The following is a 57,671-nucleotide window of genomic DNA, read 5'->3' as shown; positions in this document are numbered from 1 at the left end:
CTGCGACCGCCAGTGAAGGCGTACGATTCCTCTTCCGTGCCGCGGGCGGCAACCTGGAAACACGGATAGATCCCACGCATCCCGTTCGAGACCTTGTGGCGACAATTCGATCTCGCTGGGCGGATATCGACCGACTTCGAGTCTTCGTGATCACCGACGGCCGTACCAAGACCAAGCGGTTCTCGAACAAGGAAGTTCATCAGAAGATGGTGGCTGTAGAAGCCATGGATATGGAACGGCTGTTCCGCCACACCGAGGGCAAGCCGCGAGATGAACTTGCTCTCAGCCTTGTTCAAACGATTGGACGCCCGCTGCCTTGCGTCCACGTCCCAGACCCTGATGCGGATTACGAGTACGCCTTGACCGCCATTCCGGGGCAGCTCATTCGGGACCTCTACCTGCGCTTCGGATCTCGCCTGCTCGAAGCCAACGTGCGGACATTTCTCGGCTCGAAAAAGACCGTCAACAAGGGCATCGTGGAGACACTCAAAACGGAACCTGAGCACTTCCTTGCGTTCAACAACGGTCTCGTCCTCGTCTGCGATGAGGCTGCGTTTGAACGATCCGACGATGGCAATATCGGCCTTTCCTTCCTCAAGGGTCTGCAGATCGTCAACGGCGGTCAGACCACCTCGACGATCTACTTCGTCTCCCGGGACGATCGCACCATTGATCTGAGCCACGTGATGGTGCCCGCGAAGGTCATCATTCTCAAGGGTTCCCAAGACGAGGCAAGAGAGCGGCTGATCAGCAACGTCTCGCGCTATGCGAACAGCCAGAACGCCGTGAAGATGTCCGACCTGTCTGCGAACCGCCCGTTCCATGTCCAGCTCGAGAAACTGGCAAACGAGACTTGGTGTCCTGACGGTGCCACGCGGTGGTTCTACGAGCGCGCTGCCGGGGCATACAACGTGATGCTGCTGCGCGAAGGAACAACTCCTGCTCGTCGTCGCAAGCTGAAGGAAACGGTTTCGCCGAAACGCAAGCTGACGAAGAACGACATCGCCAAGTTTCATGAGGCATGGCGCGGCAAGCCGAACCAGGTGGCGATGGCCGGCGAAAAGAACTTCGCCGCGTTCATGGCCGCGCTGGACGAAGACTCCACGATCGTTCCGAGCCCGCTTGATGTGCGCTGGTACCGTGCGATGATCGCCAAGGTCATTCTCTTCAAGGCCATCGAGAGCATGATCAAGACAAAGGACGCGAAGGAGGTATTCCGACAGGGTTGGGTCAACATCGCCACATACGTTGTTGCGGTCATGTCGGACCGGCTCGGGGACAGGCTCGACCTCGAGCAGGTGTGGCTCAGGCAGGGGATTTCTGCCGGCCTGCGGGATCTGCTGTGGGACTGGGCCGTTGTCGTGAACTCCGAGTTCAATCGGATCGCGCCTGGACAGCAGTTCTCGGAAGTAGCAAAGCGCGCCGAAACCTGGAACAAGGTAAGAGCAGCCGACTTTCCGGCACCACGGGGGCATGTTCAAGAGCTGCGCGGTGCATAGGTGCAGGCCGCGGTGCGAAGGACAGATCCACTCCGCAATTTCGCGGGACTCCAAGATCGAGCGGCACTGGAAGGCCCGAGGCGTTGCACCGGCGGAGTGACCGCCCCAATGCTGAACGTCTGGGAAGGCTGCTCGTTGGGGGAGCCCGTTGATCCCCGTTTGACATTGGCCTGTCATCCATGATCAGGCACCTGCTGTTGCTCTTGCGCAAGACTTTCAGTGTGGGTCCGAAAGCCGCACGGACCGAAAGCAAGGGGCTTTCTTCAGGTGCCATTCCTGCGATACACGACTCGTCTCCAGACGATCTGTCCCGGCTGGAGCTGGACGCCGAAGTGAGTGCCGAGGAATACTTCATTCAGGTACAGGGCGAAACGGCTGTCGGGTTCTTCGAGCCGACAAACAATGTCAGCTTCGCCTACGAAGAGACCGAATGGGACGTCGCGGATTTGCTGTCCGACACGCAATTGCCTGCACCCCAGGCGATCGGCCCGGCATCGTCGCTGAGCACTCTTCGCATTTCCGTCGATCGGCTGCGCATGGAGGCGGAAACTCGACGATGGCTATCCCCCAAATCCCGTTCCGCGCTCGAAAAGCTCGGCCGCAGGGACGCAAATCTCGCAAGATCTGAACTGAATGCTCTGGATTACCTTCTTGCGCGGGCAACGGGAACTTCCCGGCTGGCAACCGACATTGAGAGAATACAAGACCATATTACCAATTGGCTGGACGGTATCCGCTGACGTAGAGACTCGACACTTGATACCCGAAGACAATAGCCTCCTTAGCTCGATAGCGGGATCGGTAGCAAGTCATCCAGGATGACCGCGACGAGCAGGCAACGGACTGCCTTATATCGGGAGGCAGTTGGTTGAAGCGGACCTTCCATGGCTCAAAGCAACACCATAAGCGGATCGTCAGGAATGAACCTGGCATGACCGCGTAGGCCGTCTCGCTGGCTAGTGGGCCGACCGCTGACAAACAAACAGCTGCCGCCGGACTTTACTCCCTGAAAGAAACAGCCCGACCCCACAAGGTGGGGAGCCGGGCTAGCTTGCAAGAAGACCTCTTGGGCGGAGATCAAATTGCTTGGCCGAGCCGAGCCTCGAGGTTGATCATCTGCGCGTGTTATGAAGCCGCCCGACTCGTTTTTGGAGGAATGTATTCTTCAGCGTAAACCCGGGGCTCATGCACGCCCTGAATAGAGAGGTCTTCGCCTGACGCAGGCAACTCATCGGCGGCCATGATTGCTGCACATCGGGTTAAGCACTCGAAGCAGATGTGCGACGTGCCATGATTGTTCGCGACAAACTTTTCGAGCGGCTTACCTGATACGGGATGCGGCTTTCCTTCATCCGTCTCACACATGAAGCATCTTGCTATTTCGCTCATCACTTTCCTCCTTTGGTAATGAGTTACATCAACGAACCAGGATTTCGTCGTTCAAAGGCATTGTCACCAACACATTCTGAGTCATCACTTTTTGGTGGCGGAAACGTCACGAGGTCTTCGCGGGCGGCCTGGTTCAGTGCCCGGATGGCATGGTTGTTTGCTATGCCATGCCGCGATGCGCGCTCCAAAATTTCTTCGAGAGAATTCGTTCCGTTACAGCATTCAAGCAGCCAAAGAAGTCGTGGCTTCAGAGTGAGAAGTTTCCCATTGCTGGGATTGTAGATCAGTGTGCTTCCGTTAGCCTCTGACTCGAGCTCCACAAAATCTGTTTTGATCGGGATGTCGGGATTGCCCGACGGAAGCTCAACTGCGCGGCCACGAAGCGAATTAAACGACGGACCATGGTGACTTAGATATGCGAGCGCGTGGCTGTTCCACGGCGGAACGCCTTCTCGACAAACGTAGTTGCCGGGATACAGCTGGAACGGGCCACCAGCCTTGGTAATGCGCTCATAAGTAAACTGCGTGAGTTCCGTCGCAAGCGATTTAACCTCGTCTATGTCCATGCCGCCGCGAACGCGATACGGATGATCGAAAGCGTCTCCCTCAGGGGCGCGTGTCCGCGTCGATTTCAAACCGAACGAATCCGCCTTGGCGTACATCTCCGCAAAAGTCAGCAACGCGAAGGCGCCAATATTGAAAGACCCAATGGTCTGGTGATGGGCGACAAAGAAATCCGCCGTCAAAGTCGCCTCTTCGCGTGTCTCTCCCGGGAAACCGACGAAGCTAAAGAGATGAGGCGAAATTCCAGCCGCCCAGCATGCATCTAGGATACCTGGCACCACAGAAATCTGCGTTCCCTTCCGCATGAGTTTCAAAATGCGTTGGCTTGCGCTCTCGAAGCCAAAGTGGATACGTCGGCAGCCAGCACGGGCCAGCTTTGTGCAAAGCTGAAGATCCATTCGCCGGGTAAGTCGAGCGTAACACGACCATGTCACTTCAATCCGTCGCTGGATCAGAAGATCAGCCAGCGCCGACAAGCGGTCGGGCGGAATGTCGACGTCTGCGAAAGTAATACAAGTCGCACCGTGCTCGTGAACCAACGTCTCGATTGCTTTGATTACGAGCTCTATTGACTGAGGCGCATAGTCCTTTGTAAACGACTCCGAGCAGAAAAGGCACTGAGCATATTGGCAACCTTTCCCGCTTAGAAGGGGCATAACTTTTGGTGGCGCGAAATACTCCTTCATCGGTAAGTCGCCAAAATCGGGCGTGCCAAACGAATCGATGCTTTCGAGCGGTAGAGGCATCTTCGAAATTGGTTTCGAAGCGCCTCTCGTAATAACTCCGGGGATTTCATCGAGTGGCGCTCCCTCGCACAATGCGAGAAGCGGGGTTCGACCGTCATCGAGAACGATCCCGTCGATGAACTCGAACAATTGAGTCATCCGGACCTCCGGCAATCGCACCATCTTTGAGAAGACTTCGCCTCCGACAATAACTGGAAGAAGTGGGGCAGCCGCCTTAAGGACGCGTGCGAGCGTGAGTGCAGGGATAATTTGATGAGAGTAGACGACGGAGACGCCTATCACATCGAGTTGCTGTCCAACCAATTCAGGGACGAGGTGCTCCGCGAACACCGCTGCGAAGGGGTTGCTTTTGTCAGATTTGGCCAACTCAAGGAGATCAGAGATCGACTCCGGTTCACAACCCACCCTGAAAGAAACTGGAGTGATTCGGGACGGCGGAAAAACAGCTGAGAGCATGTCGCAGCCCCGATGGATAAGTCGGAAGTTTCGCGCGTAGCGCTTGGGGTCAAAGAAAGCAATCTGGTCGCGCAGTTCAGCTTTGGCGTTGTCAATCTCGTTTGCAATAAACGGACCGAGTGTCAGCGCACGACTAAGTAGGTTCTGCCATTCCGGATCTGAGTCTAAGATATCCCCTCGCTTCGCGATATCGAGAGCGGCTTGATGCGCCTTGAGGAGATAGGACTTACTGAGGACATGGTTGTAAAAGGCGACGTTCAGATCGCGCACAACAACATTATTTCCGCGACGTCTCAAAAAGCTCGCCAACATAGGCAAGCTTAAGTACGGCTGCGTTAGGTCAAATGGCGGCGGAAAAACGAGACCAATATTCATATAAACGACCCGTGACTAGAGCTTATATGGTCGAAAACATGTACTCTTAGTCGGCGTTACCTCAGGACTTTTCCTGTAAATTGTTAATGTCCCATGCCTTGACTAAATTGTCAACGGTACTTAACGATTATTTCTGTATGCCGGCGAGGGGCCGAGAACTCCTTGGCTTCATACGGAATACCATTCCAGTTGAAGTAAACGATGCGACCACGCCATTGGCTGGTATGCTTCTTGGATGAAAGCGGCCTCAAGCGAGGTCATCAACGATGGCCAAATGCAGGATGCGGACGTGGCCAGCGCAATGACCGAGATGCGGCGCTTTGCTGCTCGGCAGCCTTGGTCCGTGTCCGGATCGCGATAGTGGACGCACTGCTTGGTCGAAAACGCAAAGAAACTCGGGATGTTCGGCTAGGCCGCTCCGTTACCCCCGGGAACTGCACTGGCGCTCTTATCTCCAGAGGGCGTGATGATCTCGTCCGACGCGGCAGGACGGATGCGGTAGGAAAGACCTGGCAAGTGATAGCTGTCCTGCAGGTCATAGGCGTATCCGCTTGCCATCTTATGCGACATGAAGCGCTGCAATATATCGAACAGGCCCCGCAGGGACTGCGGTCCTCCCCCGCTCCGCTGGCGGTTGAGTGCATCAAGCAGCTGCACCCAGGTTGCATACGCAGCATCGTCGCGTAGGTCGGCCGTCGACAGAAAATGCGCGAAGTGCTTTGCGATCACTACGAGATGTACCTGCCCACGTTTCACGCCGCTGCCTAGACGCAGCGCTCGACGGAGGGCTCCGGGTTCTTCTGCAAGCCACGTCCGCGTGGCTCCCAGCCAGTGTGCCACTTCAGCGCGAAGACGCTTGGCCCGGTTTGACCGCCGCCGCATGTCACCACCGTATGGATCCTGATGTTTAAGCTGGAAAAGCACAACCACCCCATCCTCCGGGTCGACCGCGGCAAAGTCGATATCCGTGACCCGTCTTCCATTTCGTGTAACGCCAACATTGTCCACCAGGACCAGTCCCGGAAGATACTCATCAAGGAAGCGGCGCAGTGCCCTCTGCATCGACCGTTCACGCGTCTGCTGATTCCTATCGTAGTCGGCCGGGAAGCAGTGCCGTAAGGAGTTCAGCAGGAAGGAATAGGCGCCGGTCAGAACCGAGGCGACGGATGTAACCCAAGCGCTGTCCGAATATTCAATCAGAAATGGTATCGGCGCCATGGTTGGCGACATGATCGCCAGATTGTCACGCCGCAGGGATAGTACCCGCAGAATAATACGTGCTTCCTCGCGGGTCAGGAGCTCGTATCCTTCGTATGAGGGGCCATATTTGTTGAGCGCATCGATCAGATGGTCCTCGAATTCCTGCCGGGTCTCGTGATGGTCAGAATGTCCCGCAGACGGATATGCGGCGCTTTTTCTATGAGCGTCTCGGCAAACTTCTCGTGCTTGAGAGCAAGCGACAGGAAGTACGTCACGGCTAGTGTGTACTTCTGCATGGTCACACCACCGAACTCCAGTCGCCAGTTGAAGGTGTCGAATCCCTCTTGGTTCTGAATCTCGAGACTTGCCTGTCCAAAAAAGAAATCATCCAGATCAGGGTGAGCGTCGTATCCGATGAACTTCTCTCCGAACACGTAGACATTGTCGCGGAGCAAGCCGTTGATCTCGTCCATCACCCCGCCAAAGGTCTCTTGGACCATCACATCGGTGCGCTTGCGGTGCTGCCGCATGTAGTGCCGTTCTACGTGCGCTTCGTGCTGCTCCATGTTGTATACCGTGTTGGGCATGACAATGTCATACTGACGCTCGCTGAAGCGCTCGATCCCGCACTCCCCTGCCATCGCTGCGTGCGCGAGGCGCCGTCCCTGTTCGATGAAGCCGTAGCCGCCAACAAGATCGAGCGCGGCAAGGATCAGGGTCTCGTCACTTCTGAAAGTCACCACCGGATAGATGAAGCACGGAACCGCCGACAGCACCGCGGTAATCACTTTCGGAAGACCCATCTGCAGCAGGTGCATGTGAACGTCGGTCGCTTCCGTCTGCTCCTTCCGGGAGTAGTTGTAATAGTAGTAATCGAACTCCTTGATGGCCGTGAGCATGCCAATCCCGGCATTGTCGCGCTCAAGCGACACCCTAAGGCTGGCTTCTTCAGCCCCCAGCCGTTCCAGAAACTCACGGGCTACGTCTTTCATGCTGCTAGCCTGGCACATTCCTACCGCGTGTCAGGCTTCACCATTAGCTGCCGGAGCCATTCAGTGACGCTTGGAGCAGACGCGCGATCTGCCTTGCGAGGAATGGGGGCACCGCGTTGCCGACCTGAACATACTGCTGGGTTCGGTTGCCCAAGAAAAGATAGTCGTCGGGAAATGTCTGCAGCCTCGCAGCCTCGCGTACGGTCAGGCTGCGGCATTGGCCTGGATCTGGATGAATGAAATAGTGACCGTCCTTCGAGATGTGGCTGGTCACGGTCGTCGAAGGCTCATGCGCGAGCTGCACGCGGAAACGGTCGGCGAACGCTCCGGTATGCCAATTGCGGTGGTCCGGACTGAGTGCCTGCGGAAAATCTGTGGCCTTGGGGCTGCAGCCCCGCACTTTTCCGAACACCGCTGCGAACATGTAGCGCCCGAGGTCGGAGGTCATATGCCCGCGGGTTTCGTGCTGGGCTACGGCGCGAAGCTCGGGACGCTCGAGCCAACGCATGAGATCGTCATTCGAATTCCCGTAGCTATCCGGCAAGGCAGATGACGAGCGCTCGGAAGGCGGTGCATTGCGCAAGCGCTGCGCGAGATCGGTGAAGGTTTCGCGGAGCTCGCCATCGCTCTCCCCGCAATGAATATCGGCCAGAAAGCTCGCAGCATCGGTGACCGCACCGCGCCACACCTCTGCACTGTCGCTTGCACGACTAAGGCCACTGCGCAGTGCAGGAAGATCGCCGATGACCTCGTCCACCGTGCGTATCGTTTCCGGAGTGTCGACGGTCGCTTGCGTCACTCCCGCAACGAGATCCGACCGGAGGCCGACTATGATCACACGGTGCCGCTTCTGCGGGACGCCGAACTCCTCGGCCTGCACAATGAAGTCTGATGGTTGCCGCGCTTCTGCGAAGCTGACCTTTCCGTCCTCGACCCGGATTGCGCGCAGCTCATAGAGATGACCGTTCTGGGTGCCCAGCGAAGACAAATCCTCCATCAGCAACTCGAATACCAAGCGGCTTTCGACCGTCGAAGAGAGCATCCCCTTGACGTTCTCCATCACGAAAGCGGCAGGCCTCAGCCGGTCGAGGACGCGAATGTATTCTCGAAAGAGATAGTGCCGTTCGTCGTTTTCGGGGACGTAGCCGCGCTTCCCCTTTGCCCGTGCTCGGCCGACGAGAGAGTACGCCTGACAGGGTGGCCCACCGATCAGGATGGTGTCGTCGGATTCGCTCCGCACCTTCCTGATCGCGTCTTCAAGCGCCGCGGCGGCGGCGCCGGTCCCCAGTTCCAGGCGGCGCGCCTCTGCACTAGCCATACTCCAAGCGTCCGTGTCCACGGCGGTCCAATCCGGTTCCGGGATAAGTCCCGCGTGGAATTCGACGAATTCCTTCGGCAAGGTGTGGTATCGCGCTCGATATTCCCGCAGAAATGCACGCAACGTCAGAGTACGATGTGCGGATGTCTCCTTCTCGACCGAGATGCCGATGTGAAATGGCGCATGGCCATTCTCGACGAAAGAGGCAAAGCCTTCGCCCAACCCGCCCGGACCGGCAAAGAGATCAACAACGCCGAAAGTGGCAGGCAAATCAGGCTCCTGATGAATTCTGTTTGAACCGTGTATATCAATTGCGGAAGTGAACGCCAGGACGCCGTGACAGATATCGTGGACAAACAGACCCGCTCCCGGATGATGGCCGGGATCAGGGGCAAGGACACGAAGCCAGAGCTGGCGCTTCGCCGAGCGCTGCATTCGTGCGGTTTCCGGTATCGACTTCACTCAAAAGGGATACCTGGGCGGCCGGACTTGATCTTCCCCAGATTCAGGGCCGCCATCTTCGTACATGGATGCTTCTGGCATCGCCACTTGGGATGCCGCTACACCACGACCCCGGCAACGCGCCCCGAATTCTGGCAGTCCAAGTTCGAGTCAAACGTCAAACGAGACGGCTTTGTCCGTTCAGCGCTTCTTGATGGTGGATGGCGCGTCGCGACGATCTGGGAGTGCGCATTGCGCAGACCCGATCAGGTTGCAAAGGCGACCAAACTTCTCGACGTCTGGCTGCGCTCCGGAGGTGCCTTGGCCGAAATTGGTGAAATGGACCTTCTCGAGAAGTGTACGAACACGACATCGCGAGATCGCACGTGACCTGCACCCAACATTAGCAATTACGCCCCGCCAACCGACATCGCTGAAGTCCAAAGAGTTTGAAGGCAGTCACCTGGGCGGACCTTATCAGTCGGAGCTACAAACGAACAGGCGGTACAAAAGGCAAAACCGGCTCCGCTTATCTGCCTGAGCAATAAGTCTCAAAATCTGATCTGCTGACTGGCCGTCGACATCAAGGGCGAGCCGGCGCGCATATGCGGTTGTCCGACCAAGGATAACCGAATGAAAGACTGACCGAGGGGCTACAGCTTCTTTATCTGATCGACCAAGGCGCGTGCCGCCGCTTTCCACGTCAAGACCGGCGATATAGCCTTCCTAAAATGATCGGCCCGCTGGAACGCAGCGTCGCGATCGCTTAGGACAACCCTCACCTGTTTTGCCCATTCGGCAACTATGTCGGCTTCGGATTTGCCGTCCACGATGCAGACTACGGCTTGGGCGCTGGTCAAACCGATCGCCGCGACGACTTCTTCATCCTTATGGAGCATCTCGGCAAGGCCACTCGCCGTCGATATTAGGACCGGAACGCCAGCGGCGATCGCCTCAAGCGCGACCAACCCAAATCCCTCCTTTTTCGATGGCATCAGCAGGAGCGACGCTTCGCTAAGGTCAGCAGCCAGCGAGACCCCATCGGTGGTATAAAAACGGGTCTTGACGAACGTCTTGAGGCTTTCCTGTTCGATAAAGCTGCATTGCTCCTTGAGCTTTTCTTCTTCGAAACCGCGCATGGTCAAGGTCGGCTTCGTCCACTCATCGAACGAAGGATCGTTCCTTACGAGCGTTGTCGCGTCGACCGCCAGCTTCGCCCCCTTAAGCTCGGCGTGCTCCAGCCGTCCCTGAAAGAGTAATACGGTCGACAGCGGTTTCGTGGTGCTGGTTGGCGATATCACGAGGCCGGGCCGCAATTGGCCAACGGGCGGGGATCCGCCCAGTTTGTCGGCAATCTCTCGATAGATGCGCGGCCCGACCCCTATGACCAAGTCCGCCTGCTTGCACTGCTTGAGCTGGACATCGGCTTTGTGGGCACCTTTCTTCAGGCCATCGTATAAGTCGGTCGTTTTGTGGGCCTCAATCTCATCAGGAATGGTGTGGACGACGTGGACGTTCGGCACTTTCAAGACACGCTCGGCAATGTGGTGGGCGGCCGGCCCAGTTATATGGTCGTGCCCAATGACGACCTGGGCCCCGGTAGCCGCCAGTTCATCGGGCGAGGCAAGTAACAGGCGCTTAATTCCGTCGAAGCCGGGTTCGGTGGGACAGCTCAATAGCAGCACGCCGTGGGCATTCGCATCGGCACGATCCTCGTCAGTGGCATCGATAACCAGGCACGAGATGGTGTGCCCTTCTTCGGCAAGTGCGATGCACAGGTTTCTGTTAAGAGTCGACAAGCCGCCATGCCCCGAGTCCCACTCGGTTGCGACGCTGAGGATTGCCAAGGCCTCCACCGGTTTGACCTCGGCTGGTGAAATATTGACGGCCGGCGTCGCCAGATCGATTGCCGGCTCAGGCAGGCTATCGCTAGCTAGAAGTTTCGAAGCCGCCGCTCTGAGCTCGTCCTTCGCACTTCGAACCGGCGGTGTCACGCCATAGGACGCGATCGTACGGAGCACATTACCCGGCGACCGCGAACGCCACGCCATGAGCTGAAAGGCTGCTTCGGCATCCGCCACCCGAGATTTGAGCCATGGCTGGTCGGGGAGCTGCGTCGCCAGCACGCGAACCGCGTCCACCGCCGCCAACGTGCCAAATTGGACCAACCGATCGAGAACGGCACGTTGCGTCGCCTGTATTCGGTCGGCGGGCCCGAGCCATCGAGCGCCGACGTGGCGGTCCTCGGGCGACGGCGGAAAGTTCAAGTCGATCCACAAATAGAGATCACGGAGCTCCGCCGCCGTGAAGTCTGCGATCGGGAAAGATCCCAGGTCATGCAGATTGTGTGCTTCCAAGAAGATTGCACGCGCCCGTAGCGGATCGGTTGCGTCGAGCTTGAACAGATGTGGCCACGCCTCGCTCGGAAAGCTGAACAGGAATTCGCCGGCCAAGCTGGTGAGAGCGGCCTCGTTGAGCATGGGGAGTTGTTCGGACGTGTCCCCGGTCATCGACGCGATGACGGCGCGACGGACCACGGGATGATTTCGCGAAACAAGAAACCGCAGGAGCTCGAGTCGTAGGGCAATTGGAGTCTTGTTTCGGAATGCGAGCTTATATAGCAAGATCGCGATATTCGTGTTGTAGGCAAGTTCCAACCGGCCCAAGGTCTCTCGGATGGAATTCTCATCCCCTGCGCGGATCAGAAGCCGCGACAAGACGGCCATGAATTGGCGCGGGGCCATGCGGTAGGCCGTGGCGACCAGGTTGATCCGGATACTGTCGCCGAGCTGGTCCTCGTTGGCCGGGGCTCCGAGGACGACATGTGCCCACCTTCCCCAGACCGCTGAGTCAAGCGCGTCCAAGCGCTCAGGGGCCTCCGACAGCAGCAGGCGAAACGCACGATACGCGGCCACCGCGGGCCGGTGGAAAGTTTTGGTGCCGAGCCAATTGCGCTGCGGCTGCTTGTCTTGGGTCAGATAGGCTTGGGCCCACTCGATGGTGGCTTGTCGCTGCGGCGGTGTCAGCATCCGCCACAAATATTGGTCAGTCAGGTCACTGGCGTACTCGTCTCCTAGGCGGCCGCGTTCGTTGGCGAAGAAGAACAGATTGAACTCCCACCATCCGTCGACATTGGTCGGGGCCCGAGCTAGGCGTTTTGCGGCTTCTTCCACCAGGTCGAATGCTGGCTGGTTCTGATCAGTATCGGATATCTCACTCGTGTGCCGGCTGAACCGGGCGTGGGAGCTCTCCAGATCGGTCGAAAATCGGATCCTCAGGGCGTTGGCGAGTGCCTTGTTCGTCTCAGACGCCTTCCAGACGTCGTCGTGGCCCTCGATGCCGTCCACATGAACGAGCGCGACGATTGCCTCGACGAGTGTCTCGACAGGAATGGTCTGGACGTCGGCGCGCAATTGCTGCAGCAGCCACGGAATGTCGTCGGGTACGAGCAACGGCCAGCGGCTATAGATCGATAACAGGGCGGCCCTGTCTTCGGCCCCTTGGCGCCCGAGGACGGTTTCGGCCAGCCGGCGCCGGTGCGCGGCGTTTCCAGTCCGGAAAGCTTTTGTGAACTCGCCGAACTCGCTGGAGTAGATAAGCTGGACAGCTTGCAAGGCATTGGCGGCCGCGCTGAATGCCGCAAACGCCTCGATCACTCGGCTGTCCCCCGCATTCCGCCAGGCCGCCGAAAGCATGGTAGCGAGCAGCTTGTGGCTGAGGCGATCGTCGTCGCCTTCCTGGGCGGCCCTTTCCCTGACCCACTGGACCGCCTTCACCGACTCCTCGGGTGACAAGGAGAGCTTAAGATAATGCTGAAACCGCCAATAGCCGCCGATCAGGTTCGACCTTTTTCTGGGCCTCAGCGCCTCGAGTAAATCGCCGAAACTAATCAGGCCGGGCCATAGCGCCGCGAGCGACCAGCCCCTGAGTTCGTCATCCACGTCGGCAGGATCGCCAGGGAGTGCGAGCGGCTTGAGCTTCCATCTGGCTTCCGCCGTGCCCAACTCTCCTACCGCGATAACCGCCTGAACGCGCAGATGGATCTCGTCGTCGCGATCGAGCGCGATCAAGACAAGATTGTCGATCAGTGACTTGTCCTTGCACTCGATCGCGATCTGGACGGCGGCCCGACGTGCAGTCCGCGAGTGGTCCTTCTCTGTCAGATAAGGGAAGAGGTCGTCACGAAGCGTGGGATGACGCAGCTTCGAATATCGGCGATGCAGGTTCCAGTCGTTATCGAAGAGCTGATCGTTGTCGAAGTCATGGAGAAGTTGTTTTACAAGGTTCGAGCGATCCATGTCGCTCGCCGCGGCAACGTCGCTGCTCAGGAGGATGACCGGCTGCCTGGATACTAGCGCCTTGAAAAAATCTTGCCGCATACTTGCTACCCAGGCCGCGACTTCATGTAGTTGCGGCGGGATGCGCTTAGCTGGATCCTGAGCACTACCGAGAAATTCGAGTAGTTGATCGGTCGAGAGCTCTCGTTCCGCCAGGTAGTAAGCGGCCAAGAATTCCGAAAATGTCCGATGGGCCCAAACGAACTTGGTGTCGCTCAGCGGGTCGAACAGTGACGTCCGAAGCAACTCGACGATCTCGGGTTCACCAACCCTGAAGCCTTCTCCGGCAATTGCCTCTACGCCCCCGGCTATCTCGGCGATGAGGACCGCGTCCGCGTCACCGAAACCAGCGCTAATGCCGACGGACGTCGACCCGGAAAAGGTCGTCGCTGCGGCTATCCTTGCAGCGACCAGTAACCGGGAGCCGGTATCGAGGCGTCCGATTAGCCCGTTTCGCAGCCGAACCTCGTTCGCTTCCTCCAGGAGTGCCAATATTCCCCGGTGGTAGAGCAAGACCTGCCCTGCCGGAACATCGCCTGACTGCTCGTAGATCCTAAGAAGGAGGCGGAGGGTGATCGGCCGTCGCGTTAGCGCTTCGGCGTTGTTCAGCTTCTCCAGAATGTCTAGCCAGGTCTGTGGCGGAATGCCGGCTTCCCCGGCTGCACCTTTGGCATCGTCAGCGTCCAGTTCTTCGAGCTGCACCATCTCGACCGCGTCGCCGAAGACCGAACTCAGCACGGCGGACAGGCTGTCCGGCCACTCCGCGGCGCGGCAGCTGATCCGGAATCTAAAATGTTCCAGGCGATCCTGCTTCTGGACCGCGGTGATTGACGTGAGATCAGTCAGGATAAGCCGAAGCGAATGATCAATCGCCGCGACAAGGTCTTCATGCTCGATGACGGCCTCATCCAACCCATCGAGATGGATCGCCCATTCTTTGCCGATCGCCCAAGCTTGGCGACCTGCACTTCCTCGAAGCTGCAGCTCCAATTCGTCTCGTGTCGACACGAGCCCCAAAGATATAAAGTCCGAGTGTGCGCCAGCATCTTGCGCCCATCGGTGAAGGAGCTTCATTTCGTTCGTCTTGCCCATCCCGGGCAGCCCCAGCATCACCACGCAGCGGCCTTGGCGCAATTCAAACGTCGTACGCCGGGCTGTTGCGTTCGCGCCCGCTGGTACGTGCCGGTCGTTAGGCCGCGCTGCTGTCCAATGTCGTGTCCAGTTACTCATATCGACTCATCAATACGGGATGCCCGGTGTTCGTCGCTCTATAATCGGGAAGCCGCTTTTCGTTGACGATTGGGATTATCGTCTGGGGACCGAATGACCGACCTGCGGCGACACCGCAAGTCATCCGACCCGACCCTCGTCATTACCTAAAAGCTGTCCGTCTGCAACTATCCAAGTTTTTGGTCGGGCTGGAGTATTCTAGGTGAGGCGGATCTTGCGAATGCCCACCTTGAGCCGATTGGTGCCAGAAGACTATCTGGCAGCTAACCACCTTTGGCCACGCGAGATATACCGGTCAAGGACTGACGGATTGGTTCCGGACAGGTGTCGAGGTGGCTCTGCTTCAGTTCGGTTCGGTGAGACAACCGTCACGAAAAGCATAAGGATTGTGAACGACCCATCTTGTCCCACTTTCAAGGCGGGCCATTGGAAAGCTTCAATTATTGCTCCCCGGCTAGGGGCACCATTCTATGTTCAGCTGCTGATTCGCCTTTGCTTGCCCGCGGATGGTCCAGGCGAACCCGGTGAGACCATGGCTGTCTGATGACAATGGGGCTGTCCGTCAGGTGACAGCAGGCGCAGGCGGTATTTCGCGGGATCTCGCGGCTCATCCAGGACAATTCAGAGCAGCGGGCTGGCGCCGTTGCGGCGACCTGCGTCCCTGCCAATCCGGTCAGAGCGAATGCTTGGAGAGGCGATGTTCCATTTCGGTCGTCATGATGTGGGGGTCGCGACGCTGCCGCGACAACTTCGATCAGAGCGCCCTGCGAAGTATCCATCGGGACGCCAGGAAATTGAGAGTCGTCGTGATGGCGAGGGTGGCGAGGTATGCGGCAGGCGCGTTTTTCAGGATGCTTCGCAGAAAGTGAAGACTCGCCAATCCGATCAGGAAGACGACAATGATCGAGCCCCCCAGTGCCAGTCGATCGGCAAAGCCGGTGCGTCCTCCGGGAAAGACACGCTCGGGATAGAGCACCATGACGAACAACAGACCTGCCAGCCAGGCAATTGCATAGGAAAGACCTGAAGGCAGGACAGCGAGGCCGGCAAAATAGATGAGGCTGGTGAAGGCTGTGTTGAGACCACCGGCGACGAGGAAGCGGACAGCGTCTGCGCGCATTCGGTCAACGGCCGTCCTGTCCGACTACGCTGAGGAAATCCGTATAGTCCCTGATGTAGTCACCCGCATCATAGTGATGCGAAGCCATGACCAGCAGGACCGTGTCCGGCTGGAATTTGTACTGGATTCCCCAGATGCCCGGCGGCATGTAGAGCCCGATCGACGGTTCGGCCAGAGAAACCTCTTTTCTGTCATGGCCGTTGTCGAGGACAACGGAAAGCCGCCCATGGGCCGCGATCAGGAATTGATGGCATTCGCGATGTGCGTGCTCGCCCCTGACCTTGTCGGAAGGCACACCGTAGACCAGAAAGGAGCGCGCCGGTTTGAAGGGCAGGTTCGAACCGAACTCCAGCGGTGCGATCTCGCCGCGCAGGTCGCCAAAATGCGGCAGCCTCCAGAGTTCGCTGCCGCCGATGCCAAGCGGCATTCTTTCGCCGGGCATATCGGGGAATGTCTGCGTCACCGTCGGCTGGATTTGCGGACCGGTCTGGTAGCCGATGATGATGGCTGGATTTCCGACCACCACGGCATTGGCGGGAACATTCTTGGTCACCACCGCGCCTGCGCCGATCATCGCCTGACGCCCGATGACTATGCCTGGCAGGATTGTCGCATTGGCGCCTATCGATGCGCCGTCCTCGACCGTCGTCAGAAGAAATGCCTCGGGATACTCTTTCGAGCGCGGGAAACGATCATTGGTGAATGTCGCGTTTGGGCCGACGAACACGCGGTTCCCAAGGCGGAGGCCGTCCCACAATTGAACGCCGCTCTTTATGGTCACGTCATTGCCGATCACCACGTCGTTCTCGATGAAAACATGATCGCAAATGTTGCAGTCCGCACCGATCACGGCGCCCGGCAGAACATGGGCAAACGCCCAGATACGTGTTCCCTGGCCGATATGCGGACTTTCGCAGATGCCCTGCTCATGAACAAAAAATGCCCTGTCGGTCATTTCGATGTCCCCTCGACGACGCGGCTGATCACTCTCAGGGGCCGTGACTTGGTGTTTTCAACCGCCCGCCAGAGATAGCAGCCCAGAATGCCCTGGACCATCAGACTGGCCGATCCGAAGCCCACGATCAGCAGCACCAGTGTTGTGTAGCCGGCTGCGTCAATGTTGCCGAGCAACCGCGCCACGACGGTAACGGCTGCAAACAGCAGGCTGAGCAGGCAGCCCGCGAAACCCACCCAAAGGGTCAGAATTATGGGGAAATCGGAGAACGAAAAGATGCTGTCCATCATGTATCTGAACCGACGGGCCATGCTCCAGGCACTCGTCCCGTGCTCTCGTTCGCGGCGGCGATAGGGCACGAATTCCCGCCTGAAGCCGACCCAGAACAATTGCACGACAAGCGAGCTGTTGGGCTCCTCGATGGACAGGATCGCTTCCAGCACCTGGCGGTTGCAAGCAAAAATATCGACCCCACCGCTCGGCATGCTGGGCAGGACGAGCCTGCGGTAGGCCGCCCAGAACGCCTTCGACAAAACCCGCGTTATCGGCGGATCATTGCGACCCGTCCTGCGCCCGAATACGACGTCGGCGCCATCCTTCTCCAGGATCGAGAAGAACTCCACGATCAGTTCCGGCGGCTCCTGCAGGTCGGCGGCCATGGCGGCGACATGCTCGCCAGAAGCATGTTCGAGACCGGTTCGAATGGCGGTGAAAGAGCCGAAATTCCGGCTGTGAAAGATGATCTTGTAGTCGAAGCCAGAGGTCTTCAGCGCATTGAGAAGCAAGGGCCCCGATTCATCCGGCGACCCATCGATGACAAAGACGAACTCGATATCGCCCTCATACCTGGCATGAAAATTGGCGACCGCCTGCATCAGGGAGGGGATATTCGCCTGATTGCGGTAGATCGGAAAAACGATCGAGCGTGTCGTCACATTGCCTCCCATTGGGCGAGTGCCAGACAGACTTGGCCGACCTCGTCATACGTCATGTCGGGATAGCACGGCACGGTGCAGAGACGGTTGACGCTGGCCCGTGAGACCACCAGATCTTCGGTTCCTTTCATCGGCAGTCCTGCCCAGCCGACCTGATCGCAGTCAAGGACGGGGTAATGGATCTCGGTATCGACGCCATGCTCCTTCATGAAAATCCTGAACGCATCGCGCTCGTCGCACAAGGCGACGGCAAGATGCGCGACCGCGCCGTCACCGCCTTCCACGAATTGCAACCGCCGCCTGGCGGCCGACTTGTAGCGGCCCAGAATAGCACGGCGTCGTTCGTTTCTATCGCCCAGATCACGCAGAAAGACATCGAGAACGGCCGCCTGGACCTCATCCATGCGGGAGTTGCGGCCATGGGGTACGCCGACATGATATTTTGACACCCAGCCATATTGCTGCAGCCGCCGCACATGTTCGGCGATCGTCGGGTCGGACGTCAAAATAGCGCCGCCATCACCCGCTGCGCCGAGATTCTTGGTTGGGTAGAAGCTGAAAGTGGACACGTCCGCGAGCGAACCCGCCACGCGCCCGCCGATGCGTGCGCCATGTGCCTGCGCACAATCCTCCACGATCGGAATATGTGAGAGGCCGGCCTCGGCAAGTGCGCTTTTGAGGGCGCCGACATCGACGACGCCGCCATAAAGATGCGTGACGACGATGGCGGCGGTGTCCGTGCTGGCCGCGGCCAGCACCGATGAAACGCTGATCAACTGGCTGGCTGCATCGATGTCGACATAGTGGGGGACAAGGTCGTTGTGCCAGCAGGCGCAACTTGCGTAGCCGCCGGCATTGGCAGCCGTGATGACTTCGCGTCCCCGAGCGCCATTGCGCCCGACAGCCGCGGCCAAGGCCAGTTCGAGAGCGTCCGTTCCGTTGGCCACAAGGACGCAATCCGAGACGCCGATGAAGCCTGCGAAGTTGGCGGCGAATTTCTTGCCCATCGCGCCATTGAGCCACCATCCGGAGCGCAGTGTGCTTGTTACTTCACGTTCAATTTCGACCTGGTATCGTTGATACAGCCGCTTGAGGTCGTTCATCGGGACGGAATCTTGTTTCGTCATCGGCGACTCAATGGCTGAATCTGTTTTTCACTTCGAGAGTGATCGCTGGACACAACTCTTGGCAAGCTGAATTAATGCTGCTGCCGAGAACCGCGACCTTCATTGCGGAACGCGATAGCCGGCTGTGGGACAAGCTGATTGAACGCAGCCGAGCTCGTCTCGACGGACCCCTTACCGCCGCCGCAGCAAGCTCTTCATCCGGTTGCGCAGCAGGCGCGCCATGTTGCGGGTCTCGCGGTAGAGATGCAACTGCGAGGCGGCCTGGCGGGCGAGACGGTCGGCATCCCTGGTCAACCCGATCACCAATGTGCCGACCGGCTTGCGCTCGCTCCATAGCCGGCTCATCACCGGGTGATCGGGCACGGCGCAGGAATCGGTCATCATGATGTTGGGGTCGTCGAGATGCTGCCTGGTGACTTCGATCATCAGCAGCGTGCCGGGCGAATAGACGGCCAGCGTCTCGTCATAGGCGGTCTTCCAGGTGTAGGCGACGCCGGCCTCGACGAAGACGATCAGGCAAGCGATGGTGCGGCCGTCCAGCGTCAGCGAATGGATGCGGCACATGTCCTGTTCGGCGAGCCGGTGCACCGCCTCGCGGGCAAAGGCGGCGCGGAAGCGGTCGATCGCCATGGCGGTGCGCTCGCGGCCTTTCCAGCCGGACGCTTCCAGCGTCAGGAAGTGCTCGATGGCGTGACGGATCTCCTCGGGGCCGCGTGCCACGACATGTTCGAGCTTGCCGAGATCGCCGAGGCGCCGCTTCAGGCGGCGGAACTCGCGGTAATGGTGCGCGCTGAGCGAAGCCTTCAGATAATCGTCGCCGTCGAGTTCGCTCTCCAGCACGGGGCGTGAGATCTGGCCCGTGGTGACCAGCATCAGGCCGCGCGTCTCGGCCACGGTGCCGATCAGGCTCGCCACCGGACCGTCGAGCCTGATGTCAGGCAGGACCAGGACTTTCGGCAGCTTCAGATGCGGGCGCGACAGCATCGAGAAGAAATCCTCGACCACGCCGACCGGATCGTCGCGGTCGATCAGCGGCGTGCCGAGCGGGCCGAACGGGCTCGACCATGTGCGCATGACCGGCACGCCGAGCGGCACCACCGGCCGTTCCACCGAGATCGGCACCAGCAGGCGCAGCCGGTTGCGGTATTCATCACCGTCGCGGATCACGGCAAGACGCACCTCGCGGTCTTCCAGGCGGGGCATGGCCGGCGCCAGGAAGCGCGGGTTGAAGAAGACGTTCGGCTCGATCGTGCGGGCGCAGAGATAGTCCAGTTCCTCGACCAGGTCGAAGCCGGCCGATGCCGGGTAGATGGCGAGTTTGCGCTCGGGCCGGTTGTTGGCGAGGATCTCGATATGGGCGGGATCAGCGTCGCGCGCCAGCCCGGCAAGGCCGGACACCATGGCGCCGGCGGGGCCGCCGCTGGTTTCCTCGAGCAAGGGGATGGCGGCCATCAGGCGGCTCCTTTGGCTGGCACGAAGATCGCCATGACGATGCCGAGCTTGCGCCAGACCGTGAAGGACAGCGCGCTGGCCTCGAAGATCATGGCAAAGGCGGTGGCCATGGCCGCGCCCCACAAGCCAAAAAGCGGGATCAGCACCACGTTGAGCCCGATGTTGAAGGCCAGGGTCATGGCATAGACGGCGGCGCAGACATTCTGGTTGCCGCTCATGGTGAGCAGGCTTTCGCAGGGACCCACGGCGGCCCGCGCCACGACGCCGAAGACAAGCAGGAACAGGAGCGGATAGCCAGAGGTGAATTCCGGGCCGAACAGCACCAGCATCGGTTCGCCCAGCGCCAGCACCAGGAACGCCATCAGCAGCGAGGGCCAGAAGGTCCACGATACCGTCTCGCGGGCGAAGGCGGCAAGTTTTTCCGGCTCGCCATGGGTGAACTGCGCGTAGCGCTGGGCGACGCCGGCCTTGACCGCGAAATAGACGAAATGCACCAGCGCCAGCGTCTTGACCGTGGCGAAATAGACGGCGACGTCGTTGGGATCCATATAGGCGCCGACCATCAGCACATCGGCATTGGTGAGCAGGAAGAAGAAGCTCTCGACCAGGAAGATCGGCAGCGAGACGATGAACCATTGCGCGAAATGCACTTTCATCGGGCCGGCCGGAATCTGCCTTTCCATGCGCTGGGTGACGCCGATCAACTGAGACAGCGTGGTGACGTAGGTGGCCGCGATCGAGGCGAAGATCGCCGTCCGCGCGTCGGGGGCGTAGCCTGCCCAAAGCATCAGCGCCATGAACAGCAGGATCAGCACCGGCCGTATCAGGTAGGTCGGCGATAGCGCGAACAATGCCCATGAATTGGCACGCGCCAGCCCCTGCAGCAAATCCGACAGCGCAATCATCGGCAGGCAGATGACGCCGAGGATGAACGGTATGACGTAGTAATTTTCGATCCAGGGCGCCGCCAGCCAGACGCCGAGGGCGCCAAGGCCGGCGATCAGCGTCGAGGCGCTCAGCACGAACAGGCGGCTGGCCACGACGATGCCGCGCAATTCGTCCATCAGGCCACGCTCGCGGTATTCGGGAATGAAGCGGATGACCGATGTGTGAAAGCCGAGGCAGGCGAGGTTGCCGACGATGACCATCGTCACCCAGACCAGGACGAAAATGCCGTACTCGAACGAGCCCATCCAGCGCGCCATCAGCACCTGGCTGATGAAGGCGATGACGGCGCTGACGATGCGGATGGAGAAGGCGATGACCGACATGCGGCCGGCTTCGCCGCGCTCATCGGCGGTGAACAGCACGGCGTCGATGCGGTCAAGCAGCGGCCCCACGCGCAGCGCCAAACGCTGCGGCAAGAACCGCCCAGCAGTCGTGGCCGCGGAAAAGCGCACCCCGATTTCTCTCCGTTTTCCGCCTCTTTTCACGCTTTGGTGTAGCGAAGACACCTTAAGAAACGGTTGGGTGAGAGGGCGTGTGTGCAGCAGATGAAGAGCTGCATCAGCGACGAACGGAGGCACAATCATTCGTCGGAGACGGTTCGCTCACCTCTCGCTCCGACTTTTTTGCCTGTCCAATGGCCGCTAGGCGTTGGCCGATGTGTTTACGAGTGAATTTCTAATTGAGTCAGGCCAAAAACAGAATTCGTTGGCCAGCGACTTTCGAATCGTGATTGATTTCGAATCAGCCAGTTTCTGTCAGATGGGTACGGGGGCAAGTTTGCTAGAGTTTGGAGACTACTATTTTTTTGATGAAGATGCGCTTCTTGAGCGGCTCACCAATGGTGCGATTACATCAAAGAGAGAGGTCATCTTCGTTCTTGGAGCTCCTTTAACAGCCCCTTATGGGGACGAGGCAAGAGGAGTCGCGGGGGTTTCGACCGTTGTTGACCTAATACGAAGGCAATTCATCTCCGACGCCAAACAATTGTCAGAGTTCGACCGGCAAGTGCGTGATGCAGAGAATCGCTATCAAGCGGCGTTTCAATTTTTACAAGGGAGGCGCGGACAAGACATCGCCAATCGAATTATTAGGCAAGCGGTGATTGGCGCCTATAAGGGATTGGATGCCGCCGCAGTTTTGGAGAAGCTGGCTGATCTAAAAGAGGAGCAGTTGATCCACCTTGATGAGAACGTTGACGGATGGGTTTTGAGCCCAGGGGTGGAAAACTTGGGCAAACTCTTGTCCAGCCAGGGAGCACCGTTTGGAAGCCTGGTTATAACTTCAAATTTTGATCCTCTGATTTCGGTGGCTGTGAAGCGTTCGGGAGGCGCGGCTTGGCGCACAGCGATTCATACTGATGGTGACTTCAGTCAAAGCAAGGCCAATGGCTATCAAGTTCTGCATATCCACGGATACTGGTATGGGACGGACACCCTACACACGGGGAATCAACTGATTCAGAAACGCCCGTTTCTGCAGAATTCTTTGCTTAATTACCTAGCGGATAAAACTGTAGTAGTTATGGCGTATGGTGGTTGGAGAGACGTCTTCACCGCATCCATTGAGAACATAGTCGGAAACTCCGACTCGTTTCCCGAGGTTTTGTGGGCGTTTCACGATGCTGCTCCTACTATCAGCCCTCACCTTAAATCGGTTCTTGCATCAGGTTTGGTAAGGAATCGCGTAACGTTGTATAATAGTATTGATTGCCATACCTTTCTGCCAAAGCTAGCTAGCTTTTGGCAGGGCCGGGCTGCCCCGGAATCGGCTAGGAATGACCAACCTGCAGCTGCCGTTGCACCATATAAGCCGAAGTTTAAACTTAAGGGTCTTGAGTGTGATCGTCCACCCAATTTTGATGTGTGGGTGGGGAGAGAGTCGGAGCTTCGCGCACTGGAAACCACCAACGCAAAAGTGGTGGCAATTTGCGGCATCGGAGGCCAAGGAAAGTCCACGCTTGCTGCCAAATTCCTTCATTCCGTGGCTAGTGGTGATACAGAATTTCGCTATTGGGACTGGCGAGATTGCAAGGAAGAGGGAGACCGAATTCGGACTCAAATAATTTCTGCGATTGAAAGAATTCTAAGCGCGGAGGATTACGAAAACCCGTTAGATACTGCAACAGATTCGGAGTTGGTTGATCTGTTTATAAGCGTTTCGCTCGAAAGGGCGACGGTCTTTGTTTTTGATAATGTTGACTATTATGTGGATCTGGAACTACGACAATTTACGGGAATACTTAATACACTTGTCCGCGAGTTCTCTAATTCAAAATCTTCTAGCCGTATTATAGCTACCTGCAGGCCGAAGGTAAGTTACGACTTATCTAATGTGGTCACCCTTGGCCTTGATGGGATATCACTGCAGGAAACTATCGAGTTATTTGCGCAACGATCAGGCTCAATTATTGTGCCGAGGGATGATGTCGAATTGGCTCATCAGATGACGGATGGGCATGTCTTTTGGCTCGATCTCTTGGCGGTACAGGTAGCTCGTGTGCCCGGGGTGACGTTAAGAAGGCTAATCGAGGATGTGCGGCGGGATCGTGGTGGGGCACCGGATATTCTATCTTCGATTTGGGGAACCTTGGCTGATCGTGAGCGTACTGTATTGCGCGTAATGGCAGAGGCCATGCGTCCAGAAACGGAAGAAACCATAGAAAAATTCATTTCTTCTCAAATAAATTATAAAAACTTCCGGCGCGCACTTAAATCGCTGATATCATTAAACCTTATTGTGGTAAAACCGGAAACAAACTCCCCAGATTTGTATGACTTGCACCCTCTTGTTAGGCACTTTGTTAGAAAAACATTTGATCGTCCGGAAAGATTTGGGATTATACAAACTGTTATCAATCAGTATGTTGTTATGATCCGAGGACTCGAATCACTGTTGGGCGTTTTTTTGCCTTTGCCGCTTCTGGAGCGTTGGTCACAAAAGGCAGAGCTTGAGATTGAGGCGGGACTGTATGACGATGCGTTTACCACATTAACTCAGTCCGAAGATGCTCTAATAGGCTCTGGCCACTCTGAAGAATTTATTAGAGTCGCCAAGAAGCTCTTTGAGGCGATCGATTGGACGGTTGCTGCAACAACGATAAAACACTTCGATGGCGTACTGTCGGCTTTGATCAGCTGTTTGGATCAGGCCGAGGCTCTTTCAGATGCGGATGACATGCTGGAAAGGTATGCTCGAACTTTAACGTCGAAGACGGCAAGGTATATTAAATATTGTGACGTAATGGCCTATTCGTCTTGGCAACGACGCAAATATGAGGAGGCGATTGAGTGGGCGACAAAAGGTCAGGACCTCAAAGAAACTTCCACTGTTGACACCGTATACGACTGCTCTCACACACTCGCCCTTGCACAGAGAGATGGTGGAGAGCCTGCAACGGCTCTGGAATTCTTTGCCAGATCGTACAGCATTTCGGATCTTGTGGATCCCAGAAGCGAGGTCGCTTCGGACGAACCAACCGTTTTGGGCAATGTCGGCCGCTGTCTTCAGATGACTGGAAGATATCAGGATGCGTTGGTATGCTACCGAAAATCGGCTAAAGCTCTAGAGAGCGATAACAGCAGGCACCATATCAGCAACCAGGCTTATGCTAGGCAGTGGATTGCTGACACCCTCGCACGCTTGGGAAAGAACAACTTGGCTTATTGCTTTTATTCTGACGCAGAGGAGCTGACGTCCAAATTTGCACCTGGCAGGTTTAGGCAAATCGTGCGCGAGAAGGAAGCGCTGTTCCCACCGGAGGCCCGGCCCGAAATTTCTCTCTCAGAGGCGAGACGTCGGGTTGAGGCATGGATTGCTGGCCGCACACCGTTAATAGCTTAATCGAAGTTGTGACCGGCCCTGAGGTCAATACACCGATATATCCATGATGTCATCCTAAGCAACAGGTGAGGTTCATGTCTAGCTAGCGGGCTATCAAGGTATGCCGCGCTTTCTGGGCAGAAGCGCCGACTTGTATGACGCCAAGCCCAGCGCGGCAGGCTCATCGATTAGGAACTGCTAGTCCCGTCGCGAGGACTGAATCGCATCGCGCGCGTTCGACAAGATCGCGGCTAGCTTTGGCTAAGCAAACGCCCCGTGGCAGTGCTTGTATTTCTTGCCGGAGCCGCAGGGGCAGGCTTCGTTGCGGCCGACCTTGCCCCAGGTCGCCTGGTTGTTCGGATCGCGGTTCTCGGGAGCCACGATGGCGGTCGTCTCCGGGCGGACCAGGACGGCGGTCTCGCCGCCTTCGAAATCATTCTCGCCGGTGGTGCCGTCAATATGCGTGCCGAACATGTCGGGGGCTTCCGGCGGCGGGGCTTCGGCGGCCTGGCGGACCAGTTCGACGCGCATCAGCTGCGCGGTGACGGCCTGGCGCAGATTGCCCAGCATCGCCTGGAACAGCTCGAACGCCTCGCCCTTGTATTCCTGCAGCGGATCGCGCTGGGCGTAGCCGCGGAAGCCGACGACCGAGCGCAGGTGATCGAGATTGACGATGTGCTCGCGCCACAAATGGTCGAGCGTCTGCAGCACCACGGAGCGCTCGACATAGGTCATCACCTCGGGGCCGAAACGGTCGGCGCGTTCTTGTGCCGCGGCTTCGGCGGCTTGAGAGATGCGCTCGCGGATGTCGTCCTCGGCGATGCCTTCTTCCTTCACCCAGTCCTCGATCGGCAGGTCGAGATTGAGGAATTCGGCGACCTCGGCCTTCAGGCCGGCGACGTCCCACTGTTCGGCATAGGCGTTTTCGGGAATGGCCTTGGCGACGACCTCGTCGATGACGCCTTCGCGCATCTCGGCAATGGTTTCCGATAGGCCTTCGCCGTCCATCAGTTCGATGCGCTGCTCGAACACCACCTTGCGCTGGTCGTTGGAGACGTCGTCATATTTCAACAGGTTCTTGCGGATGTCGAAGTTGCGGGCCTCGACCTTCTTCTGCGCCTTTTCCAGCGCCTTGTTGATCCAGGGATGGATGATGGCCTCGTCTTCCTTGAGGCCGAGCTTCTGCAGCATGCCGTCCATGCGCTCGGAACCGAAGATGCGCATCAGATCGTCCTGCAGCGACAGGAAGAATTTCGAGCGGCCCGGGTCGCCCTGGCGGCCGGAACGGCCTCTGAGCTGATTGTCGATGCGGCGTGACTCATGGCGCTCGGTGGCGAGCACGTAGAGGCCGCCAGCGGCCAGCGCCTTTTCCTTCAGGCGCTCGATGTCGGCGTTGATTTCCTTTTCACGCGCCTCGCGCTCGGGACCCTCCGGCATGTCGCCCAGTTCGTCGGCGATGCGCATCTCGGCATTGCCGCCGAGCTTGATGTCGGTGCCGCGGCCGGCCATGTTGGTGGCGATGGTGATGGCGCCGGGCTTGCCGGCCTGGGCGACGATCGCCGCCTCGCGCTCGTGGTGGCGGGCGTTCAGCACTTCGAAATCCTTGAAGCCTTCCTTGCGCAGGCGCTCGGCCAACTGCTCGGACTTTTCGATCGAGGTGGTGCCGACCAACGTCGGCTGGCCCTTGGCGCTGGCTTCGCGGATCTCCCTGACGATCGCCTTGTACTTCTCCTCGACCGTCCGGTAGACCTCGTCGTCCTCGTCCTTGCGGATAACGGGCAGGTTGGTCGGGATCTCGGTGACCTCGAGGCCGTAGATGTTGCCGAATTCCTCGGCTTCGGTCAGCGCCGTGCCGGTCATGCCGGAAAGCTTCTTGTAGAGGCGGAAGTAGTTCTGGAATGTGACGGAGGCCAGCGTCTGGTTCTCCGGCTGGATCGCCACATGTTCCTTGGCTTCGAGCGCCTGGTGCAGGCCTTCCGAATAGCGGCGGCCGGGCATCATGCGGCCGGTGAACTCGTCGATGATGACGATCTCGCCGTTGCGCACGATGTAGTCCTTGTCGCGCTGGAACAGCCGGTGCGCCTTCAGCGCGTTGTTGACGTGATGGACGATGGCGACGTTCTCGACGTCGTAGAGCGACTCGCCCTTGAGCAGGTCGGCGTCGCGCAGCATATTCTCGAGCTTCTCGGTGCCTTCCTCGGTGAAGATCGAGGTCTTCTGCTTCTCATCGATCTCGTAATCCTGAGGCTGCAGCTTGATGATGAAGGTGTCGATGGTGTTGTACATTTCCGAACGGTCCTCGAGCGGACCGGAAATGATCAGCGGCGTGCGCGCCTCGTCGACCAGGATGGAATCGACCTCGTCGACGATCGCGTAATTGTGACCGCGCTGCACCATCTGGGCGCGCTCGTACTTCATGTTGTCGCGCAGATAGTCGAAGCCGAGCTCGTTGTTGGTGGCGTAGGTGACGTCGGAGGCGTAGGCGACGCGACGCTCCTCGTCCGACAGGCCGTGGACGATGACGCCGACCGACAGGCCGAGGAATTTGTAGACGCGGCCCATCCATTCGGAGTCGCGGGTGGCGAGGTAGTCGTTGACGGTGACGACATGGACGCCGTTGCCGGCGAGTGCATTGAGATAGACCGGCAGCGTCGCGACCAGGGTCTTGCCCTCGCCGGTGCGCATCTCGGCAATGCCGCCATTGTGCAGCACCATGCCGCCGATCAGCTGGACGTCGAAGGGACGCATGCCAAGCACACGGCGCGCCGCCTCGCGGGCGGTCGCGAAGGCTGGGATCAGCAGATCGTCAAGGCTGGCGCCGTTGGCGATGTCCTGGCGGAATTTTTCCGTGCGGCCGGCAAGCTCGGCGTCGGAGAGCGCCCGCATCTCGTTTTCCATGGCGTTGATCGCCTCGACACGGGGGCGGGTCGATTTGACCCGACGGTCGTTGGAGGAACCGAAAACCTTACGGGCGAGACCGCCGAGACTGACCATCCAATGGTCCTTTCGATAGAATTCTCAATCTTGAGACAGGCGCCGGCCGGCCCCATCACATCCACGTGAACGCACCGCTTGAATGCGGGCAAACACAAAAAGCGCCCGGAAAACGGTTCTGGACGCCAAGTCGATGGACAGATAAGAGGGGGCTCAACTGATGTCAACGCCGCGCTGGCCCTGCCGGTCGCGCCAAATTCCGCCATAATCTGGCTGATCTGGAAGCCGCCCTCCTTACAATCCCTTACCGGAGTCATTCTTATGTCCTTGTTGTTCAGCCGTGCGTCGCTTGCCAGCCTTGGCCTGGCCCTCGGCCTGTCGGCTCTTTGCCTGTCGCCATCGATGGCGCAGGAGACCGCTCCCGCATCGGCCGCCCCGGCGGAGGCGGCCGCACCGGCCGCGGCGCCGGTCGATCCGAACACCGTGATCGCCACCGTCAACGGCCAGCCCTTGACCGAAGCCGATTTGATGCTTGCCGAGGGCGAGCTGTCGCAGCAGTTCGCGCAGTTGCCGCCTGAACAGCGCCGCGCCGCCGCCCTTTCGGCGGCGATCGAAATCCGTGTCATGGCCGCCAAGGCCGTTACCGACGGTCTTGACAAGGATCCCGATTTCCAGCGCCGCATGGCCTTCCTGCAGCAGCGCGCGCTGCATGGCGAGATGGTCGAAAAGGGCGTCGTCGACAAGGTCACCGATGCCGAGGTTCGCGCCCGCTACGACCAGGAAATCGCCAACACCCCGCCGGTCAACGAGGTGCATGCCCGTCACATCCTCGTGAAGACCAAGGAAGAGGCCGAGGCGATCATCAAGCAGCTCGACGGCGGCGCCGACTTCCAGAAGCTCGCCAACGAACACACCTCGGATCCGAGCGGCAAGTCCAATGGCGGCGACCTCGGCTGGTTCGGGCCTGGCCAGATGGTGCCGGAGTTCGACAAGGCGGCCTTCGCGCTCGATGTCGGCAAGTACACCGAGCAGCCGGTGCAGTCGCAGTTCGGCTGGCACGTCATCAAGCTCGAGGACAAGCGCGCCAAGCAGCCGCCGGCCTTCGACGAGGTCAAGGATCAGGCCAAGCAGGCCGTCATCCGCGACAAGTATTTCGCGCTGGTCAAATCGCTGCGCGCCGGTGCCAAGGTCGAGATCCCCGACGCCAACCTCAAGAAGGCCGTCGATACGCTGGAAAGCGCCAAGTAAGCCCGAACAGCTTCGAAAAGGGCGCGGCAGCCGGAAGGTGCCGCGCCCTTTTTGTTGGCACGTGCCAGCGGGCGCCTATCTGCCGGGCGCTGCTATGCCTTGCAGGAGATAGCGGACCACCTTGCGAATCGTCGCCTCGGGCTCGTCGAGCCGGTTGGTCAGGAGATGCCGCCACGCGTAGGAAGCCAGGAGGTCGGCGACCACGGCCGGATCGATATCGCTGGCGATTTCGCCCCTTGCCTTGGCACGTTCGATGATCCGGGTGGTGTGGGCGCGGCGTCCGCTGGCGTAACCGGCAAGAGCCTCGGCCGCGGTCTCATCCGACTGCGCCTCGGCGATCAGCGACCTGAACACGCTTCCCGACGATGTCTCGCGCCAGTGGAAGAACAGGTTCTCCAGGAGGCCGACGAGATCTTCTTCCAGTTTTCCCGTATCGGGAACGTCGACGCGTTTCTGGCGCTGGTAGACTTCCAGCAGCAGCGCCGCCTTGCTCGGCCACCAGCGATAGATGGTCGGCTTGCCGGCCCGGGCGCGCCGCGCCACCGCCTCGATCGAAAAGCCGGCATAGCCGGCCTCGACGAGCACGGCCTCGGCTGCCTCCAGAATGGCGTCCGCACTGTCGGGATTGCGCCGCGCCCCGATCGATCTGCGCGCCGTATCCGCCGCCTCGGCCATTCCTGTCGTCCTCGTTCAATTCGCCGGCATGATAAGTGATCCGGTGATGAAACGAAACGATCCGTTTTTGGATGCAGAGGCGCCGTCATCAGGCGGTGGTCGTCACATCGGCTGCGACGTCTCGGACACGATGCGCCATCCCTTATCGGTCTTGATCAATTCCAGCGTCACCCGCGCCTTGCCGGCCACGCGCGCCGCCGACTTGTCCTTTGGCGTGTAGTCGTAGCTCATGGCAAAGACGGCCTGGGCGCTGCCCTCGCCGTGCGGTGTAACCTCGAGGCTGCCGGGGTCGAGGCCAAGCGACCAGGAGGCCCATTGCGCGAACCAGTCGCCCTTCACCTTCGCAAGCGTCTCGGCATCGTAAGGCGTGCCGAAGATGGTGGCGGATGCGCCATAAAGCCGTCTGACGGCCGCGCGCATGTCCTTGGTGTCAGGCTGCAGATAGTCGTCGCGCAGGAACTTCTCGATCGCGCTTTTGTCGTCGCCGACCGAACGCTCGAGCGCAGCCACTTGCGTCGAGGGCGCGGGCGCGGCCGTCGGTTCCGGGGCCTTCACCGGTCCTTCGCCCGGCACGAACTCGAAGCGTTCGAGCAGCGATCCCTGCTCCCAGGGTCGCTGGGCCTCGCGGGTTTGCGAAACCACGTCGCGGCGCACCGCGATCATCATGTCGTTGATGCTCTGGCCGGGTTCGGCGATATGGCGCAGCAGGGCCTGGGCGAAAGGCGAGTTGCGCCCGCTGCCGTCCATGGCGACAGCACCTGGCGCGGTCGAAAAGGCGATGAAGGAACCGCGCGTCGAATCGAACTGCGCCAGACCCGCCAGCGCCGTCGCCGAGCGGGTGGTGGCGGTGCGGCTCAGGCTGCGGGCAAACGGGTTGTTGCGGCAGGCATCGAGGAAGACCAGGCTGACCTTGGTCTGCTGTTCCATGATGTCGAGGACTTCGTCGATCGGCACGGCTTCGAGCTGCAGCTTCACCGGCATGTCGAGCCTGGCGTCGACCGGCACGATGTAATTGCGGCCGTCGACCTGAAGGCCGTGGCCGGCATAGTAGAAAAGCCCGACGCCGGCACCTTCGAGCGCATCGGAGAACTCGCCGATGCTGTGTTCAAGCTCGCGCTTGCCGAGGTCGTTGCCTTCGATGACCTCGAAGCCGATGGAACGCAGCTTGTCGGCGATGTCGAGCGCGTCGTTGACCGGATTGGCCAGCGTGCCGGCCTCGGCATAGGTACCGTTGCCGATGACGAGCGCGACGCGCCGCCCCGGCTCGGCGTCGGCGCGCAGCAACAGAAGTCCGAGAAATGCCCAAGCGAGGATCGCAAGCCTGCCCATGGGGAAGATCATAGCGCCACGGACCCCGGCGATGCCAACGGATTTGAAATGCAAGCTTAATCCTGACCGGGTTTGTCCCTGGCCGGAGCGACGAAAACGCGCTTGCGCCCGCGCGCCGTATCGGGCAAACCGGCCTTCCCCTTGCGATTTTCCCGCCCGAGGTCTCCATGTCCACGACGATTTCGCCGCTCGCGCCGAAGAAATACCCCAAAATGCCGGAAATCGAAGGGGTGCGCATCGCCACCGCCGAAGCGGGGATAAAGTACAAGAACCGCACCGATCTGCTGGCCATGGTGTTCGACGCCGGTACCGCGGTCGCCGGCGTGTTCACCAAGTCGAAATGCCCCTCGGCGCCGGTCGATTTCTGCCGCCAGAACCTTGGCGCCGGCCAGGCGCGGGTGCTGGTCGTCAATTCCGGCAACGCCAACGCCTTCACCGGCAAGAAGGGCCGCGAGTCCACCGCGATGACGGGCGAAGCGGCGGCGAAGGCCGCGGGCTGCACGCCAGGCGAGGTTTTCCTGGCTTCGACCGGCGTCATCGGCGAGCCGCTCGACACATCCAAGTTCAGCCATCTGCTCGCCGGGCTGGTCAGCGATGGCAAGCCGAACCTGTGGACCGAGGCTGCAAGGGCCATCATGACCACGGACACCTATCCGAAAGTGGCGACGCAGACGGTGAAGCTCGGCGACGCAGATGTCACCATCAACGGCATTTCCAAGGGTGCCGGCATGATCGCGCCAGACATGGCGACGATGCTCTCCTTCATCGCCACCGACGCGCCGATCGCGGCACCGGTCCTGCAGGACCTTTTGTCGCGCGGCACTGCCAAGACATTCAACGCGGTGACCGTCGACAGCGACACCTCGACCAGCGACACGCTGTTGTTGTTCGCCACCGGCAAGGCGGCAAAGCGCGGCGCGCCTGAAATCACCGATCCCAGGGATGCCCGCCTTGGTCAGTTCCGCCGGGCGCTCGGCAAGGTGCTGAAGTCGCTGGCGCTGCAAGTGGTGCGTGACGGCGAGGGCGCGCGCAAGCAGGTCGAAGTCACCGTCACCGGGGCCAAGTCGGCCCGCTCGGCCAAGCGCATCGCGCTGTCGATCGCCAATTCGCCGCTGGTCAAGACGGCGGTCGCCGGCGAGGACGCCAATTGGGGCCGCGTCGTCATGGCCGTCGGCAAGGCCGGCGAGCCCGCCGACCGCGACCGGCTGTCGATCTGGTTCGGCGACAACCGGCTGGCGCATGAGGGCGAGCGCGACCCGGCCTACTCGGAGGAAGCGACCTCGGCCTACATGAAGCGCGATGACATCCGCATCCGCGCCGATATCGGCATCGGCCGCGGCAAGGCGACGGTGTGGACCTGCGATCTCACCAAGGAATATGTCGCCATCAACGGCGACTACCGGAGCTGATCGCGTTGGTTTCGCGTCATCCGGCAAGCATGCTCGCGACCGTGCGCCGCTACGAGGCGGCTGGCTTTCGCGCCTGGCCCGCGGCCGCCGTCCATTATGACGGCACGTGGGTGGTGCGCCTGACCGCGGGACATCCGGCCAAGCGGCTGAACTCGGTCAATCCGCTCGATCCCGGCGACATCCAGCACATCGCCGACCGCATTGGCCGCGCCAGCCGCCGCTTCGACGCCTATGGCCGGCCATTGACGTTCCGCATGTCGCCACTGTCGGGCCCCGATCTTGCCGGCCATCTCGACAAGGAAGGCTGGAGCCGGTTCGACGAATCGCTCGTCATGCGGCTGCAGTTGGCGGACGCGCGGCTCGACGACGCCATGGACCAGATTCCGCTCAAGGACATCAGCCGCTTCATCGGAGCATTGCTCAAGGTCAGCGGCTCGGACATATCGCTGCGGCCGGGCCTGTCGGAGATCATCGGCGCTATCCAGCCCGAAGCCGGGCTGTTCGCGCTCGAGGATGGGGCGGAGCCGCTGGCGACGTTGATCTGCGTGCATGACGGCGATCTTGCCGGCCTGTTCGAGGTCGCCACCGACAAGGCGGCGCGCAACAAGGGGCACGGCCGCAACCTGATCCTGTCGGCGTTGAAATGGGCGCGGCTGCGCGGCGCGCGGGAGGCCTGGCTGCAGGTCGAGGCCGGCAACGCGCCGGCGCTGGCGCTCTACCGCGCGCTCGGCTTCGAGGAAGTCTACCGCTACCACTACCGCCGGCCGCCCGGCCATGAATGATCTGACATCCGGCGGCAAGCGCCTGCTCCTGGTCGCCGCTTGCGCGCTGGTCGACGCCGATGGCCGCGTGCTGCTGGCGCAGCGTCCGCAAGGCAAGCAGCTTGCCGGCCTGTGGGAGTTTCCCGGCGGCAAGGTCGAGCCCGGCGAGACGCCGGAACAATGCCTCATCCGTGAACTGCATGAGGAGATCGGCATCGAAACCGAAATCCCATGCCTGGCGCCACTGACCTTTGCCAGCCATTCCTACGACGACTTCCATCTCTTGATGCCGCTGTTTGTCTGCCGCCGCTTCCGCGGCATCGCCCAGCCGAGGGAAGGGCAGGCGCTGAAATGGGTGCGGCCGAAACAGATGCGCGACTATCCGATGCCGCCGGCCGATGCGCCGTTGATCCCGTTCCTGATCGATCTCCTCTGACGATCGAGAGCTGATGGACCGCGGTCCATATCAGCCAGCGTTAATGGAAGATTTATCTCATCATGAAAAATTGATGCATGGCCGTTTTTCGCGTGGCCGCCACAAATTCGCTGGGGAGCGAGGAATGAGCCTGGACAGGGAGTGGGATTCGATCCGGCCCGAGCGCGGTTTTCGTGCCGCCGATGCCGGCATGGGCGTCCTGCGGATCGCGCTGCTGTTCGGGTCGGCCGCGGTGGCGCTGGCGCTGATCGCGACCCCTTTCCTCGACAGCCAGACGCGTTCGCAAACGGCCCGCGATGGTTTCCCCGGCCTCGACATGACGGCTACCGGTTCGATCAGCCACCGCAGCACGTATACAGTGCGCCGCAGCGTGCTGCAGGCCGAACCCGGTGGGGTCTGCATTATCCGCTCCGATGGCAAAAGCAGCGGCGACTGCTGACAAGGTTAAGGCATTGCCGAAAGGCGGCGATTTCATCCCCTGTTAAGCCTTTGCCGTTAACCTTTCTTAACAGATCGGCCGTAAGATCGTGGCAAGGGGGAAATGAGGTGATGAAAACAGTGCTGCTGCGCTTTCTGAAGGACGAAAACGGCGCCACGGCCGTCGAATACGGCCTGATTGTCTGCGTACTGTCGCTGACCATCATCGGCGGTATCGGCCAGGTCTTCAACTCGATCACCTGGCTGTTCAGCGACAACGGCAGCAGGCTTGCGAACGCTTTCGCGCACTAGAGCCTGCGAACAGGTCAATGCCCTTCAGGCCCCTCCAGTATAGTCTTTAGCGAAACCTTGGCCGAACCGGGCTTCAGCGGCTTTTGCTGCGACGCGTCGGGCGCCCAGCCGGACATCCAGACAATCGAAAAGCTTGCCCTGACGCGACCGTCGGGGTCGGAGAAGCGTTCGGCGTAGATTTCCGCGGCGCGGGCAAACAGCCTGCGCGAGCCCGGCCGCCGGCTGCGGTCGGCAAGCGCGCTGGTTTCGCCCATGGCGCGCAGGTCGGCCATAAGCGCAAACAGGTTGGCATAGCGCACCGTCACCGTCTCGACGTCGGCGACCGGCAACGCGAAACCGGCGCGCTGCAGCAGTGCGCCGGCGTCGCGCACATCGGTGAACGGGATGACGCGCGGGCTGGCGCCACCGTAGATATCGGTCTCCGCGGCAAGCAGGCTTTCGCGCAGTTCCGACAGGGTGCCGGCGCCCGCGAAGGCGCCGAGGAAAAGTCCGTCCGGCCGCAGGGCGCGGCGGATCTGGATCAGCATGCCCGGGATGTCGTTCATGGTTTGCAGCGACAAAAGCGACACCACCAGATCGAGCCTCTGCGGTTCGAACGGCACGGTCTCGAGCGGCGCAATCAGGCCGGCGGCACCATTCAGGAAAGCCGCGTCCGTCTCGACACGGGCGATATCGGCTACCTTGCCGCTCTGCGCAAGGACGTCGGCCGCGGCCGAGGTCTGGCAAAACAGCACCGCCGCCTTGGCGAACCTGCGCTCGACGGCACCCAGCCGGTCGGCAAGATCCTCGGCGGCGCGATGCATGAGGAAGTCGGCACCGTCAACCGGATGGATGAGCGCGCGCCGCTTGTGCGCCAGCCACAGAGAGGTATCCATTAAAGGCTGCAAGGGATGGTCCTTGTATGTCCGCGCCCTGATATGGTTCGTATGGTGGGCGACGAGAAACCAACCACGTGGCCGATCCGATGCCCAAGATCAAGTCCGACGAGATCAGGAAGCTGGCCGGGTCGGCAGCCCGGTCGGCTCTGGGCTGGCCGGCGCGCATCCTGTTTCCGCCGGTCTGCGCCGGTTGCCGCCGGCAAGTCTCGCAGCCCGGTGTGCTGTGCGGCGCCTGCTGGCCGAAGCTGCGGCTGTTGGAGCGGCCCTGGTGCCCGGTGATGGGCACGCCGTTCACCCATCACATGGGGGATGGTTTTCTGTCGGCGGAGGCGATCGCCGATCCGCCGCCCTTCGAACGGGCGCGGGCAGCGGTCGCCTATTCCGGCGTGGCCCGCCAGATGGTGCAAGGGCTGAAATACCAGGACCGCACCGATCTCGCTCCCTTGGATGGCGCGCTGGATGGTTCGCGTGGGCGCCGACCTTATCGCCGACGCGGATGTGGTGGTGCCTGTGCCGCTGCATTGGCGCCGTTTTTTCAGGCGGCGGTTCAACCAGTCGGCGGAACTGGCGCGCGCGGTTTGCGAGCTCAGCGGGCTGTCTTTCGCGCCTTCCGCCATGCGTCGTGTCAAACTCACCCGCCAGCAGGTCGGGCTGGAGCGGCAGGAGCGCGAGGAGAACGTGCGCGCCGCCTTTCGCGTGCCCGCCGAGGCGGAGATTGAGATTGCAGGCCGCAGGGTGCTTCTGATCGATGATGTCTACACCACCGGCGCCACCGTGCGTGCCGCCACCAAGGCGCTGAAAAAGGGAGGCGCTGCCGCCGTCGACGTGCTGACCTTTGCCCGCGTGTTGCCTGGGGACTTCCGGGCGGACGAGTCCACGACTATATAAGTCGGCAACGGAAACGGAATTCGTCATGGTCGATGTCACGATCTATACGCGCATGATGTGCGGCTACTGCACGGCGGCCAAGCGGCTGCTGGAGCGCAAGGGTGTCGCCTATACCGAGCACGACGCCTCGTTTTCGCCGGAGCTGCGCCAGGAAATGATGTCGCGCGCTCACGGCCGCACGACCTTTCCGCAGATTTTCATCGGCGACACGCATGTCGGCGGCTGCGACGACCTCCATGATCTGGAGGCGGAGGGCCGACTGGACAAACTGCTCGCCAACGGCTCGTCGATTTGAGGTGTGACAATGGGTGCTTTCAAGGCAGCGGCAATCCAGATGCGTTCGGGCGAGAGCCCCGAGCGCAATGCGGTCGATCTCGAACGATTGGTGCGTGAGGCCGCGGCCCAAGGTGCGACCTACATCCAGACGCCGGAAATGACCGGAGCGCTGATCCGCGACAGGCAAGCGCGCGCCGCTTCCTTCACCTCCGAAGACAAGGACATCATCGTCGCGACCGCGCGCGGGCTGGCGCGCGAACTCGGCGTGTTCCTGCATATCGGCTCGACCGCTATCCTGCGCGCCGACGGCAAGCTCGCCAACCGCGCGCTCCTGTTCGGCCCCGATGGCGTGACGCTCGCCAGCTACGACAAGATCCACATGTTCGACGTCGATCTCGACAATGGCGAGAGCTGGCGTGAATCGGCCGCCTACGAGCCTGGCACGGAGGCCGTCGTCACCGGGGTCGGCGGCGCGAAGCTCGGCTTCGCCGTCTGCTACGACCTGCGCTTTCCGCAACTGTTCCGCGCCGAGGCGATGGCCGGCGCCGACCTGCTTTCCGTGCCTGCCGCCTTCACCCGCCAGACCGGCGAGGCGCATTGGCACGTGTTGCTCAGGGCACGCGCCATCGAGAACGGCGCCTTCGTCGTTGCCGCCGCGCAAGGTGGCCTGCACGAGGATGGCCGCGAGACCTATGGGCATTCTCTGATCGTCGATCCCTGGGGCCGCATCATCGCGGAAGCCGCGCATGACGAGCCTGGGGTGATCGTCGCCGAGATCGACCCGGCGCAATCGCTTGCGGCGCGCAAGAAGATCCCCAATTTGAAGAATGCGCGGGATTTCACAATCAATGCCGGCGAGGTTGACGCGCCACGTCTCAGGGGTGCCGCCTCTTGATCCGCTTTTCCCTGATCTGCGAAAACGAGCACGAGTTCGAGGGCTGGTTTCGCAGCAATGACGATTTCGACACCCAGAAGAAGCGCGGCTTCGTCGATTGCCCCAGCTGCGGTTCGCACAAGGTCGAGAAAGCGCTGATGGCGCCCGCCGTGTCCACGGCCCGCAAGCAGGAAACCATAGCGCTTGCCATGGGCGAGGCGCAGAAGCAGGCGCTGGCGCAACTGAAGGCGATGGCCGAGAAAGTGCGCGAGAACGCCGACTATGTCGGCGACAAGTTCGCCGAGGAAGCGCGAAAGATCCACTTCGGCGAAACCGATGCGCGCGGCATCTATGGCGAGGCGACGCTGGAAGAGGCCAAGGGCCTTGCCGAGGACGGCGTCGATTTCATGCCGATTCCAGTGTTTCCGGACGACCGGAACTGAGCACTTAGCTCACGCTGCTGATCAGTTTTTCCAGCAGACGCGAAAGTGTTTCTCTTTCGGTCAGCGTCAGGCCGGACAGGATCTGATGCTCGTTCGCCACATGGGCGGTGACAGCCTCGTCGATCAGCGCAAGGCCCTTGTCGCTCAGCCGCACGATGATGCCGCGCCGGTCGTTGGGGTGTGGCGCGCGCTGGATCAGGCCGGATGTTTCGAGCCGATCCAGTCTGTTGGTCATGGCCCCGGAGGTCACCATCGTCGCCTCGTAAAGCGCCGTCGGCGTCAGCGCGTAAGGCGAGCCTGAGCGGCGCAGCGTCGCCAGCACATCGAACTCTCCCGCCTGCAATCCGAAACGGGCAAAGAGCGGCGCAAGGCGGTCGCGGGCGATCAGCGAGGAGACCTCATTCAAGCGCCCGATCACGGCCATCGGTGATACGTCTAGGTCCGGCCGCTCCCGCTTCCACTGCTCGATGGCTTTCCCTGCACGGTCCATCTATCTCACCGTAATGTATCTTGACGTTAAGAATCTTTCCATTATCTTATCCCAAGATGCAATGCCGGCCAAGAGCCGTGCGGACAGGGATCGATCATGAAACTTCTCTGGGATTCGGCGCTCGGCCTGCTGATCGTCACCGGGGGGCTGCTTGGCCTGACGCTGCCTTTCGGCAAGCTCGCCACGGCGGCCGGCGTGCCGGCCATGGTCTGGGCCTTCGTCATCTCGCTCGGCGCCGGCGGCGTGCTTCTCGTCGTATTGCTGCTGCGCGGCCAGCGCATCCGGCTCACGGCGCACAAGCTTCGCTATTTCTTCGTCACCGCCGCAGTGTCTTATGCCGTGCCAAACCTTTTGATGTTCTCGGCCATACCGCATCTGGGCGCCGGCTACACCGGCATCATGTTCACGCTGTCGCCCGTCGTCACGCTGGTGTTGTCGATCCTGCTCGGCGTGCGGCGGCCCAACATGCTGGCCATATCAGGCATCGCCGTCGGTTTCGTCGGCGCGGTCATGGTGGCGGTGACGCGTGGCGAGGCCGGCCAGCCGGCCGATGTCTTCTGGGTCATCATGGGCCTGCTCATTCCCGTCAGCCTTGCCGCCGGCAACATCTATCGCACCATCGACTGGCCGGAAGGAACCGGTCCTATCGAACTCGCGGTCGGCAGCCATCTGGCGTCCGCGGCGATGCTGCTCGTCGGCATCCTGACCTTGCTTGGAGGCAAGGCCTTCGCCCAGCTCGGCACCGTGCCGCTCATCGTCGTGGCACAGATGGCCTCGGCATCGGCGATGTTTGCTTTCTTCTTCCGGCTGCAGGCGGTGGGCGGCCCGGTCTATCTCAGCCAGATCGGCTATGTCGCTGCGGCCGTTGGGCTGTTTGCCGGTACGATCTTCCTTGGCGAGCACTATCAACTGCTGACCTGGGTCGGCGCGGTCATCATCACCGCCGGCGTGTTCATCACCACCAAGGCGCAGAGCCAGACCGCTACGAGGGCGCAGAGCCAGGCCGCCTAAGTTTCTTTAGCCCCGCCGCCGGCTCCGGCAGTGGGTATCGGCGGCGGCTGAGGCTGAGGATTTGGCTGATCAGACCGATCCCTTTTCCGCCAGCACCATATAGTTGACGTCCATGTCCTTCGACCGCGCCCAGCGGTCGGCAAGCGGATTGTAGGTGACGCCGGTGCGGTCGATGATGGTCAGGCCGGCGCCGTCCAGCGCCTTTTCCAGCTCCTCCGGGCGCACCAGCTTGCCGAACTGATGAGTGCCGCGCGGCAGCCAGCGCAACACATATTCGGCGCCGATGATGGCGAGGCCGAGCGCCTTCAGCGTGCGGTTGATGGTGGCCACGAACATGATGCCGCCGGGCTTGACCATCTCGCCGCATTTGGCGACGAACAGGTCGATGTCGGCGACATGTTCGACCACTTCCATGTTGAGGACGACATCGAATTTTTCGCCGGCCTCGGCGAGATCTTCCGCCGTCGTGGCGCGATAGTCGATGCTCACATTGCCCTCGGCGGCATGCAGTTTCGCCACTTCGATGTTTGTTTCGGAGGCGTCCGCTCCGATCACCTCGGCGCCGAGCCGCGCCATCGGCTCGCACAAAAGGCCACCGCCGCAGCCAATGTCGAGGATACGCAGGCCCTCGAACGGCCGCGCCGCACGCGGGTCGCGGCCGAAGCGCGCCGCGATCTGGTCGCGGATATAGGAAAGCCGGACCGGATTGAATTTGTGCAGCGGACGAAACTTGCCGTTCGGGTTCCACCATTCGGCGGCAAGGGCGGAAAAGCGTTCCACTTCTCCGGCATCGATCGTCGATCGTCGGGGCTCAGGCATAGGTTGGTCTCCTCGGACGCTACGAAGTCGGGCGTGAGGCATCGAATGTCAAGGCAACAATTTTCAATGCTGACAAAGTGACTGGCCGACCAAAGGCCAGCCTATTTCGAGTCCAGCACGTCGCGCAGCTTGGCCGCCAGCTGCTCGATGGTGAACGGCTTGGCCAGGAAGTGCACGTCATGGTCGAGCACGCCGTTGTGGACCACGGCGTTCCTGGTGAAGCCGGTGGTGAAGACCACTTTCAGCCCGGGCTGGCGCGCGAGCGCTTCCTCGGCGAGCTTGCGGCCATTCATCACCGGCATGACGATGTCGGTGAAAAGCAGGGCGATGCCGGGTGTCGCGGCGAGCTTCTGAAGGGCCTCCGGTCCCCCTGCCGCATGGATGACGGTGTAGCCGAGTTCGCGCATGACCTCGGTCGTGGCAGCCCGCACGCGGGCATCGTCCTCGACGACGAGGATCGTCTCGGTGACCTTGGCGGCGCTCTTGCCGTGCCCGGCGGGCGCTACCGGCTCCTCTGGTCCAAAAAACCGGGGCAGATAGATCTTGATCGTCGTGCCTTCGCCGGGCTCGGAGTAGATCTTGACGTGGCCGCCCGACTGTTTGACGAAACCGAACACCTGGCTCAGCCCAAGTCCCGTGCCCTTGTTGGCCGGCTTGGTCGTGAAGAAGGGCTCGAAGGCCCTGGCGATAATCTCAGGCGACATGCCCGCACCGGTGTCGGTTACCCCAATCATCACATATTGGCCAGGCGCGACCTCGACATGCGTCGATGCATAGGCCTCGTCGAGGTGGCTGTTGACGGTCTCGATGGTCAGCTTGCCGTCATTATCCATGGCATCGCGGGCATTGACGGCCAGATTGAGGATCGCGTTCTCAAGTTGGGAAGGATCGGCATGGGTTTTCCACAGGCCGCCCGCCAGCACGGTTTCGATGCGGATGCCTTCGCCCAAGGAACGGCGCAGAAGATCTGACATGCCGGTCAACAGCCGGTTGGTGTCGACAACCTGCGGCGCCAAAGGCTGCAGGCGGGAGAAGGCAAGCAAGCGGGAGGTCAGATCGGCGGCACGGCTGGCCGCGTCCGTCGCGGCCTCGACAAGCTTTTCAATGTCATGTTCGCCCCGTTTCAGCTTGCGCTGGGCAAGGTTCATGGCGCTGAGGATGACCGCCAGCATGTTGTTGAAGTCGTGAGCGATCCCACCGGTCAACTGCCCGACGGCTTCCATCTTCTGCATCTGGCGTATCTGGGATTCGGCCTTTTCCCGCGTCTGGATCTCGTTGCCGAGCTCGATGTTCTTGCGCATCAGCTCTTCCTGGACGGCGACCACATCGCGGAAGCGGCGGCGGGATTGACGGATGGTGTAGACGCCAAGCAGGAAAATCGCCAGCAACGCAGCCAGCGAGCCGATGCGCAACCAGGCCTCGACCCGATCGGTATGCTCGTCGCGCGCGGCCACGGCGGCGGCGCCAATACGCCGGATCGTGTCCATGCTGGCCCGGATTTCGTCCATGGCGGCCTTGCCCTGGCCGCTGCGGACCAGTTGCAGGGCCTTTGCCGCATCGCCTCGATCATAGAGGGCTATCGTCTGGGACAGCTCAGCCTGCTCTTGCGAAAGCGCTTCCTTGATGTGGCTGATCTGCTGGACGATCCGATCGTCGGGAGCGGCCGCGCTCTCGATCCGCGCCAGTTGTCCGGGAATTGCCTCGACGGCCTTCCGGTAAGGCTCCAGATAGGATTTTTCTCCGGTGAGCAGGTAGCCGCGCTGACCACTCTCGGCGTCTTGCGCCAGTGAAAGCAGCCCGGAAAGCTGCTCCTGATATTCGATTGTCTCGCGCGCGGCGGCACGATTGGCCCTCTGGCTCTCGACGAGCACGGTACGGGCGCCGACGATCAGCGCCAGCACGGCGAAGCCGGCGACAATCGGGAGCGATTGCAATCGCATGGCGCGACGAAGACGAGCAATCATCTGTTATGCCGAACCAAAAGGAATTCCCCGCAGGCAAGCATTTGGTAAGCGGCGCCGGCCTGGAAGGCAATATGTCGTATTGTTGCGCAATCCGCCGTCAGCCTTGCGAAACCTTCCTCATTTGGCTAAGGAGGCCGCGCATCCAGCGGCCGGCGCAGCCGGGCGCTTTTCTTCCGTTTTCGGCCCCGGGCCACTCCAGTCAAAGGCATTTCGCTTCCATGGCGCGTATCGTGATGAAATTCGGCGGAACCTCCGTCGCCGACATCGCCCGCATCCGCAACGTGGCGCGTCACGTCAAACGCGAGGTCGATGCCGGCCACGAGGTGGCGGTGGTGGTTTCGGCGATGGCCGGCAAGACCAATGAACTGGTCGGCTGGACGCGCGAGGCCTCGCCGATGCACGACGCACGCGAATATGACGCGGTCGTCGCTTCCGGCGAACAGGTCACGGCTGGCCTGCTTGCCATCACCTTGCAGAACATGGGCGTGCATGCGCGTTCCTGGCAGGGCTGGCAGATCCCGATCAAGACCGACAACGCGCATGGCGCGGCGCGCATCCTCGACATCGACGGCGCCTTCCTGGTCAAGCGCTTTGGCGAGGGGCAGGTGGCGGTCGTCGCCGGGTTCCAGGGCATCGGACCGGACAACCGCATCGCAACGCTTGGCCGCGGCGGCTCCGACACCAGCGCCGTGGCGATCGCCGCAGCGGTCAAGGCTGACCGCTGCGACATCTACACCGACGTCGACGGGGTCTACACCACCGACCCGCGCATCGAGCCGAAGGCGCGCCGGCTGGCCAAGATCTCCTTCGAGGAAATGCTTGAAATGGCCTCGCTCGGCGCCAAGGTTCTACAGGTGCGTTCGGTCGAGCTTGCCATGGTGCACAGGGTGCGTACCTTCGTGCGGTCGTCCTTCGACGATCCCGATGCGCCCGGAATGGGGGATTTGCTCAATCCTCCGGGAACGCTCATTTGCGACGAGGAAGAGATCGTGGAACAGCAGGTCGTCACCGGAATTGCCTACGCCAAGGACGAGGCGCAGATTTCGCTGCGCCGTGTCGGCGACCGGCCAGGCGTCGCCGCCGGCATCTTCGGCCCGCTGGCCGAGGCCAACATCAATGTCGACATGATCGTCCAGAACATCTCCGAGGACGGCAAGCTGACCGACATGACCTTCACCGTGCCGTCGGGCGACGTCGACAAGGCGCTGGCCGTGCTCGACCGGCTGAAGGCCGAGATCGGCTACGATGTCGTGCAGTCGGAAGCCGGCATGTCGAAGGTTTCGGTCATCGGCATCGGCATGAGGAGCCATGCGGGTGTTGCCGCCACCGCCTTCAAGGCGCTGGCCGACAAGGCGATCAACATCCGCGCCATCACCACCTCCGAGATCAAGATTTCGATACTGATCGACGGTCCGTATACCGAACTGGCGGTTCGCACTTTGCATTCCGTCTACGGTCTCGATAAGCAGTAGCAAGACTGAATCAGTTGTTGCGTGCATGCCGGCCGCGGCGGAAACTGCGGCGGCAAGTGTTTCATTGGAGAAGAAGCCGCGATGCGTGACCAGGCCAGCGGCCCGCGCGTTTTGCTGAAACGGCTCCGCGAGCTCATGCAGGAGCCGCTGGAGCCGCAGGAGCGGCTTGACCGCATCGTGCGCGACATCGCCTCCAACATGGTCGCCGAAGTGTGCTCGCTCTATGTGCTGCGCGCCGATTCGGTGCTCGAACTCTACGCCACCGAAGGTCTGAACCCGAACGCCGTCCATCTGGCGCAACTGCGGCTGGGACAAGGCCTGGTCGGTACGATCGCGGCGAGTGCCAGGCCGCTCAACCTGTCCAACGCACAGGAACATCCGGCCTTCGCCTACCTGCCGGAGACCGGGGAGGAGATCTACAATTCCTTCCTCGGCGTCCCGGTGCTCAGGGCAGGGCGTACGCTCGGCGTCCTGGTTGTCCAGAACAAGACCATGCGCCACTACCGCGACGACGAGGTCGAGGCGCTGGAAACCACCGCCATGGTCATCGCCGAGATGATCGCCACGGGCGATCTGGCGCGGCTGACCCGGCCGGGCCTCGAACTCGACCTGCGCCGGCCCGTCAGCTTCACCGGCCTGTCCTTCAACGACGGCGTCGGACTTGGTCACGTCGTGCTGCACGAGCCGCGCATCGTCGTCACCAATCTGTTCAACGAGGACAGCGAGGAAGAGGTCCGCCGGCTCGAAGCCTCGCTCGGTTCGCTCAGGCTCTCGATCGACGACATGCTGGAGCGCCGTGACGTCGCCTTCGAGGGCGAGCATCGCCAGGTGCTGGAAGCCTACCGCATGTTCGCCAACGACCGCGGCTGGGTGCGGCGGCTGGAAGAGGCGATCCGCAATGGCCTGACAGCGGAGGCGGCGGTGGAAAAGGTGCAGAGCGACATGCGCGCCCGCATGCTGCACATGACCGATCCCTATCTGCGCGAGCGGATGAGCGATTTCGACGATCTCGCCAACCGGCTGTTGCGCCAGCTGATGGGCCGCGGGCCCGAGGATGTCGCGGCCTCGCTGCCGAAGGACGCCATCATCGTCGCCCGCTCGATGGGCGCCGCCGAACTGCTTGATTACCCCCGCGACAAGCTGCGTGGCCTGGTGCTCGAGGATGGCGCGGCGACCAGCCATGTCGTCATCGTCGCGCGCGCCATGGGCATTCCCGTTGCCGGCCAGATGAAGGGCGCCGTTTCCATGGCGGAAAACGGCGATGCCATCATCGTCGACGGCGAGGAGGGTGCGATCCATCTGCGGCCGCAATCCGATCTTGAAGCCGCCTATGCCGAAAAAGTACGGTTCCGGGCGCGCCGGCAGGAAGTCTACCGCGAACTGCGCAAGAAGCCGTCGACGACCAGGGACGGTGTCCAGGTCGATCTGCTGATGAATGCCGGGCTTGCCGTCGACCTCCCGCAATTGGCGGAGGCGGGCGCTGCCGGCATCGGCCTGTTCCGCACGGAACTGCAATTCATGGTCGCCTCGACCTTTCCACGCGCCGAAGCCCAGGAAAAACTCTATCGCGACGTGCTCGAAGCGGCGCGCGGCAAGCCGGTCACCTTCCGCACCATCGACATCGGTGGCGACAAGGTGTTGCCCTACTTCAAGGGCGCGATCCAGGAAGAGAATCCGGCGCTCGGCTGGCGCGCGATCCGCCTGACGCTCGACCGGCCAGGCTTGCTGCGCACCCAGATCCGCGCCTTGCTCAAGGCCAGCGGCGGGCGTGAACTCAAGTTGATGCTGCCGATGGTGACCGAGCTTGGCGAAATCGCCCAGGCGCGCGAAATCATCGACCGCGAGGTGCGGCATCTCTCACGCTTCGCCCACCATCTGCCGACCAGTCTCAAACTGGGCGCCATGCTGGAAGTGCCGTCGCTTCTGTTCCAGCTCGACGAATTGATGAAGGCGGTCGACTTCGTCTCGGTCGGGTCGAACGACCTGTTCCAGTTCGTCATGGCGGTCGACCGCGGCAATACGCAACTGGCCAACCGCTTCGATACGCTGTCGGCGCCGTTCCTGCGGGTGCTCAAGCAGATCGCCGACGCCGGCGCGCGCAATCATACGCCCGTCACCCTATGCGGTGAACTGGCCGGCAAGCCGATCTCGGCGATGGCGCTGATTGGCCTCGGTTTCCGCTCGATCTCGATGTCGCCAGCCTCGATCGGCCCGGTCAAGGCGATGCTGACGGAGCTGCCGCTGGAGGAGCTGAAGGCTTTCTTCGACGACAATCTGATGGCGCCGGCGCAAGGGCTGCCGATGCGGGCGTTGCTGCAGGCCTTCGCCGACGACCGCTCGATCCCGTTGTAGCACCCGCATCATGGTCAACTTGCCCCGCGATCGTATGGATCAAGTCGTCAAGCGTTTCGAGATGCTCGAGGCGCAGATGTCGGCCGGACCGACGCCGGATGCCTATGTTAAGATGGCATCCGAATATGCCGAGTTACAGGACATGGTGGCCAAGGTCAGGGAACTGCGCTCGGCCGAGCAGGAGCAGGCCGACCTCGAAGCGATGCTCGCCGACAAGGGCACCGACGCCGAGATGCGGGCGCTCGCCGAAGCCGATCTGCCTGGAGTGGAAGATCGCATCGAGGCGCTGCAGAAGGACATCCAGATCCTGCTTCTGCCCAGGGATGCCGCCGACGACAAGAACGCCATCCTCGAAATCCGCGCCGGCACCGGTGGCGATGAGGCGGCGCTCTTCGCCGGCGACCTGTTTCGCATGTATGAGCGCTACGCCGCCGAACGCGGCTGGCGGTTCGAAACGGTATCGGCGAGCGACGGCGATGCCGGCGGCTTCAAGGAAATCATCGCCACGATCTCGGGCAAGGGTGTGTTCGCCCATCTGAAATTCGAGTCCGGGGTGCATCGCGTCCAGCGTGTGCCTGCAACCGAGGCCAGCGGGCGCATCCACACGTCCGCCGCCACCGTCGCCGTGCTGCCGGAAGCGGAAGAGGTCGATATCGACATCAGAGCCGAGGACATCCGCATCGACACGATGCGTGCCTCGGGCTCCGGCGGCCAGCACGTCAACACTACCGATTCGGCGGTCCGCATCACCCATCTGCCGACCGGTATCATGGTGGTGCAGGCGGAGAAGTCGCAGCACCAGAATCGGGCCAAGGCCATGCAGATCCTGCGGGCCCGGCTCTATGACATGGAGCGCAGCAAGGCGGACGAGGAGCGTTCCGAATCGCGCAAGTCGCAGGTCGGCTCCGGCGACCGCTCGGAGCGCATCCGCACCTACAATTTTCCGCAAGGCCGCGTCACCGACCACCGCATCAACCTGACGCTCTACAAGCTCGACCGGGTGATGATGGGTGAACTCGACGAAGTCGTCGACGCGCTGATCGCCGATCACCAGTCGAAGCTGCTGGCCGATATCGGCCTCGATGGCTGAGCATCCGCCCGAGGCGCTGGGGCCGCTGCTGCGGAAAGCGCGGGCCAGGCTTGCCGCGGCCGGTGTCGACGATCCCGCGCTCGATGCGCGGCTGATCGTCGAGCACTATTCCGGCACGACGCGTACGCAGGCCATCGCCGACCCCGAACGCATGATCGAAGCAAACGCCATCGCCGCGATCGATGACGCTCTGAGACGGCGAGCCGGTGGCGAGCCGGTGCATCGCATCCTGGGCTATCGCGAATTCTACGGTTTGCGCCTGATGCTGTCACCGGAGACGCTGGAACCGCGGCCGGACACCGAAACACTGGTCGAGGCGGTGCTGCCCTTCGTCAAGGCGGTGGCCGCACGCGAGGGGGTATGCCACATCCTCGACCTCGGCACGGGCACGGGTGCCATCGCCCTGGCGCTGCTGAGCGTCGTGCCTGCCGCGACCGCCACCGGCGTGGACATTTCCGCCGGCGCGCTGGCAATGGCGGCCCGCAATGCCGGGCAATTCGGGCTCGGCGGCCGGTTCACGACGGTTCAGTCGAACTGGTTCGAAAAAGTTTCCGGCCGATACCATGTAATTGCCGCAAACCCTCCCTATATACCTTCGCAAGACATTGGAAATCTGCAGGACGAAGTCCGCGATTTCGACCCGCGCCTGGCCTTGGATGGCGGCGTGGATGGGTTGAACCCCTACAGGATCATCGCCGCCGAGGCGGCAAGGTTTCTGGAAGCCGAAGGCAGGATTGCGGTCGAGATCGGCCACACGCAAAGCAACGAGGTCAACGATATATTTGGCGCGGCCGGTTACGCGGGCGGCGAGGTGTTTGGCGATCTCGGCGGAAACGACAGGGTTCTTGTTTTTCAACGGGCAACACCTTGACGCAGTGCGAAAAAACCGCTTGGCAATGCCGGGGAATGCAGCTAGGGTCGCCTTACCGGATGAGACGAAGCAGGCAGTGCTCTTAGCGATTCGGTTTCCTTGGAAATAGCTGCCTTCTTGCGCAAACGACGCCCAAGCTTCGTGCGGGAATCGTCCGGCAAGTGATGTAACCGGAACAGGATGGCACGTGGCGCCAACGCAATCGATGCGGGCGAACGCCGGTGAAGAAACGAAACGGCTGGCTGCATGAGCGCCTCCGTTCGTGAAGAGTTTTTCGAAAATTTCACTATGAAGAGAGTCTAATGAGGCCACAACAGCAGAACAGGCGCATGCGCGGTCGCAACAACAATGGCGGCGGCGGCAATAACAATAACAATAACAACAACCGCAAGGGACCAAATCCCCTGACGCGCAACTACGAGAGCAACGGCCCGGACGTGAAGATCCGTGGATCGGCTCAGCAGATCGCCGAAAAATACGCCACCTTGGCCCGCGATGCGCAAAGCTCCGGCGACCGGGTGATGGCGGAAAACTATCTCCAGCACGCCGAACACTACAACCGCATCATCGCCGCCGCGCAGGCGCAGATGCCGATCCAGAACGTCCAGCAGAACCGCGACGAGTTCGACGAGGACGGCGATGAGGATCGCGACGAGTTCGACAATGCTGGCAACAGCGGGGCCGGCAACAGTGGGGCTGGCAACAGTGGGGCGTCCATTAGCACCGGCAATGCTGGTTCCGATCCACAGGTTCCCGTGGTCAACCACGGCGCTGGCCCGCAGCCGGTGATCGAGGGCATGCCGGCTGAGGTTGCGCTAAACCGGGACGGTCGCGACAATCGTGACAATAGCGGGCGCGACAATGGCGGGCGTAACAACAGCGGCCGCGACAACAACAATGGCGGGCGCCATCGCGATCGTCGCCCTAACGGCGGCTACGGCCAGAACGGTCAGCGCGACTATGCTTCGGCCGAACAAGGCGGCCAGCAGCAGCGCAACGAGGCCTCGGGACAGACTGAAGTGCAGGCAGAGCCCGCTTCGCCGTCCGAGACCGTGGCGGCAGCCGAGCCGGCTCCACGGTTCGAGAATTTTTCACCGGCAGGCCTGGCCGCTCAAGCCGAACTCAACGAGGCGGCCGCCGAGAGCGGTGCTGCTCGCCGCCCACGGCGTCCGCGCCGTCCGCGCACCAATCCCGACCAGGTCGAGGGTGGCAGCGACAATGCGGATGCGGGCGAGACGGCCGCGGCTCCAGGCGACGGCGGCAGCGCCGAACCCGTGATCGCCGACATCGGCAACTGATCGAACGGCACCGCAAGACATTGAACGGCGGGGAGAAATCCCCGCCGTTTTCGTTTGGGCTGACGTGGAATATTGTCGATTGACAGACATCAATGCGTCTTGAGACAGCATGCCCCATGCACCATATCTCGGCTGAACGGGATCCGGCTCGAATGGGCGGGTCCGTCACCGCAATCTGATCCGGTGCTGCAAAGCGGGCCGGTGATGGAAGGAGACAGATATGAACCTTGAGAAATACTCAGAGCGCGTGCGCGGCTTTATCCAGTCCGCGCAGACCATGGCGCTCTCCCGCAACCATCAGCAATTCACCCCCGAACATATTCTGAAGGTCCTCGTCGACGATGACGAGGGCCTGGCCGCGTCGCTGATCGAGCGCGCCGGCGGCAATGTCCGCGACGTCAAGCTCGGTGTCGAGACGGCGCTCGAAGCGATGCCCAAGGTGGAGGGTGGCAATGGCCAGCTCTATCTGGCTCAGCCGCTGGCCAAGGTGTTCTCGACCGCCGAGGACCTGGCCAAGAAGGCCGGCGACAGTTTTGTCACCGTCGAACGGCTGCTGCAGGCGCTTACCATGGAGAAATCGGCAAAGACGGCCGAAATCCTGGCCAAGGCCGGCGTCACCGCGCAGGCGCTGAACCAGGTCATCAACGACGTCCGCAAGGGCCGCACCGCCGATTCGGCGAGTGCCGAACAGGGCTATGACGCGCTGAAGAAGTACGCGCGTGATCTGACCGCCGACGCACGCGCGGGCAAGCTCGATCCGGTCATCGGCCGCGACGACGAGATCCGCCGCACCATCCAGGTGCTGTCGCGCCGCACCAAGAACAACCCGGTGCTGATCGGCGAACCGGGCGTCGGCAAGACGGCGATCGCCGAAGGCCTGGCGCTGCGCATCGTCAATGGCGACGTGCCGGAATCGCTGAAGGACAAGCAGTTGATGGCGCTCGACATGGGCGCGCTGATTGCCGGCGCCAAATATCGCGGCGAGTTCGAGGAGCGGCTGAAGGCCGTGCTTTCCGAAGTCACCTCGGCCAGCGGCAATATCATCCTGTTCATCGACGAGATGCACACGCTGGTCGGCGCCGGCAAGGCCGATGGCGCCATGGATGCGTCGAATCTGCTGAAGCCGGCGCTGGCGCGCGGCGAACTGCACTGCGTCGGCGCGACCACGCTCGATGAATACCGCAAGCATGTCGAAAAGGATCCCGCCCTTGCCCGCCGTTTCCAGCCCGTTTTCGTCGACGAGCCGACGGTGGAGGACACGGTCTCGATCCTGCGCGGCCTGAAGGAGAAATACGAGCAGCACCACAAGGTGCGTATCTCCGATTCGGCGCTGGTGGCGGCGGCGACGCTGTCAAATCGCTACATCGCCGACCGCTTCCTGCCGGACAAGGCGATCGACCTGGTCGACGAAGCCGCCTCGCGGCTCAGGATGCAGGTCGATTCCAAGCCTGAGGCACTGGATGAGATCGACCGCCGCATCATGCAGCTGAAGATCGAGCGCGAGGCGCTGAAGGTCGAGACGGACGAAGCCTCGAAGGACCGGCTCGCCCGCCTGGAAAAGGAACTTGTCGGCCTCGAGGAGGAATCGACCGAGATTACTTCGAAATGGCAGGCCGAGAAGCAGAAGCTTGGGCTTGCCGCCGACCTGAAGAAGCAGCTCGACGAGGCGCGCAACGACCTTGCCATTGCCCAGCGCAAGGGTGAGTTCCAGCGCGCCGGGGAGCTTGCCTATGGCAAGATTCCCGAATTGGAAAAGAAGCTGAAGGAGGCCGAAGCCCAGGACGGCAAGGCCGGCATGGTCGAGGAAGTGGTCACGCCCGACCATGTCGCCCATATCGTGTCGCGCTGGACCGGAATTCCGGTCGACAAGATGCTCCAGGGCGAGCGCGACAAGCTGTTGCGCATGGAAGACGAGATCGGCAAGCGTGTTGTCGGCCAGGGCGAGGCGGTGCAAGCCGTTTCCAAGGCGGTGCGGCGCGCGCGCGCAGGCCTGCAGGATCCGAACCGGCCGATCGGCTCGTTCATGTTCCTTGGCCCGACCGGCGTCGGCAAGACGGAACTCACCAAGGCTTTGGCCAACTTCCTGTTCGACGATGAAACGGCGCTGGTGCGCCTCGACATGTCCGAATACATGGAGAAGCACTCCGTTGCCCGGCTGATCGGCGCGCCTCCCGGCTATGTCGGTTATGAGGAAGGCGGCGCGCTGACCGAAGCGGTGCGGCGCCGGCCCTACCAGGTCGTGCTGTTCGACGAGATCGAGAAGGCGCATCCGGATGTGTTCAATGTTCTGCTGCAGGTGCTCGATGACGGTCGGCTCACCGACGGGCAGGGGCGCACCGTCGATTTCCGCAACACGCTGATCATCATGACGTCGAATCTCGGTGCCGAATATCTGGTCAATCTCGGCGAGGACCAGGATGTCGATGCCGTACGGGACGAGGTGATGGGCGTGGTCAGGGCATCGTTCCGGCCGGAGTTCCTCAATCGTGTCGACGAGGTGATCCTGTTCCACCGGCTGCGCCGCAAGGACATGGACCGCATCGTCGAAATCCAGCTCAAGCGGCTGGAGAGCCTGCTGACCGATCGCAAGATCACGCTGTCGCTGGATCCCGAGGCGATCGAGTGGCTGGCGGCCAAGGGTTACGACCCCGCTTATGGTGCCAGGCCGCTGAAGCGCGTGATGCAGAAGGAGCTGCAGGATCCGCTGGCGGAAAAGATCCTGCTTGGCGAGATTCTCGATGGCTCGACGGTCAAGGTTACGGCCGGTTCCGACCGGCTGAATTTCCGCTCCAGGCCGACGATCGTCGCCGCGGAGGCGGCGGCCTGATCCAACGCCGCGTGTCCAGTATGGGCGCGCGGCGTTTTCATATCACGGGGAGCGCGGATGACGCTGGACGACTACAACGGCTTCTGCGGCTCGCTGCCGGCAACGAGCCACGTGGTGCAATGGGGCGGCGCCCATGTCTGGAAGGTCGGGACCAAGGTGTTTGCGATCGGTGGCTGGGATCAGGGTGAGCAGCTTTCCGTCACCTTCAAATGCTCCGATATTGCCTATGACGTGCTCAAGGAGCAGCCGGGCCTGCGCCCCGCGCCCTATCTGGCCTCCCGCGGCATGAAGTGGATCCAGCGTCAGACAAGCCAGAGCATGGATGATGGTGCGCTGAAGGACTATTTGCGCGACAGTCATCGCCTGGTTACCCTGAAGCTGACGAAGCAGGCGCGCAAGGAATTGGGGCTTGGCGTGGGCTAGCTAATATTCCTCGAGGCGCCGGAAGACCGCCATCTTCATGCCCGGTTCATGATGGAACCATATGGTGGGTAACTGGTTTGCTGGCGAAGGGGTTTCGCCGAATTGCACAATGCCGGGCGGCGGCACATACGGACCGGAGAGTTTCGCCACTATGCTGCGCACTATCTTCACCCTTTCGGCGCTTGTTGCGGGACTGGTGTTTTCCAACGCGTTCGCGGCGCCGACGCATGACGGCGCGGCCCAGCCTGTCCGCGCGGCCGAGAGTGGCGGCATGCTGTTCGCCCAGGACGGCAATCTCGACATTTATTACGATGCCAGGGGCAACCGCGTCATCGTCGATGCGGATACAGGCAAGGTGATAGCCATCCAGCCGCCGCAGACCAGGCTCGACCGGCGGGCGCTGCGCCGCGAGACGCGGATGCGAGAACTCGGCCGTGCCCCCGCCGACGATGATCGCTACTATCTCGACGATCCCCAGGACATGGCACGCTTCCGCCGCAAGCAACTGGAAGAAGAGGGCCGGGTCATCCCGCCACCAGCCGACGAATACGACCCTGACGGAAGCAATTCAGTCGATGCCTATCCGCCGGCACCGCAGGACGAAGGCAATTACGATAACAATTATCCCGATGCGCCGCAGCCGGCAGAGCCGGGCACCATCAAGCGCCAACCGCTGAACGAGGCGTCGATAGACCCTCTCCAGCCGGCAGATCCGACGGAACAGGCGCCCTCCGACCAGGCGGCATTGCCGCCAAACGCTGGCAGCAAGACGTCGGTCGACCCGTCGCTTTCGCTGGGCGCACGCCAGGATGTGGCAGCGCTGCAGGTGCTGCTCGACCGTGGCGGTGCTTCGCCTGGCGTCATCGACGGGCGCTTCGGCTCGAATGTCGACAAGGCGCTCGCCGCCTACAACGAGATCAACGGCAGCAACCTCAAATCGACCGATGCGGTCGGCATCCAGTCAGCACTCTCGCAATCCGGCGGCGATGCCTTCGCCAACTACACCATCACGGCGGAGGACGCAGCCGGGCCGTATGTCGCCTCCATCCCGGAAGACTACAGTCAGAAGGCGCAGCTCAACTGCATGTGCTACACCTCTGTCACCGAGGCGCTGGCGGAGCGCTTCCACATGGACGAGAACTATCTGAAGTCGATCAACAAGGGCCTCGACTTCAACCGCCCCGGCACGATCATCAAGGTCGCCAATTTCGGCAAGCTGGTGTCTACGCCGGTCGTGCGCATCGTCGCCGACAAGACCAAGAAAGAGGTGTACGCCTACGATGGTGGCGGCAAGCTGGTAGCAGCCTATCCGGCCACCATCGGCTCGGCGGACACGCCGTCGCCCACCGGCATCCACGCCGTGTCGCGCATCGCGCTCGACCCGAACTACACCTACAATCCGAACATCAATTTCAAGCAAGGCGAGAACGACAAGATTCTTACCGTTCCGCCAGGCCCCAACGGACCTGTCGGGTCGGTCTGGATCGCCTTGGACAAACCGACCTACGGCATCCACGGAACGCCCGAGCCGTCGAAGATAGGCAAGACCGAAAGCCATGGCTGCGTGCGCCTGACGAACTGGGACGCGCGCGAGCTCGCCAAGCTGGTGTCGCCAGGCGTTACCGTGGAATTCCTTGGCGGACCTTCAGCCGATGACGTTGCGCAGCAATGAGCCGCGTGGCGCCGCGGCATAGATCAACTGCACGACCAGAATGAAGCCGACGCTTAGCAGCGGGCTGATCAGGCAGAGTGCGCCGCCGACCGCCCACAGGATCTGGGCCTTGACGATGCGCAGATAGACCGTGCGCCTCGTCTGCGCGTCAACATCTTCCGCGACAAAGCCGTTCTTATCCGCGTAGCGCCAGCTGGCGAACAGCGTGACGCCGAGCATCAGCAGGTTGACCCAGTAGACCAGCACCGCGGTCTTGAATTCGAGGAAATCAGCCAGCAAGTCGGTCGAGAACGGCAAGAGCGCGATGAAGGCGAGAAAGCACAGGTTCAGCGTGGCCAGCCGCCTGTCGGATTTGGCGATCAAACCATGCTGCGCCTGCTGGCCGAACCAGAAGATGGTCAGGGTCAGGAAGCTTAAGGCATAGGTCAGAAAGCGGGGCGCCAGTGCGGCGATGGTGACAAGCAGATCGTGTTCGGAATGAATCGCCTCATGCACCGGCACCCTGATCTCGAGCACGATCAGGGTAAGCGCGATGGCGAATACGCCATCGGTGATACCGACGATACGGCCGCGCCCCTCAACGGAGGCTTCGAGTGGACGCTTCATCGAATTCTCCTGCCCCCGGCTCTGGAGAAAACCTAGCATGACTGCCGCGGTTTGCATCGGGGCAGATGCGATCCCTGGTAATAGGGCTGGTTTCAAGGGCAACCAGTCTCTGGCTGGTTGTTGCCGGTGCGCCGCCGGTCTAATCAGGTGGCATGCATTCACCCAATGAAGCCGCCGCCGTTCCGCTGACCGCTCCGGTCGCGAATGGCACGTTCTGCCCGCAATCGCAGCGGCGTTATGTGCTGGTCGCGGCGATCCTGGCCTCGGCGCTCGGCTTCATCGACGGGTCGATCCTGGCGATCGCCATGCCGGCGATCCGCGTCAACCTCGGCGCCAGCCTTGCCGAGGCGCAGTGGATCTCCAATGCCTATGCGCTGACGCTCTCGGCGCTGATCCTCGCCGGCGGTGCTGCAGGCGACCGGTTCGGGCTCCGCCGTGCTTTCGTGGCCGGCATTGCGCTGTTCGTCGCGGCCTCGCTTGCCTGTGCGCTGGCGCCGAACGCTGTCGTGCTGATCGCGTTTCGCGCTCTCCAGGGGATTGGCGCCGCGATCATGGTGCCGGGCAGTCTCGCCATCATCGCCAAGGCTTATCCGAAGAAGGAACGCGGTCGCGCGATCGGCATCTGGGCGGCGGCCTCGGCGCTGACCACCGCTCTCGGCCCGGTGCTCGGCGGCCTGGTGCTGTCGGCTTTCGGCGATGGCATCTGGCGGGCGATCTTTGCCGTCAACCTGCCACTCGGCCTGATCTCGATCTATCTGCTGCTCGCCAAGATTCCGGCCGATGCGCCGACGCAGAAACGCAGCCTTGACCTTGCCGGTGGTGCGCTTGCGACGCTGGCCTTCGGAGCGCTCGCTTATGGGCTGACTTCGATGAGCGCCAGCGGCGAGAGCCGCATGGCCGGTCCAACGATTGCCGCCGGCGCCGTGCTGCTTGTGGTCTTCATCCTGTTCGAGCGGCGGCAGCGCGAGCCGATGATCGACCTCAGCCTGTTTGGCATCGGTGCTTTCGCCGGGGCCAATGTCGCGACGTTCTTCCTCTATTTCGCGCTGTCGGCCAATCTTTTTTACCTGCCGATGCTGCTGATAGCCGGTTGGGGGCTGAGCACGGCCGAGGTCGGCTTCATCTTCCTGCCGCTGTCCGCAGCGATCGCGCTTTTGTCAGGACCCGTCGGCAAGCTGTCGGACCGGATCGGGCCACGTCTTCCAATTGCCTGCGGCAGTCTGATCGTGGCGATTGCCTTCGCCGGGCTGGCCTTGCTCACCCATGCCGGCTTTCACCGTTTCTGGACTGGCATCTTCCCGTTGATGGCGCTGATGGGACTCGGCATGGCGTTGGTCGTGTCGCCATTGTCGACCGCGATCATGACGGCGGTGGAAGACAAGGACACCGGCGCGGCTTCCGGCATCAACAACGCCGTCTCGCGCATCGGCGGTCTGATCGCGGTGGCGGCGATGGGGTCGCTCGCTGCCTGGATCTACGCCAATGCCCTGGAGGGAAACGCCGGGCCCGGCCTGCCTGGCTTCGGCGAACCGCCGCCAACGGGACTTTCGCCGGCACTCGATGCGGCAAGAATCGCCGCCAGCGACGCCGCTTTTTCCGCCGTCTCCTCGGTAACCGCGCTGCTATGCCTGCTTTCCGCTGTCATTGCGTGGATGACGATTTCCGGCGAGGCGCTGCCGTGGCCGCGGCGCGCCGAACCTCGGCAGCACAAAGGCTGAGACTCAGCCTTCGATCTTGGCGCTGGCGACCTTCAGCGAGTTGCCGTCTTCCTGCTTCAGGAGATCGTCGATGCGTTCACGCTCGCGCTTGAAGGCGACGAGGTCGTCGCCCTTCAGCACCTTGCCGACCGGCAAGCGCACACGCATTGAATCGACTTTGGTGCCGTTGACGATCAACTCGTAGTGAAGATGCGGTCCGGTGGACAGGCCAGTCTGACCGAGATAGCCGATAACCTGGCCCTGGCGGACGCGCACGCCCTCGGCGATGCCTTTGGCGAAGGCGCTCTGGTGATTGTAGGAGGTCTCGTAGCCATTGGCGTGGCGGATGATGATCTGCTTGCCATAGCCGCCGGCCCAGCCGGCCTTCTCGATGACGCCATTGCCCGCTGCGATGATCGGCGTTCCGATGGGCGCTGCCCAGTCCGTGCCGGTGTGCATGCGGACATAGCCAAGGATCGGGTGCTTGCGAGCGCCAAATCCGGAGGTAAATCTGCCGTTGGGCAGTGGGTTGCGCAGCAGGAACTGCTGGGCGCTGCTGCCATTCTCGTCGAAATAATCCGTGCTGCCGTCCTGCATTTGAAAACGGTAGAAATTGCGTGTCGTTCCGCCGAACGTCGCCGAGACATAGAGGAGCTCGGAATTGTCGGAGGTCTGGTCATCTCCATCGGGCTGCGAGAACAGCACTTCGAGGCGATCGGCGGGATTGAGCCGCGACTGGAAGTCGACATCGGACGCAAGCAGCTTGATCAGCCGCTGAGTCATCGCCTTGGACATGCCGTAGGAGTAGGCGGTCCGATAGATGCCGTCATAAATGTTCGGCAGGTTGCCGCGCACCACCACCGGAGCCGACGAGTCATCGAACGCCGTCAGCAATTCGGGATTGGGTTCCGGCTCCTGCGCGGGCACATACTGACCGCGATCGTCGAGCGCGATGGTGACGATGTGCGTGGCCTTGTCGTAGACGCTGGTGCGAACCACCTTGGCGGCGTCGCCATGGACCTCGAGACCGACGCGCAACACGGTTCCGGCCTTGAGCGCCGGGGCGTTGAGCAGCTTGGCAATCGCTTCGGCCATGCCGGTGGCATCGTCGCCCGTGTAGCCCGAATCGGCAAAGGCCTCGGTGAGGTCCGTGTCTTTGGTGAAAGGGATGATTTCTTCGGCGAAAGCCGGCGCCTGGTCGTCAGCGTTGGCGCGCGGCGCCACGGAGACGTTTTCGGGGACGATCTTGACGTCGTAGGAGCCGGCCATGCTTTCGGCAAAGGCATCGCCGAAGCG

At 61.4% G+C, this 57,671-nt stretch carries 44 protein-coding genes and 1 pseudogene (2 of these 45 running past the window's edge); 24 read left to right on the top strand and 21 right to left on the bottom strand.

The features are described 5' to 3' along the window. Together EN845_RS20230 and EN845_RS20225 are read left to right on the top strand one after the other, a co-directional pair. On the top strand, window positions 1-1,499 hold the 3' portion of the coding sequence (locus EN845_RS20230) for an AIPR family protein (RefSeq protein WP_127872264.1). It extends 307 nt beyond the left edge of the window; 1,499 of the gene's 1,806 nt are visible here — the last part of the coding sequence; its start codon lies off the left edge, out of view; it ends in the stop codon at window positions 1,497-1,499. Between the two features lie 179 nt (window positions 1,500-1,678). Further along, entirely contained in the window at window positions 1,679-2,239 is a 561-nt protein-coding gene (locus EN845_RS20225; protein WP_127872265.1) for a hypothetical protein, read from the top strand. 385 nt (window positions 2,240-2,624) lie between these two features. Here EN845_RS20225 and EN845_RS20220 read toward each other — a convergent pair whose 3' ends face one another. The 5 genes from EN845_RS20220 to EN845_RS20200 all read right to left on the bottom strand — a co-directional run bounded on the left by EN845_RS20220 (window position 2,625) and on the right by EN845_RS20200 (window position 8,974). Continuing rightward, the gene (locus EN845_RS20220; protein WP_127872266.1) at window positions 2,625-2,888 is read right to left on the bottom strand and encodes a hypothetical protein; all 264 of its coding nucleotides are present in this window, start codon (window positions 2,886-2,888) and stop codon (window positions 2,625-2,627) included. 23 nt (window positions 2,889-2,911) lie between these two features. Beyond that, window positions 2,912-5,029, bottom strand: a complete 2,118-nt coding sequence (locus tag EN845_RS20215) for a radical SAM protein (RefSeq protein WP_127872267.1) — start codon at window positions 5,027-5,029, stop codon at window positions 2,912-2,914. 408 nt (window positions 5,030-5,437) lie between these two features. After that, the gene (locus EN845_RS20210; protein ID WP_127872268.1) at window positions 5,438-6,259 is read right to left on the bottom strand and encodes a hypothetical protein; all 822 of its coding nucleotides are present in this window, start codon (window positions 6,257-6,259) and stop codon (window positions 5,438-5,440) included. A gap of 113 nt (window positions 6,260-6,372) precedes the next feature. Further along, a complete protein-coding gene (locus EN845_RS20205; RefSeq protein WP_127872269.1) occupies window positions 6,373-7,221 on the bottom strand; it encodes a hypothetical protein in 849 nt (282 codons plus the stop codon). A gap of 43 nt (window positions 7,222-7,264) precedes the next feature. Next, window positions 7,265-8,974 carry a DNA cytosine methyltransferase gene (locus tag EN845_RS20200; protein WP_167531488.1) on the bottom strand — a complete coding sequence of 570 codons (1,710 nt, stop codon included), beginning with the start codon at window positions 8,972-8,974 and terminating at the stop codon, window positions 7,265-7,267. Between EN845_RS20200 and EN845_RS20195 the strand changes: the two genes are divergently transcribed. Further along, on the top strand, window positions 8,876-9,370 hold the full coding sequence (locus tag EN845_RS20195; protein WP_127872271.1) for a very short patch repair endonuclease: 495 nt from the start codon (window positions 8,876-8,878) through the stop codon (window positions 9,368-9,370). The genes EN845_RS20200 and EN845_RS20195 overlap by 99 nt on opposite strands. Before the next feature lie 263 nt (window positions 9,371-9,633). Here the strand turns inward: EN845_RS20195 and EN845_RS20190 are convergent, their stop codons facing one another. The 7 genes from EN845_RS20190 to EN845_RS20160 form a co-directional block, all read right to left on the bottom strand. Next, the gene (locus EN845_RS20190) at window positions 9,634-14,409 is read right to left on the bottom strand and encodes a glycosyltransferase family 4 protein (protein WP_189587423.1); all 4,776 of its coding nucleotides are present in this window, start codon (window positions 14,407-14,409) and stop codon (window positions 9,634-9,636) included. Window positions 14,410-15,301: 892 nt separating this feature from the next. Beyond that, on the bottom strand, window positions 15,302-15,667 hold the full coding sequence (locus tag EN845_RS20185; protein ID WP_127872273.1) for a GtrA family protein: 366 nt from the start codon (window positions 15,665-15,667) through the stop codon (window positions 15,302-15,304). A gap of 4 nt (window positions 15,668-15,671) precedes the next feature. Next, on the bottom strand, window positions 15,672-16,622 hold the full coding sequence (locus tag EN845_RS20180) for a WxcM-like domain-containing protein (protein ID WP_127872274.1): 951 nt from the start codon (window positions 16,620-16,622) through the stop codon (window positions 15,672-15,674). Next, window positions 16,619-17,557 carry a glycosyltransferase family 2 protein gene (locus tag EN845_RS20175; protein WP_210235203.1) on the bottom strand — a complete coding sequence of 313 codons (939 nt, stop codon included), beginning with the start codon at window positions 17,555-17,557 and terminating at the stop codon, window positions 16,619-16,621. The genes EN845_RS20180 and EN845_RS20175 overlap by 4 nt, the downstream gene beginning before the upstream one ends. After that, window positions 17,554-18,660 carry a DegT/DnrJ/EryC1/StrS family aminotransferase gene (locus EN845_RS20170; protein WP_167531486.1) on the bottom strand — a complete coding sequence of 369 codons (1,107 nt, stop codon included), beginning with the start codon at window positions 18,658-18,660 and terminating at the stop codon, window positions 17,554-17,556. Before EN845_RS20170 ends, EN845_RS20175 begins: the two co-directional genes overlap by 4 nt. A gap of 195 nt (window positions 18,661-18,855) precedes the next feature. Beyond that, a complete protein-coding gene (locus EN845_RS20165; protein WP_127872277.1) occupies window positions 18,856-20,136 on the bottom strand; it encodes a GNAT family N-acetyltransferase in 1,281 nt (426 codons plus the stop codon). Continuing rightward, entirely contained in the window at window positions 20,136-21,536 is a 1,401-nt protein-coding gene (locus EN845_RS20160) for a lipopolysaccharide biosynthesis protein (protein ID WP_127872278.1), read from the bottom strand. Before EN845_RS20160 ends, EN845_RS20165 begins: the two co-directional genes overlap by 1 nt. Before the next feature lie 205 nt (window positions 21,537-21,741). Between EN845_RS20160 and EN845_RS20155 the strand changes: the two genes are divergently transcribed. Further along, a complete protein-coding gene (locus tag EN845_RS20155; protein WP_348631104.1) occupies window positions 21,742-24,924 on the top strand; it encodes an SIR2 family protein in 3,183 nt (1,060 codons plus the stop codon). 240 nt (window positions 24,925-25,164) lie between these two features. Here the strand turns inward: EN845_RS20155 and secA are convergent, their stop codons facing one another. After that, window positions 25,165-27,897, bottom strand: a complete 2,733-nt coding sequence (secA, locus tag EN845_RS20150) for a preprotein translocase subunit SecA (protein WP_127872280.1) — start codon at window positions 27,895-27,897, stop codon at window positions 25,165-25,167. A gap of 261 nt (window positions 27,898-28,158) precedes the next feature. Here secA and EN845_RS20145 point away from each other — a divergent pair, with 261 nt between their 5' ends. Continuing rightward, window positions 28,159-29,085 carry a peptidylprolyl isomerase gene (locus EN845_RS20145; RefSeq protein WP_127872281.1) on the top strand — a complete coding sequence of 309 codons (927 nt, stop codon included), beginning with the start codon at window positions 28,159-28,161 and terminating at the stop codon, window positions 29,083-29,085. Window positions 29,086-29,160: 75 nt separating this feature from the next. Here EN845_RS20145 and EN845_RS20140 read toward each other — a convergent pair whose 3' ends face one another. Together EN845_RS20140 and EN845_RS20135 are read right to left on the bottom strand one after the other, a co-directional pair. Further along, a complete protein-coding gene (locus EN845_RS20140; RefSeq protein ID WP_127872282.1) occupies window positions 29,161-29,760 on the bottom strand; it encodes a TetR/AcrR family transcriptional regulator in 600 nt (199 codons plus the stop codon). A 102-nt stretch (window positions 29,761-29,862) separates the two neighbouring features. After that, window positions 29,863-31,089, bottom strand: coding sequence for a caspase domain-containing protein (locus EN845_RS20135; RefSeq protein ID WP_127872356.1), 1,227 nt, complete (start codon window positions 31,087-31,089; stop codon window positions 29,863-29,865). Window positions 31,090-31,256: 167 nt separating this feature from the next. On the opposite strand from EN845_RS20135, the gene argJ reads away from it, so the two are divergent. From argJ to EN845_RS20110, 5 genes are all read left to right on the top strand, one after another. Beyond that, entirely contained in the window at window positions 31,257-32,498 is a 1,242-nt protein-coding gene (gene argJ, locus EN845_RS20130; RefSeq protein WP_127872283.1) for a bifunctional glutamate N-acetyltransferase/amino-acid acetyltransferase ArgJ, read from the top strand. A gap of 29 nt (window positions 32,499-32,527) precedes the next feature. Then, complete coding sequence (locus EN845_RS20125; RefSeq protein ID WP_127872357.1) at window positions 32,528-33,280, top strand: GNAT family N-acetyltransferase; 753 nt, start codon at window positions 32,528-32,530, stop codon at window positions 33,278-33,280. Continuing rightward, on the top strand, window positions 33,273-33,695 hold the full coding sequence (locus tag EN845_RS20120) for a (deoxy)nucleoside triphosphate pyrophosphohydrolase (protein ID WP_127872284.1): 423 nt from the start codon (window positions 33,273-33,275) through the stop codon (window positions 33,693-33,695). The genes EN845_RS20125 and EN845_RS20120 overlap by 8 nt, the downstream gene beginning before the upstream one ends. A gap of 124 nt (window positions 33,696-33,819) precedes the next feature. After that, window positions 33,820-34,134, top strand: coding sequence for a hypothetical protein (locus tag EN845_RS20115; protein ID WP_127872285.1), 315 nt, complete (start codon window positions 33,820-33,822; stop codon window positions 34,132-34,134). A gap of 110 nt (window positions 34,135-34,244) precedes the next feature. After that, a complete protein-coding gene (locus tag EN845_RS20110; protein ID WP_127280913.1) occupies window positions 34,245-34,424 on the top strand; it encodes a Flp family type IVb pilin in 180 nt (59 codons plus the stop codon). A gap of 14 nt (window positions 34,425-34,438) precedes the next feature. Here the strand turns inward: EN845_RS20110 and EN845_RS20105 are convergent, their stop codons facing one another. Next, window positions 34,439-35,311 carry a methyltransferase domain-containing protein gene (locus EN845_RS20105; protein ID WP_127872286.1) on the bottom strand — a complete coding sequence of 291 codons (873 nt, stop codon included), beginning with the start codon at window positions 35,309-35,311 and terminating at the stop codon, window positions 34,439-34,441. A 65-nt stretch (window positions 35,312-35,376) separates the two neighbouring features. Between EN845_RS20105 and EN845_RS20100 the strand changes: the two are divergent. The 4 genes and pseudogenes from EN845_RS20100 (at window position 35,377) to EN845_RS20085 (ending at window position 37,783) form a co-directional block, all read left to right on the top strand. Beyond that, a pseudogene (locus EN845_RS20100) lies at window positions 35,377-36,190 on the top strand (ComF family protein). Between the two features lie 25 nt (window positions 36,191-36,215). Then, window positions 36,216-36,485, top strand: coding sequence for a glutaredoxin 3 (gene grxC, locus EN845_RS20095; protein ID WP_127280365.1), 270 nt, complete (start codon window positions 36,216-36,218; stop codon window positions 36,483-36,485). A 9-nt stretch (window positions 36,486-36,494) separates the two neighbouring features. After that, entirely contained in the window at window positions 36,495-37,361 is an 867-nt protein-coding gene (locus tag EN845_RS20090) for a carbon-nitrogen hydrolase family protein (RefSeq protein ID WP_127872287.1), read from the top strand. Next, window positions 37,358-37,783 (top strand): DUF1178 family protein, encoded by a 426-nt coding sequence (locus EN845_RS20085; protein WP_127280367.1) that lies wholly within the window; start codon window positions 37,358-37,360, stop codon window positions 37,781-37,783. Before EN845_RS20090 ends, EN845_RS20085 begins: the two co-directional genes overlap by 4 nt. A 4-nt stretch (window positions 37,784-37,787) precedes the next feature. Here EN845_RS20085 and EN845_RS20080 read toward each other — a convergent pair whose 3' ends face one another. Continuing rightward, window positions 37,788-38,273: a MarR family transcriptional regulator gene (locus tag EN845_RS20080; RefSeq protein WP_127872288.1), complete on the bottom strand. Its 486-nt coding sequence runs from the start codon at window positions 38,271-38,273 to the stop codon at window positions 37,788-37,790. Window positions 38,274-38,369: 96 nt separating this feature from the next. Between EN845_RS20080 and EN845_RS20075 the strand changes: the two genes are divergently transcribed. Then, window positions 38,370-39,284 carry a DMT family transporter gene (locus EN845_RS20075; RefSeq protein WP_127872289.1) on the top strand — a complete coding sequence of 305 codons (915 nt, stop codon included), beginning with the start codon at window positions 38,370-38,372 and terminating at the stop codon, window positions 39,282-39,284. A 69-nt stretch (window positions 39,285-39,353) separates the two neighbouring features. Here EN845_RS20075 and ubiG read toward each other — a convergent pair whose 3' ends face one another. Next, on the bottom strand, window positions 39,354-40,103 hold the full coding sequence (ubiG, locus tag EN845_RS20070) for a bifunctional 2-polyprenyl-6-hydroxyphenol methylase/3-demethylubiquinol 3-O-methyltransferase UbiG (protein WP_127278446.1): 750 nt from the start codon (window positions 40,101-40,103) through the stop codon (window positions 39,354-39,356). A gap of 101 nt (window positions 40,104-40,204) precedes the next feature. Continuing rightward, window positions 40,205-42,043, bottom strand: coding sequence for a CHASE3 domain-containing protein (locus tag EN845_RS20065; protein WP_127872358.1), 1,839 nt, complete (start codon window positions 42,041-42,043; stop codon window positions 40,205-40,207). A 242-nt stretch (window positions 42,044-42,285) separates the two neighbouring features. On the opposite strand from EN845_RS20065, the gene EN845_RS20060 reads away from it, so the two are divergent. From EN845_RS20060 to EN845_RS20025, 8 genes are all read left to right on the top strand, one after another. Next, complete coding sequence (locus tag EN845_RS20060) at window positions 42,286-43,539, top strand: aspartate kinase (protein ID WP_127278445.1); 1,254 nt, start codon at window positions 42,286-42,288, stop codon at window positions 43,537-43,539. A gap of 81 nt (window positions 43,540-43,620) precedes the next feature. Beyond that, window positions 43,621-45,891, top strand: a complete 2,271-nt coding sequence (ptsP, locus tag EN845_RS20055; RefSeq protein ID WP_127872290.1) for a phosphoenolpyruvate--protein phosphotransferase — start codon at window positions 43,621-43,623, stop codon at window positions 45,889-45,891. A gap of 10 nt (window positions 45,892-45,901) precedes the next feature. Next, window positions 45,902-46,981 (top strand): peptide chain release factor 1, encoded by a 1,080-nt coding sequence (gene prfA, locus EN845_RS20050; protein ID WP_127872291.1) that lies wholly within the window; start codon window positions 45,902-45,904, stop codon window positions 46,979-46,981. Then, complete coding sequence (prmC, locus tag EN845_RS20045) at window positions 46,974-47,852, top strand: peptide chain release factor N(5)-glutamine methyltransferase (protein WP_127872292.1); 879 nt, start codon at window positions 46,974-46,976, stop codon at window positions 47,850-47,852. Before prfA ends, prmC begins: the two co-directional genes overlap by 8 nt. A gap of 302 nt (window positions 47,853-48,154) precedes the next feature. Beyond that, window positions 48,155-49,150 (top strand): DUF4167 domain-containing protein, encoded by a 996-nt coding sequence (locus EN845_RS20040; protein WP_127872293.1) that lies wholly within the window; start codon window positions 48,155-48,157, stop codon window positions 49,148-49,150. 220 nt (window positions 49,151-49,370) lie between these two features. Then, window positions 49,371-51,977 (top strand): ATP-dependent chaperone ClpB, encoded by a 2,607-nt coding sequence (clpB, locus tag EN845_RS20035; protein ID WP_127872294.1) that lies wholly within the window; start codon window positions 49,371-49,373, stop codon window positions 51,975-51,977. Between the two features lie 57 nt (window positions 51,978-52,034). Then, entirely contained in the window at window positions 52,035-52,400 is a 366-nt protein-coding gene (locus tag EN845_RS20030; RefSeq protein WP_127872295.1) for an MmcQ/YjbR family DNA-binding protein, read from the top strand. 151 nt (window positions 52,401-52,551) lie between these two features. Next, window positions 52,552-54,072 (top strand): L,D-transpeptidase family protein, encoded by a 1,521-nt coding sequence (locus EN845_RS20025; RefSeq protein ID WP_127872296.1) that lies wholly within the window; start codon window positions 52,552-52,554, stop codon window positions 54,070-54,072. Here EN845_RS20025 and EN845_RS20020 read toward each other — a convergent pair. Continuing rightward, the gene (locus EN845_RS20020; RefSeq protein WP_127872297.1) at window positions 54,046-54,678 is read right to left on the bottom strand and encodes a TMEM175 family protein; all 633 of its coding nucleotides are present in this window, start codon (window positions 54,676-54,678) and stop codon (window positions 54,046-54,048) included. The two genes, EN845_RS20025 and EN845_RS20020, sit on opposite strands and share 27 nt — an antisense overlap. Before the next feature lie 152 nt (window positions 54,679-54,830). Here EN845_RS20020 and EN845_RS20015 point away from each other — a divergent pair, with 152 nt between their 5' ends. Continuing rightward, window positions 54,831-56,396 (top strand): MFS transporter, encoded by a 1,566-nt coding sequence (locus tag EN845_RS20015; RefSeq protein ID WP_127872298.1) that lies wholly within the window; start codon window positions 54,831-54,833, stop codon window positions 56,394-56,396. Window positions 56,397-56,399: 3 nt separating this feature from the next. Here the strand turns inward: EN845_RS20015 and EN845_RS20010 are convergent, their stop codons facing one another. Continuing rightward, a protein-coding gene (locus tag EN845_RS20010; RefSeq protein ID WP_167531484.1) for a M23 family metallopeptidase crosses the window boundary here: on the bottom strand, window positions 56,400-57,671 show its 3' portion. The gene runs 705 nt beyond the window's last position; the window shows 1,272 of its 1,977 coding nt (coding positions 706-1,977); its start codon lies beyond the right edge, outside the window — the gene reads right to left on this strand; the stop codon is at window positions 56,400-56,402.

This window comes from Mesorhizobium sp. M8A.F.Ca.ET.202.01.1.1 (assembly GCF_004791595.1).
Taxonomy (GTDB): domain Bacteria; phylum Pseudomonadota; class Alphaproteobacteria; order Rhizobiales; family Rhizobiaceae; genus Mesorhizobium.
This window is presented reverse-complemented; position numbering and strand designations above follow the sequence as displayed.

Excerpts from the sequence above, each read along its gene's own strand:
- EN845_RS20225 (WP_127872265.1), top strand. The coding sequence starts at position 1,679 with ATGATCAGGCACCTGCTGTTGCTCTTGCGCAAGACTTTCAGTGTGGGT.
- EN845_RS20220 (WP_127872266.1), bottom strand. The coding sequence starts at position 2,888 with ATGAGCGAAATAGCAAGATGCTTCATGTGTGAGACGGATGAAGGAAAG.
- EN845_RS20215 (WP_127872267.1), bottom strand. The coding sequence starts at position 5,029 with ATGAATATTGGTCTCGTTTTTCCGCCGCCATTTGACCTAACGCAGCCG.
- EN845_RS20210 (WP_127872268.1), bottom strand. The coding sequence starts at position 6,259 with ATGTCGCCAACCATGGCGCCGATACCATTTCTGATTGAATATTCGGAC.
- EN845_RS20205 (WP_127872269.1), bottom strand. The coding sequence starts at position 7,221 with ATGAAAGACGTAGCCCGTGAGTTTCTGGAACGGCTGGGGGCTGAAGAA.
- EN845_RS20200 (WP_167531488.1), bottom strand. The coding sequence starts at position 8,974 with ATGCAGCGCTCGGCGAAGCGCCAGCTCTGGCTTCGTGTCCTTGCCCCT.
- EN845_RS20190 (WP_189587423.1), bottom strand. The coding sequence starts at position 14,409 with ATGGGCAAGACGAACGAAATGAAGCTCCTTCACCGATGGGCGCAAGAT.
- EN845_RS20185 (WP_127872273.1), bottom strand. The coding sequence starts at position 15,667 with ATGCGCGCAGACGCTGTCCGCTTCCTCGTCGCCGGTGGTCTCAACACA.
- EN845_RS20180 (WP_127872274.1), bottom strand. The coding sequence starts at position 16,622 with ATGACCGACAGGGCATTTTTTGTTCATGAGCAGGGCATCTGCGAAAGT.
- EN845_RS20170 (WP_167531486.1), bottom strand. The coding sequence starts at position 18,660 with ATGAACGACCTCAAGCGGCTGTATCAACGATACCAGGTCGAAATTGAA.
- EN845_RS20165 (WP_127872277.1), bottom strand. The coding sequence starts at position 20,136 with ATGGCCGCCATCCCCTTGCTCGAGGAAACCAGCGGCGGCCCCGCCGGC.
- secA (WP_127872280.1), bottom strand. The coding sequence starts at position 27,897 with ATGGTCAGTCTCGGCGGTCTCGCCCGTAAGGTTTTCGGTTCCTCCAAC.
- EN845_RS20145 (WP_127872281.1), top strand. The coding sequence starts at position 28,159 with ATGTCCTTGTTGTTCAGCCGTGCGTCGCTTGCCAGCCTTGGCCTGGCC.
- EN845_RS20140 (WP_127872282.1), bottom strand. The coding sequence starts at position 29,760 with ATGGCCGAGGCGGCGGATACGGCGCGCAGATCGATCGGGGCGCGGCGC.
- EN845_RS20135 (WP_127872356.1), bottom strand. The coding sequence starts at position 31,089 with ATGGGCAGGCTTGCGATCCTCGCTTGGGCATTTCTCGGACTTCTGTTG.
- argJ (WP_127872283.1), top strand. The coding sequence starts at position 31,257 with ATGTCCACGACGATTTCGCCGCTCGCGCCGAAGAAATACCCCAAAATG.
- EN845_RS20125 (WP_127872357.1), top strand. The coding sequence starts at position 32,528 with ATGCTCGCGACCGTGCGCCGCTACGAGGCGGCTGGCTTTCGCGCCTGG.
- EN845_RS20120 (WP_127872284.1), top strand. The coding sequence starts at position 33,273 with ATGAATGATCTGACATCCGGCGGCAAGCGCCTGCTCCTGGTCGCCGCT.
- EN845_RS20115 (WP_127872285.1), top strand. The coding sequence starts at position 33,820 with ATGAGCCTGGACAGGGAGTGGGATTCGATCCGGCCCGAGCGCGGTTTT.
- EN845_RS20110 (WP_127280913.1), top strand. The coding sequence starts at position 34,245 with ATGAAAACAGTGCTGCTGCGCTTTCTGAAGGACGAAAACGGCGCCACG.
- grxC (WP_127280365.1), top strand. The coding sequence starts at position 36,216 with ATGGTCGATGTCACGATCTATACGCGCATGATGTGCGGCTACTGCACG.
- EN845_RS20090 (WP_127872287.1), top strand. The coding sequence starts at position 36,495 with ATGGGTGCTTTCAAGGCAGCGGCAATCCAGATGCGTTCGGGCGAGAGC.
- EN845_RS20080 (WP_127872288.1), bottom strand. The coding sequence starts at position 38,273 with ATGGACCGTGCAGGGAAAGCCATCGAGCAGTGGAAGCGGGAGCGGCCG.
- EN845_RS20075 (WP_127872289.1), top strand. The coding sequence starts at position 38,370 with ATGAAACTTCTCTGGGATTCGGCGCTCGGCCTGCTGATCGTCACCGGG.
- ubiG (WP_127278446.1), bottom strand. The coding sequence starts at position 40,103 with ATGCCTGAGCCCCGACGATCGACGATCGATGCCGGAGAAGTGGAACGC.
- EN845_RS20065 (WP_127872358.1), bottom strand. The coding sequence starts at position 42,043 with ATGCGATTGCAATCGCTCCCGATTGTCGCCGGCTTCGCCGTGCTGGCG.
- EN845_RS20060 (WP_127278445.1), top strand. The coding sequence starts at position 42,286 with ATGGCGCGTATCGTGATGAAATTCGGCGGAACCTCCGTCGCCGACATC.
- ptsP (WP_127872290.1), top strand. The coding sequence starts at position 43,621 with ATGCGTGACCAGGCCAGCGGCCCGCGCGTTTTGCTGAAACGGCTCCGC.
- prfA (WP_127872291.1), top strand. The coding sequence starts at position 45,902 with ATGGTCAACTTGCCCCGCGATCGTATGGATCAAGTCGTCAAGCGTTTC.
- prmC (WP_127872292.1), top strand. The coding sequence starts at position 46,974 with ATGGCTGAGCATCCGCCCGAGGCGCTGGGGCCGCTGCTGCGGAAAGCG.
- EN845_RS20040 (WP_127872293.1), top strand. The coding sequence starts at position 48,155 with ATGAGGCCACAACAGCAGAACAGGCGCATGCGCGGTCGCAACAACAAT.
- clpB (WP_127872294.1), top strand. The coding sequence starts at position 49,371 with ATGAACCTTGAGAAATACTCAGAGCGCGTGCGCGGCTTTATCCAGTCC.
- EN845_RS20030 (WP_127872295.1), top strand. The coding sequence starts at position 52,035 with ATGACGCTGGACGACTACAACGGCTTCTGCGGCTCGCTGCCGGCAACG.
- EN845_RS20025 (WP_127872296.1), top strand. The coding sequence starts at position 52,552 with ATGCTGCGCACTATCTTCACCCTTTCGGCGCTTGTTGCGGGACTGGTG.
- EN845_RS20020 (WP_127872297.1), bottom strand. The coding sequence starts at position 54,678 with ATGAAGCGTCCACTCGAAGCCTCCGTTGAGGGGCGCGGCCGTATCGTC.
- EN845_RS20015 (WP_127872298.1), top strand. The coding sequence starts at position 54,831 with ATGCATTCACCCAATGAAGCCGCCGCCGTTCCGCTGACCGCTCCGGTC.